Genomic DNA, 56,518 nt, shown 5'->3' with positions numbered 1-56,518 from the left:
CAAGGGACTCGACCAGATCGCCGGTCGGCAGTCGGACACGGCGAGCATCGCGCTCGAGCCCGGCCAGACGAAGAAGCTCCCGGACGGTGCCGGGTCGATCACCTTCGACGGCGTCAAGCGGTACGTCTCCCTCGACGTCCACCACGACCCGTCGCAGATCTGGGTGGCCGGGTTCGCCCTGCTCTCCACCCTCGGCCTGCTCACCTCGCTGTTCGTCCCGCGCCGCCGCGTCTGGGTGAAGGTCGTCCCGCACGAGGACACGCAGGGCGGCGAGTACGACCTCGAGTACGCCGGGCTCGCCCGTGGCGAGGACCCCAACCTCGAACGGGCCGTCGCGGACATCGCACAGCGCCACACGTCGGACCTCGGAGTTAGGATGCCCCAGTGAACGACTTGACCACGAACCTCGCGACCTACTCGGTCGTGCTCACGTACTCCGCGATGGCGGTGTACGTGGTCGCGTTCATCTCGTTCGCCCTCGACATGGCCAAACGCTCCGGCGACGTCACGGCCGCCGCGAAGAACGTGGGCGCCGACGACGGGTCGGCCGACGCGGCCGGCGCCGCGTCGGCACGCGGAGCGAAGACGGTCGCGACCGTCCGCGGCGGCACCGTCGTGCTCGAACAGGTCGCCGCACCGCCGTCGGGTGGCTCGACCGGGCGCGGCACGAAGTTCGAACGCGTCGGCATGGCGATGACGATCCTCGCGCTCGTCCTGCACGTCGCCTCGGTCGTCCTCCGGGGCATCGCGGCCGACCGTGTGCCGTGGGGCAACATGTTCGAGTTCTCGCTGACCGGCACGGCGCTGATCACCCTGATCTTCCTGCTCGTGCAGTTCTGGCAGAACCTGAAGTTCCTCGGCGTCTTCATCACCGGACTGACGATCATCCTGCTCGGCATCGCGACGGTGAACTACTGGGTCCCCGTCGTCCCGCTGCAGCCGGCCCTGCAGTCCTACTGGCTGGTCATCCACGTCTTCGTGGCGATCGCCGGCACCGGGTTCTTCGCGCTCGGGGCGGGGCTCGCGGTGGCGCAGCTGGTGCAGACGTACCGCCAGGGCCGCACGGCCTCCGGCAAGCTCCGCTTCATGGCGACGCTGCCCGACGCCGACCGGCTCGAGGTCCTGACCTACCGCGTGCTGCTCGTGGGCTTCGTCCTCTGGACCTTCACGCTCATCGCCGGTGCCGTCTGGGCCGAGCGGGCCTGGGGTCGCTACTGGGGCTGGGACACGAAAGAGGTCTGGACCTTCATCATCTGGGTCGTCTACGCGGGCTACATCCACGCCCGTGCGACCCGCGGCTGGCGCGGTGCGCGGTCGTCCTGGCTGGCCCTCATCGGCTTCGCCGCGGTGATGTTCAACTTCTCGGTCGTGAACGTCTTCTTCAAGGGCCTGCACAGCTACTCGGGTCTGTGACGCACGTAGGTCGCTGACGCGGCCCTGGTCGCGACGACGACCGGACGGGAGGCGCGGTGCCAGCTGGTACCGTGCCTCCCGTCCGTCGTTCGGTCGCGTGCACGGCCAGGAAGACGCCGTCGTGTCGGTGGGACACCGCGTCGTCGGCGAGACGCCGCTGATCTCGGCGGCGTCTCGACGACTCGGCGGCGTCGAAAGGCGACGCCGGCGTCCTGCGGAGACGCCGGCGTCTCGCGAGCACGCGGCGGGTGCGCTACCCGGCGGCGAGCCGGGCGTGCACACGTGCCAGGCGCTCGCGCCACCACGCCGTCCGCTCCGGCGACGCGGCGTACCGGTCCACCAGCTCCGTCGCGACGTCGACCCGGCGCACCGGCACCCGACCGCCGACCGGCAGCAGGGGATCCGCCGTGACGTCCCCGGCGAACATCGCCGCCGTCCCGAGCCCCGCGGCGTACCCCGGGGTCATCGCCGCAGCCGCCAGGAACGCCCCCATCCCCAGCCCCACCGAGGTGTCCAGCGCACTGGACACGACGCACGGCAAACCGGCATCGTCGATGACGGCGCGGGCCGCGGTGATCCCACCGAGCGGCTGAGCCTTCACGACCAGGACGTCGGCGGCACCGGCCCGGGCGACGGCGAGGGGATCGCTCGCCTTCCGGACGCTCTCGTCCGCCGCGACCCGGACGCCGAGGCCGGCGATCCGCGACCGGAGCTCGGCGAGTTCGGACACCGTGGCGCAGGGCTGTTCCGCGTACTGCAGGTCGAACGGTGCGAGCCGCCCCAGTGCCACGGCGGCCTGCTCGACGCTCCACAGCCCGTTCGCGTCGACCCGGACCGCAGCCTCGGCCCCCATCACCCGGCGGACTGCGGCGACACGGGCGACGTCGTCGTCGACGGACGTGCCGGGCTCCGCGACCTTGACCTTGGCGGTGGTGCAGCCGGGGTACCGGGCGAGCAGGTCGGCGACGTCGTCGGCGGCGATCGCCGGGACGGTGGCGTTGACCGGCACGGAGTCGGCCGCCGGTTCGTGGTCCGTCCACCCGAAGTCGACGGTGGCCCGCAGCCAGGCGGCGGCCTCGGCGTCGTCGTACTCGACGAACGGCGAGAACTCGGTCCAGCCGACGGGGCCGCGCAGCACGACCGCCTCGCGCGTGGTGATGCCGCGGAACCGTACCCGCATGGGCAGGGCCACCACGTGGGCGTCGGCGAGGAGTTCGGCGAGGTCGGGGAGCACGTCCGCCATCCTCCCACCGCACCCAGGGGGCCTGCCGGTTCCTCGGAGGGGACCGCCAGGGCTGGGCACTAGCATGCATCGGTCGGCCTCGGTCGGCGAGGGGAACGACCCGGAACGAGGGAGGCTCGGTGGCGGTGGATCCGCGGCAGCGCGCAGCACAGCAGCGCGCATCGCAGCGCCCGTCCGACCCGTCGAGCGCCGGACCTGCACGCCCGGCAGCGTCGGCTCGTCCGGCAGCTGCAGCCCGACCTTCGGCGGCGACCCGCCCGGCAGCGGCAGCTCGATCCGCGGCGGCTCCCGGGCGCGACTCCGACGACTTCGCCCGCCTCATGCAGCGCAACACCGTCGACGTGCGGCAGACGGGTACCACGAAGCGCCGCAACCCCGTCGTCGGCAAGATCGCCCTCGGCCTCGCCGTCGTCTCCGCCGCGGTCGACGCCAGTGCCTTCGCCGTGTTCATGGGCGGTGACACGAACTTCGCCTTCGGGATCTGCTTCGTCGTCGTGTTCCTGACACTCATCGCCGCCGTGCTCGGGTTCGTCGCCGCCGTCGGCGCGTTCGGACGCTGGTACGGCGCCGTCGGGGTCGTCCTGGCGTTCTTCGCGAACCCCGTGATCCTCATCGTGATCATGGTGTTCGTCGCGCCGGAGATCCTGACCGACATGGGCGCCTGACCCGCCAGACGCCCGGCGGTACGTTGGGAGCATGGCTGCTCCCGTTTCCGACCTGTTCGACCCCGACGTCTGGACCACCGCTCCGATCGCGGAGCAGTTCACCGACATCACGTACCACAAGCACGTCTCCAAGGGCATCGTCCGGGTCGCCTTCGACCGTCCCGAGGTCCGCAACGCCTTCCGCCCGCGCACGGTCGACGAGCTCTACCGCGCCCTCGACGACGCGCGGCAGGACCCCCGTGTCGGCGTCGTGCTGCTCACCGGCAACGGCCCGAGCCCGAAGGACGGCGGGTGGGCGTTCTGCTCCGGCGGCGACCAGCGCATCCGGGGGTGGAGCGGCTACCAGTACGTCGGCGACGAGGGTGCACCGCCGGAGGGCGTCGACCCCGCGGCCGCCCAGGCGTCGATGGGGCGGCTGCACATCCTCGAGGTCCAGCGCCTCATCCGGATGATGCCCAAGGTCGTCATCGCCGTCGTCCCCGGCTGGGCTGCGGGCGGCGGGCACTCCCTGCACGCCATCTGCGACCTCACCATCGCGAGCGCCGAGCACGGGAAGTTCAAGCAGACCGATGCCGACGTCGGCTCGTTCGACGGCGGCTACGGCAGCGCCTACTACGCCAAGCAGATCGGGCAGAAGTTCGCCCGCGAGGTCTTCTTCCTCGCCCAGGAGTACTCCGCCCAGCGCGCGTACGAGATGGGTGCGGTGAACGCCGTGGTCCCGCACGCAGACCTGGAGCGTGAAGCGATCCGCTGGGGCGAGATCGTGCTCGGCAAGTCCCCGACGGCGATCCGGATGCTCAAGTACGCGTTCAACGCCGTGGACGACGGCATGGTCGGACAGCAGGTGTTCGCGGGCGAGGCGACACGGCTGGCCTACGGCACCGACGAGGCGGTCGAGGGGCGTGACTCGTTCCTCGAGAAGCGCGCTCCCGAGTGGACCGCGTTCCCCTGGCACTACTGATGCCCCGTCCGCTGGTCGCGACCGGCACGTCGGACCCGACGGCCGTGCTGCGCGCCCTGGAGGCAGCGCTCGCCGGCGGCCCCGCACTGCTCCCCGTCGCCGAGGGGGCTCCGGCGCTGCCGACGCCGCCTCCGCGCGAGGTCCGTCAGGCGGTCGCCCTGGTGGTCGAGACGAGCGGGTCCACCGGCACCGGCAAGCGCGTGGCGCTCTCGTCCGAGGCGCTCCTCGCCGGTGCCGCCGCGGCGGACGCGGCGCTCGGTGGGCCCGGGCGCTGGGTGCTCGCGCTGCCGACGCACTACATCGCCGGCATCAACGTGCTGACCCGCTCGATCACCGCGGGCACCGAACCCGTCGTCGTGCCACCCGGGCACTTCGCGGCCGCCGCGTTCACCGAGGCGGCCGAACGGCTCGTCACCGGTCCGGCCGCGCCCCGTCGCTACACCTCGCTGGTGCCGGTGCAGGTCGCCCGTGTCCTCGACGACCCGGACGCCACCCGTGCGCTCGCCCGGTTCGACGCGGTCCTCGTCGGCGGGCAAGCCACCCCGGCGTCGCTCCGGCAGCGGGCGCTCGACGCCGGGGTCCGGGTCGTGACGACGTACGGTGCGAGCGAGACGAGCGGTGGATGCGTGTACGACGGCGTCCCCTTCGGCACGGTGCGCACCGCGCTGGTCGACGGCGAGCTGCACCTGGCCGGGCCGATGCTCGCCGAGGGGTACCTCGACGACGACGCCCGCACGGCGTCGGCCTTCGTCGAACGGGACGGGCTGCGCTGGTACCGGACCGGGGACACCGCGACCCTGTCCGACGGCGTGGTCCGTGTGCTCGGACGCCTCGACGACGTGGTGATCTCCGGCGGCGAGAAGGTCCAGCTCGGTGCGGTCGAACGGCTCGTCCGCGGACTCCCCGGACAGGAGAGCGCCGTCGTCGTGCGGCGCTCGGCGGGGGAGTGGGGCGAGGTCCCGGTCGTCGTCACCGAGCAGCCGCTCGACCTCGACACCGTGCGTACCCACGTCGGAGCCACCCTGGGGCGTGCCGCCCGGCCGGCGGACGTCGTCGTGCTGGACCGGATCCCGATGCTGTCGTCGGGCAAACCCGACCGCCGGGCCGTGCAGTCGCTCGTCGAAGCCGGCCGCTCGTCGGGACCGCGAGCCGCCCGGCGTCCGCATCGGCAATAAGATCGGTGCTCGTGGCACGAACGAAGAACTCGACGCAGAAGCAGGGCCGGTCCGGCAACCCGGCGAAGGCCGCTGCCCCCGCCCGCACCAAGCGGAAGGCGACCGCGCGCGACTGGATCGGCGGCGCACGCCTGCGCACCCTGACCCTCGGTGTCGTCCCGGTCGTGCTCGGCACCGCCGTCGCGTTCGTCGACAGCGGGGAGCCCGGCGACTTCGGCGACTACCTGGCGAAGGACGGCCACCTCGCGGTCGCGCTGCTCGCCCTGGCCGTGGCGCTGTTCCTGCAGATCGGTGTGAACTACAGCAACGACTACTCGGACGGGGTCCGAGGCACCGACGAGTACCGCGTCGGCCCGGCACGACTCACCGGAGCCGGCCTGGCCAAGCCCCGGACCGTGCTCACCGTCGCCCTGACGTTCTTCGGCCTTGCCGCGGTCGCCGGCCTGGTCATCGTGCTGCTCACGCAGCTGTGGTGGCTGCTGCTCGTGGGGGCCGCCGCCATCGTCGCCGCCTGGTTCTACACCGGTGGCAAGAAGCCGTACGGGTACAACGCCCTCGGCGAGGTCTTCGTCTTCGTGTTCTTCGGCCTGGTCGCCGTCCTCGGTACCCAGTTCGTGCAGATCCGCGAGGTCACGATCAGCGGCTGGGCAGCCGCGGTGGCCGCCGGGTTCTTCGCCTGCGCGGTCCTGATGGTGAACAACATCCGCGACATCGACGAGGACCAGCTGGCGGGCAAGCGCACGCTCGCCGTGGTCGTCGGCCGTCCGGTGGCCCGCGTCCTGTACGGCCTGTTCCTGATGCTGCCGTACGTCGTGCTGCTCTGGTTCGTGCTGCTGTACTTCCGCGCGGGCTTCACGTACTTCTCGCTGCTGCTGGCGCTGCCGGCACTGGCGATCGGGGTGTCGTCACGGAAGCCCCGCGAGCTCATCACGGCCCTGCAGCTGTCGTCGTTCGCCTCGCTCGCCTTCGGCGTGGTGCTCGGGATCACCCTGGCCGTCCAGCCGTAGCCGTTCCGGCTGCTCGACCGGACGGCCCCGCTCCCGGGGTCAGTCGGCGTCGGTGTCCCGGCGAGTTCCGTGCCGGTCGGCGTCGGACACCGGACGGACGACGGGAGCGGCTGCGGCGTCGGAGTCGGCGGCGTCCACGAAGTCGTCCTCGAAGTCCGAGTCGGCGTCGCGCTCCGGGGTGCCGCGGCGGTTCGCCAGGCTCAGGGCGACCTGCGTGCGCAGTCCGGACAGGGCGATGTACGAGATGAGCAGGCCCACCAGGGCGGCCACGATCGTCGCCCAGTACCACGGCATCGGCGTCAGGAGCAGGAGGAGCACGAGTGCCACCACGAAGATGCCGAGCCGAGCCAGGGTGTACAGGAGCCACGCTTTCACACGGTGAGTCTACGGACGGCCGACCGGCAGGGGCATCACAGGGTCGCGACCTAGACTTCACCACATGGTCCGCTTGTGGTTGATCGTCGCCGTGGCCGCCGTCGCCTTCACGGTGTACGCGGCCATCGACTGCGGCACGATGCCGCGTCAGCGTGTCCGTTCCCTGCGTCGCGGCGTGTGGCTCCTGCTCGTCATCATCCTGCCCGTCCTCGGTGGCGTGCTCTGGTTCCTGCTCGGTCGCACCCCGGCGGCCGACCCCGGTGCGTCGGCCCGCTACCGTGGACCGGAAGACGACCCGGACTTCCTCGGCACCACGCCGGAGCCGGGCACCACCCTCACGGACAAGGACCAGGACGACGCGACCCTCCGAGACCTCGAAGACCAGTTCCACGAGCGCGACGACGACGGCCGCACCGATCGCTGACGGCCCCGTCGGTTCGGGCAGCCCGGCGACGGACACCGCGCTCGGCCTCCTGCAGGAACTCGTGCGTGCCGGCGTCACCGACGTCGTGGTGAGCCCCGGGTCGCGTTCCCAGGCACTCGCCCTCGCGGCGGTCGCCCTGGAACGCGCCGGTGGGTTGACCGTGCACGTGCGGTTGGACGAACGGACCGCCGGGTTCTTCGCACTCGGGCTCGCGGTCGAGACGCACCGGCCCGCAGCGGTGGTGACGACGTCGGGCACCGCGGTGGCGAACCTGCACCCCGCCGTGCTCGAGGCGCACCACTCCGGCGTGCCGATGATCGTGCTGAGCGCCGACCGTCCCGACGAACTGCGCGGCATCGGCAGCAACCAGACCACCGTCCAGCCGGGGATCTTCGGCCAGGCCGTCGCCTTCGTCCGCGACGTCGAGGCCCCATCGGCGCACGGCGTCGACGCCTCGGTCCGCGACACCCTGCGCACCCTCGCCCGGCAGGCCGTCGCCGCCGCAGCCGGGCACACCGGACAGCCCGGTCCAGCGCAGCTCAACGTCGCGTTCCGCGAGCCGCTGTCCGCCGGACTCGCCCCGGAGCACGTCAGCCCCGTGCCCGAGGACGAGGTCGACCTGGCGTTCGCCACCCGCCGGGCGCACACCGGTCTGCCGGTCGCCGAACTCACCCCGGACGACGAACCGGGCACCGTCGTCATCGCCGGGCACGACGCCGGCGAGGACGCCGAGCGGATCGCCTGGGAGCTCGGGGCGCCGCTCCTCGCCGAGGTCTCGAGCGGCGCGCGCTTCGGCCGCAACCTCGTCGTGGCCTACCGCGAACTCCTGCGCGACGCGGACCACGGCGGCGCCGTCCGACGCGCCGTCGTGCTCGGCCACCCGACCCTCAGCAGGGAGATCCCCGCGCTCCTGCAGCGCGACGGGGTCCAGACGATCGTCGTCCGCGGACCGGCGGCCGACCCGTTCGACCCGGCCCGTGCCTCCCGACCGGACGCCGCGACCACGTTCGTGTCCGACGTCCGCGTGACGGGCCGCACGCGGCCGGAGCACCGTGCGTGGGTCGGCCGCTGGGTCGGCGCCAGCCGCCGGATCCTGGGGGACGGCGACGCCGGCCCGGACCTCGATGCCAAGCGCTCCGCCGACCGCGCCGAGCGGAACAAGTTCCTGCGTGACGAGGTCGCGCTCCGTCGCCGACCCGTCGACCGCGCCATGCTCGCCGAGGCCGTCTGGGGCGTGACCTGGCCGCACGACCGGCTCGTCCTCGGTGCGTCGCAGCTCATCCGTGAAGCCGACGCCCGGGTGCTCGGCAAGAAGATCCGGGTGCACGCGAACCGCGGGCTCGCCGGCATCGACGGCACCGTCTCGACCGCGCTCGGCATCGCCGCGGCGCTCGAGCAGGCCTCGGCCTCGGTGGGCACCACACGCGTGCTCCTCGGCGACCTGACGCTGCTGCACGACCTCGGAGCGTTCGTCACCGGCACCGAGGAACGCACCCACCGGGTGCAGGTCGTCGTCGGCAACGACCACGGCGGCGCGATCTTCCGCGGGCTCGAGGTGGCGAAGACCACACCCGAGGCCGACATGCGGCGGATGATGTCGACCCCGCAGCAGGTCGACGTCGAACGGGTCGTCACGGGCCTCGGGTGGGAGTACCGCCGGGCGGCGACGTGGGGCGACCTCGAGCGGGTGCTCACCGACCCCGCCGAACGGGTCGTGATCGAGGTCCCGCTGGCCGGCTGACCGGCGCGGGCCGCGCTGCCGCCTCAGGCGAGCGCGTCGGCGATCGGCCGGAACTTCAGGGCCGTCTCGGCGACCTCGCGTTCCGGCTCCGAACCGGCGACGATCCCGGCCCCCGCCCAGGCCCGGACGGTGCCGTCGTCGTCGATCCGGGCGCTGCGGAGCGCGAGCATCCACTCGCCGTCCCCGGTCGCGCTCATCCAGCCGACCGGCCCGGCGTAGCGGCCGCGGTCGACGCCCTCGAGCTCGGCGACGAGCCGCACGGCCACGTCCGTCGGGGTCCCGGCGACCGCGGCCGTCGGGTGCAGGGCGTCGGCGACGTCCAGCGACGTGGTGTCGGGCGGCAGCGTGGCCTGCACGTCGGTCGCCAGGTGCCACAGGTTCGGCAGCTGCAGCCGGAACGGTTCGGCGTCGGCGCGCAGGTCCGTCGCGAGCGGGGCGAGGGCCGCGAGCAGGCTGTCGATCGCGAAGGTGTGCTCCTCGACGTCCTTGGCGCTGCTGGCCAGGGCCTCGGCGGCGGCCCGGTCGGACACCTCGTCGGTGCCCCGGGCGGCGCTGCCGGCGAGCACCCGTGCGGTCAACCGGGTGCCGTCGGTGCGGGCGAGGGTCTCGGGGGTGGCGCCGATCAGCCCGTCCACCGCGAAGGTCACGCACTGCGGGTAGGCGGCCGCGAGGTCGAGCAGGACCGCCCGTCGATCGGCTCCCGGCGGCAGCGTGCCGACGAGGTCGCGGGCGAGCACGACCTTGCGGGCACTCCCGGCCACGATGCGACGGACGGCCTCGGACACGTTGGCGGCGTAGGTGTCCTCGTCGATGTGCCCGGGACGCAGCGCCACGGAGACGTGCGGCCCGACGTGGGGGACCGGGACCGAGGTCCGGGTGAAGGCCAGGGGCTGCGCGCCGAGCGTCGTGTCGATCGCGGTCAGCCAGGCCTTGCCGCGCCGCCGACCGAGGACCACCCGGGGCACGATGAGCACGCTCTCGTCGGCGGAGTCGTCGGCGAAGGCGAACGACCCGAACGCGACGAGCCCCGAACCGCGCAGCTGCACCGGGTCGTCGACGACGGCGGTCTCGACGACGCTGCGCCAGAGGGCCGCGGCGTCACGCATCCGGTCCGGGCCGGTGAACGTGAACCGGAGCGCCTCACCGATGCCGACGATGCCGTCGCCGTTCCGGACGAAGGCGAGGGGACGGTCGCGGAGCGTGTGGCGGAGGACGGCGCCCGGGTCGTCGAGGATCCGGGTCGAGACCGTCAGCGGGGGCGCCGCCGTGGTGGTTCGGGTCACGGCTCCGATGCTACGCGCGGTCGGTGAGCGGGCCACGCGCGGCGGGCGCCCGGGTCCCGCGACCGTCCGGTGCCCGTCCCGCACCGCCCGGGTGGCTGCGAGTCCGGTGAACCCTCGGTCGGGACCTCTAGGATTGACCGTGTGAGCAGAGCGGACCTGAACAAGCGCCCGGACGAGGTGGCGGCGATGTTCGACGACGTCGCGGCCAAGTACGACCTCACGAACGACATCCTGTCGGCGGGCAACGCCCCGCTGTGGCGTGTCGCCACGGTCCGCGCGGTCGACCCGCAGCCCGGCGAGAAGGTCCTCGACATCGCTGCGGGCACCGGGACCAGCGCAGCGGCCTTCGCCAAGAAGGGCGCCGAGGTCACCGCGCTCGACCTGTCCGCCGGCATGATCGCCGTCGGCCGGGAACGCCACCCCGAGATCACCTTCGTCCAGGGGGACGCCGAGCAGCTGCCCTTCGACGACGACACGTTCGACGCCGTCACGATCTCGTTCGGGCTGCGCAACGTGAACGACCCGAAGCAGGCGCTCACCGAGATGCTGCGCGTCCTGAAGCCCGGTGGCCGCGTCGTCATCTGTGAGTTCTCGACGCCGCCCCGCGCCCTGCTGCGCTTCGGCTACGGCACCTACCTGAAGCGCGTGCTCCCCGGCATCGCGCGGCTCTCGAGCAGCAACCCGGCCGCCTACCGCTACCTCGCCGAGTCCATCGACGCGTGGCCCGACCAGCAGGTGCTGACCCAGTGGCTCCGCGGTGTCGGCTTCTCGTTGGTCGCCTACCGCAACCTGACGGCCGGTATCGTCGCACTGCACCGTGGCCGCAAGCCCGTCGCCGACACGGTGCGCGAGTCCGCGGCCCGGCGTGCGAAGGCCCGCCGCGACCACCAGAACACCGGCGAGCAGCCGCGCGTCGACCCGGCCGCCGACTGACCGGTCACCACCCCGAAGACGGAGCAGCACTTGAATCCGAGCGTCCCGGTCGCACGTCGCGCGCCGAGCCTGCGCGCCTCGCTGGGCATCGGCGAGCGGTTGTTCGCCACGCCCGCCGACCGACGCTTCATCTCCGCGGTCGACGACGGGCTCGAGCTCGTCGAGCAGGGGCTCGAGGACGCCATGCGCTCCACCGACACCCTCGCCGACACCACCAGCCGGTACCTGCTGTCCGCCGGCGGCAAGCGCATCCGTCCGACCCTGACGCTCCTCATCGCCCAGCTCGGGGACGGCGTGACCGACGCCGTGGTCAAGGCCGCGGTGAGCATCGAGACCACGCACCTGGCGTCGCTGTACCACGACGACGTCATGGACGAGGCGCCCGTCCGCCGCGGGGTCCCCGCCGCACAGATCACCTACGGCAACAACGTGGCGATCCTGACCGGTGACCTGCTCTTCGCCCGCGCCAGCCTGATCACGGCCGACCTCGGCACCGAGGGCATCCGGATGCAGGCCGAGACCTTCCAGCGCCTCTGCATGGGGCAGCTGCACGAGACGACGGGGCCGCAGCCGGACGACGACCCGCTCGAGCACTACATCCAGGTGCTCAGCGACAAGACCGGTTCGCTCATCGCCACCGCCGCCCGTGCCGGCGTCATGTTCTCCGGTGCCGACCGCGCCTACCTCGACGCCGTCGGCACCTTCGGCGAGAAGGTCGGCGTGGCTTTCCAGCTCGTCGACGACGTCATCGACCTCGCGCCCGCGACGGACAAGACCGGCAAGATCGCCGGCAACGACCTGCGCGCCGGCGTGGACACCCTGCCGGTGCTGCAGCTCCGCCGGATGGCCGCGACCGATCCGTCGGCGCAGCACCTGGTCGAACGCATCGAGCGCGACGTCAACGGGGCGCCCGACGACGTGGTCGATTCCGCGCCGTACCAGTCGGCCGTCGCCGCACTCCGCGAGCACGAGGCCACCGCGGCCACCCGTGCCGTCGCCGTCGCCTGGGCCCGCGAAGCCGTCGACGCCCTCGCCCCGCTCCCCGACGGCACCGTGAAACGGGCGCTCACCCGCTTCGCGGACTCCGTCGTCGACCGAAGCCGCTGAACACCCCTCCCGATACGGTGCGCCCACGGCGGCCCGGTCGGGAGGCCCCGGGAACCCCCACCCGAACGAACTGGAGACGATCAGTGCCCACCCTCCGACTCGCCATCGTCGGCGCCGGCCCGGCCGGCATCTACGCCGCGGACATCCTGCTGCGCGAGGCCCACGGCTACGACGTGTCGATCGACCTGTTCGAGCAGCTCCCCGCGCCCTACGGTCTGGTCCGGTACGGCGTCGCCCCCGACCACCCGCGCATCAAGGGCATCATCAACGCTCTGCGGGACGTCCTCGACCGCGGTGTCGTCCGGCTGTTCGGCAACGTCCGTTACGGCGAGGACATCACCCTCGAGGACCTCAAGAAGCACTACAACGCGGTCGTGTTCTCGACCGGTGCGATCAAGGACGCCGACCTCGACATCCCCGGTGTCGACCTCGACGGCTCGTACGGCGCCGCCGAGTTCGTGAGCTGGTTCGACGGCCACCCCGACGTCCCGCGCACCTGGCCCCTGAACGCCCAGAGCGTCGCGGTGATCGGCGTCGGCAACGTCGCCCTCGACGTCTCGCGGATCCTGGCGAAGCACGCCGACGACCTGCTGCCGACCGAGATCCCCGCGAACGTGTACGAGGGCCTGAAGGCCTCGCCCGTGACGGACGTGCACGTCTTCGGTCGCCGCGGCCCGGCGCAGGTGAAGTTCACGCCGCTCGAGCTCCGCGAGCTCGGTGAGGTCCGTGACGTCGACATGGTGGTCTACGACGAGGACTTCGATCACGACGAGGCCTCGAAGACCGCGATCGCGACGAACAAGCAGGTCATGGTGATCAACCGTGTCCTCGAGCAGTGGCGCACGCGTGAGGTCGGCCAGGCCAGCCGCCGGCTCCACCTGCACTTCTACGCGAAGCCGATCGAGTTCGTCGGCGACGAGCAGGGCACGCTGACCGCCATCCGCTACGAGCGCACCCGTCCGAACGGCGAGGGCGGCGTGGAGGGCACCGGCGAGATCCGCGAGATCCCGATCCAGGCCGCCTACCGCGCGGTCGGGTACTTCGGTTCCCCGCTGCCCGGTGTGCCGTTCGACGAGCGGCACGGTGTCATCCCGAACCACGAGGGCCAGGTCCTCGACGACGACAACCAGCAGATCCCCGGGGTGTACGCCACCGGCTGGATCAAGCGTGGTCCGGTCGGGCTCATCGGGCACACGAAGTCGGACGCGATGGAGACCGTGCAGCACATCGTCAACGACCAGGCGAGCTGGTGGACCCCGGAGGACCCGTCCGACGAGGCGATCCCGGCGCTGCTCCGCGAGCGCGGTGTCGAGTACACCGACCTCGAGGGCTGGCACCACCTCGACACCCACGAGCAGGCGCTCGGGGCGGCCGACGGGCGCGAGCGCATCAAGGTGGTGCCGCGCGACGAGATGATCGACGTCTCGCTCGGACGCGTCGACACCCCGACGAGCTGACGACCATGAACGACACGCGCCCCGTCCCGCCCACAGCGGTGCGGGGCGCGTCCGCGTCGGGGACACGGCTGCAGGGCGTCGACGTGGCCCGTGCCCTCGCGCTGCTCGGCATGATGGCCGCCCACGTCGGCGGCATCGCGGAGCAGCTCGACTGGACCGACCCGGCGACGTGGTCCGCCGTCGCCCACGGCCGTCCGTCCACGCTCTTCGCGGTCCTCGCCGGTGTCTCGATCGGCCTGACGAGCGGCCGGGCGGACCCGCCCGGCCCGCCGACCATCGGGCGCATCCGCGCCCGGCTCGCCATCCGTGCCGTGGTGGTCGTCGTCACCGGGTTCGCCCTGATGGCGCTCGACACCCCTGTGTACGTGATCCTGCCGACGTACGGGGTGCTGTTCCTGCTGGTGGTCCCGGTGCTCCGGGTCCGACCGGCGGCGCTGCTCGGCATCGCCGCGCTCTGCGCGGTGCTGTCGCCGCTCGCCGCGCTGACGATCGCCCCGGCCTACGCGGACGCCGGCATGATCGGCGTCCAGCTCGGCCTGGTCTACCCCGTGGTCACCTTCCTGGCGTACGTCCTGGTGGGGCTCGCGGTCGCCCGGGCCGGCCTGGGCCCACACCGCCGGTTCCCGGACGACGCGCCAGCGGCGTACGGGCCGTGCCGGTGGGGAGAGGACCGTGGCGAGCAGGTCGTGCTCCTGGCGTCCGGCGCACTGGTCGCCGCCACCGCGTACGTCGCCGGGTCGGTCCTCGCCCCGCTGCCCGACGACGCGGCCCTGGCGTTCCCCGGGGTCCCGTACGCGGGCGAGGGTTCGACCCCTGGCCAGGCCCTCGCGCAGCTGTTCCTGTCCCCGCGTGACCACTCGTCGTCAGTCGTCGACGTGCTGGGGACGGCCGGGGTGGCGGTGGCGGTCATCGCGCTCTGCACGCTCGTGTTCGACGGTCGCGGCCGGACGGTCGAGCGGATCGCGTTCCCCCTGGCGGCCGTCGGATCGATGCCGCTGACGGTGTACTCGGGGCACCTCGTGGTCATCGCGATGCTGCCGACCTACCCCGAGTCGGCCGAGGCCTGGGGGTGGTTCGCCCTCGGCTCGGTGGTCTTCGCGATGCTGTGGCGGCGGTTCCTCGGCCGTGGCCCGCTCGAGCGGGTGGTCGGGGCCCTGGCGTCCCTCGTCCCGATGCGCTGAGCGCACCTGCCGGAGGCGAGTCGTGCCTCCTGATCGTCCGCTACTGCAGCGCCGCCGTCAGCCGCGCGACGTTGTCGAGCACCTGCGAACGCCGCGGCCGGTCCAGCCACGCGTCGAGCGTGAGCTCGAAGCTGTGCTCCTTGTAGGCGTCCTGCACCTCGCGCAGGGCGTCGACGAAGCGGTGACCGCGCACCATCACGGAGACCTCGAGGTTCAGACTGAACGAGCGCATGTCCATGTTGCTCGAGCCGATCACCGACACCTCGTCGTCGATCGTGAAGTGCTTGGCGTGCAGGATCGTCGGCGCGCGGTACAGCCAGATCTTCACGCCGGCCCGCAGCAGTTCCTCGTAGTACGAGCGCTGCGCGTGCCAGGTCATCGCGTGGTCGCCCATCTCACCGACGAACAGCTCCACGTCGACCCCGCGCTGCGCCGTCGTGGTGATGGCGTAGAGCATCGAGTCGTCCGGCACGAAGTACGGCGACGTGATCGAGACCTTCTGCTGCGCCGAGTAGAGCAGCGCGTTGAACAGGCGCAGGTTGTTCTCGCCGTCGAAGCCCGGGCCGGACGGCACCACCTGGCAGTCGAGCGCGTCGCCGCGGTCGGCCCGCTGGACGGGGTCGCTCTCGCGCAGCAGCAGCTCGTCGGTCTCGCTGTACCAGTCGGTGACGAACAGGGCGTTGAGCCCGGCGACGACCGGCCCCTCGAACCGGGCGAACAGGTCCTTGTAGACCATGCCCTTCTCGACGTGGGACTTGATGTCGTACGACGCGTCGATCAGGTTCTGCGAGCCGGTGAACGCGACCGAGCCGTCGATCACCATGATCTTCCGGTGGTTGCGGAGATCGGGGCGCTGGAACTTCCCCTGCAGCGGCAGGAGCGGCAGCATCAGGTGCCACTCGATGCCCGCCTGGTCCATGAACGCCAGGGTGTCCTTGTAGCCCGGGTAGCCGCGGCTCGCCCAGTGGTCGAGCAGGAACCGCACGGTGACACCACGGCCCTGCGCCCGCGCGAGCGCCTCGAAGAACGGGCGCGTGGTGTCGTCGAGCGTCGCGATGTAGAACTCGACGTGCACGAACCGTCGGGACTGGTCGATCGCGCGGGTCATCTCGGCGATGGACTCCTCGGAGTCGGGGTAGAGCTCCGCGGAGTTGCCGCCGACCAACGGCATCGCGCCGAGTTCGCGGTTCAGCCGCGTGACGCTCTCGAGCCACGCGGGCCACGGGTGGTCACGGCGGACCCGCTCGATGCCCTCGGTCTGCTCGAGGATGTACGCGTTGATCTCGGTCTGCTTCTCGCGACGGGCGCGCGGGAGCTTCGTCGACCCGATGAGCAGGAAGACGATGAAGCCGATGTAGGGGATGAGGAAGATCGCGAGCAGCCAGGCCGTCGCGGTCTGCGGCTTCCGGTTGATCGGGACGTAGATGATCGAGAAGACGCGGATCGCCAGGTCCAGCAGGACGAGCAGGACGGTGATGACGACGGTGAGCCAGTGCTCCACGGGGTGCCGGTGTCGGGTGTCGTTCGCAGGGGCCGCGGGTCAGCGGAAGTTGATGTACTGCAACGGGACGTCGAACTCTTCACCCTTGAGGAGCTGGATCGTGTTCTGCAGGTCGTCGCGGCTCTTCGACGAGACCCGGAGCTCGTCGCCCTGGATCTGGCTCTTGACCGACTTCGGGGCGTTGGCCCGCAGGAACGCGCCGATCTTCTTCGCCACGTCCTGCTCGATGCCGTTCTTGAACTTCACCTCGATGCGGTACTCCTTGCCCGAGGGGTACGGGTCGCCGGCGTCGAGGCTCTTCAGGCTGATGTTCCGCTTGATCGCCTTGCTCTGCAGCACGTCGAGGACCGCCTTGGCGCGCTCTTCCGAGTTCGCCTTGATGAGGACGTCCTCACCGCTGAACGCGACCGAGGCGTCGGCGCCCTTGAAGTCGTACCGCTGCTCGATCTCCTTGGCGGCCTGGTTGAGGGCGTTCTCCGCCTCCATCTTGTCGACCTTGCTGACCACGTCGAAGGAACTGTCTGCCATGCGGAACAGCCTAACGGCGGTGGGCCCCCGTCGCCGGTTCCCGGGCGACGCGCCAGCGGCGTCCGGGCCGTGCCGATGGGGAGGGAGGCCCGGTTCGGCTCCCGTGCGCGGGCCCTGGTGGGCGCGTGGTCGCGTCCAGGGCCGATGGTCACGACCACCGTCAGCCATCCGCTATGCTTTTGTGCGCGCCTTCGGTTGGTGATCACACCGGCTGGGTGCGCATGGCAAGTTACCCAAGCGGCCAAAGGGATCTGACTGTAAATCAGCCGGCGTAGCCTTCGGGGGTTCGAATCCCTCACTTGCCACACACCAGAACGGCCCCGTCCAGTGGACGGGGCCGTTGGTGCATCCGGGAGGATGGGCACATGCCTTCCGACCTCACCCCGTCCCAGTTCGCCGACCTCGCCGAGTCGATCGCCCGTGACGCAGCGGCGCTGGCCGCCCGCCGCCGCGCCGAGGGGGTCCAGGTCGCGGACCGGAAGTCGAGCATCGTCGACGTGGTCACGGCGGCCGACCGCGAGGTCGAGGCACTCATCCGCGCCCGCATCGCCGAGGCCCGCCCCGACGACGCCTTCCACGGCGAGGAGTCCGGATCCGCCTCCGGTGCCTCGGGCATCACCTGGGTGGTGGACCCGATCGACGGCACGGTCAACTACCTGTACGGCAGCGCCGAGTACGGCGTGAGCATCGGCGTCGTGCGCGGCGAACCCGACCCGATGACGTGGGAGCCGATCGCGGGCGTCGTCGTGGCGCCGGCGACGGGCACCGTCTTCCGAGCGGCGGTCGGACACGGTGCGACCCGCGACGGGGAGCCGTTGTCCGTCGCCGCGCCCGGTTCGCTCGCCGAGACGCTCATCGCGACCGGGTTCGGGTACACGGCCGACCGTCGCCGCGAGCAGGTCGCGGTGCTCGCCGGACTCATCGGCGAGGTGCGGGACATCCGCCGCGGGGGAGCGGCGTCGCTCGACTGCTGCGCCGTCGGGGCGGGAGTGGTCGACGCCTACTACGAGCGCGGGATCAACCCGTGGGACATGGCCGGCGGGGCCCTCGTCGCGCAGGAGGCCGGCGCGACGATCCGCATCTGGGAGGCCGGGGGGACCCGCTCCTTCCTGTTCGCGAGCCCGGCGGTCGTTGACGAGCTCGAGGCCCTGGTGCGCGGGCTCGAGACGGGTGCACTCGGAGCCGTGCAGGCCTGAGGACCCGCCCGGCCCCAGGTCTGGGGGTGCCGGGTGGGCGTGACCACGACTGGCGACGTGCGACGACGTTTGCTAGCGTGCTCAGGTCCCGTTATCTGCTCGTTACCATCGAGCGGGCCCCTTCCCCGATCAGGATCGCCACCGCACGCATGCCCCGTACTCCACTGTCGTCCGCTCCCACCGACGGTTCCGTCGACGCCGCCACCCCGGTCGTCCACCTGACCCGACGCGCTCGGATCGAGGCAGAACGAGCAGCGGCGAAGGGCGCGGTCGTGGTGCAGGAGCGACAGGGCTCGACGCGTCCGAGCTTCGACGACGTGATCGGCGCGGCCACCCCGGGAACCCCTGCGGCCCCCGTGTCGCCCGTCGACCTCGCACCGGCGTCGCCCGTGCGCCCGGCCTCCCGGGTCGTCACGCCGCCGGCCCCCACCTCGCCCGTCGTGCACGCCCAGCGGGTCGCTCCCGTTGCCTCCGCCGCCTCGGCGTCGCAGCCACGTCGCGTCGCGGGGCAGGTCCCCGCATCGCGCCGCCGCAGCAGCCGTCCGGCCACGAAGACCCCGGTCGACCGCGCGACCCGTCACATCCGGTCCACCGCCACCACGACCCCTGCATCGGCGCGGTCCCCGAAGCAGGGCGCGTCGTTCCGTCGTGCTGCATCCCGCGTGACCGCGGTCGGCGCACTGCTGTTCGCAGCAGGCCTCGTCGTCTCGACCTCACTGCCGGCCCAGGCGCTCTGGGTCCCGGCCTCCGGCTCGACGGCGGCCCGTGCCACCGTCGACGGTGCCACCCAGTCGATGCAGGTCGGCGCCTCGGCCGACGGGTCGACGGCCCGCGACCAGTACACGGTGTCCGATGCCACCCAGTACGCGAACGTCGACTCCTCGACCTTCACGAACGACCCGACCGGCACGATCCAGTGGCCGTTCCTGACCGGTGTCCCGATCACCTCGGGGTTCGGTGGACGCCAGGTCGCCGGGTGCTCGTTCTGCTCGACGAACCACATGGGCGTCGACTTCGCCCCGGGCGAGGGCACCCCGATCGGCGTCATCGCCGCAGGCACCGTCATCAAGGTGCAGGCGAACGACGGTGCCTTCGGCAACGACGTCTGGGTCGAGCACGACGTCGACGGCAAGCAGTTCGTCAGCGTCTACGGCCACATGCAGGACAACTCGTTCAAGGTCGTCACCGGCCAGCACGTCGAGGTCGGCGACGTCCTCGGTCTCGTCGGCAGCACGGGCAACTCCACGGGCCCGCACCTGCACCTCGAGGTGCACGTCGACGGGGTCCCGGTGGACCCGCTGGCGTGGCTCAAGGCCAACGCGAACTAGCGGGCCACGACGCGGCACGCCCGGGCGTCTCGTCCGGTTCCGGAGCAGCGTCAAGGGTCTGCTATCCTCGTGTGGTGCCGTTCGCGGCACATCGCCCCGATAGCTCAGTGGTAGAGCACCTCCATGGTAAGGAGGGGGTCGTCAGTTCAATCCTGACTCGGGGCTCCGACCCGGTGCGCGTGTCGCTCCGGATCTCTGGCGGGGTAGCTCAGTTGGTTAGAGCACACGACTCATAATCGTGGGGTCGCGGGTTCAAGTCCCGCCCTCGCTACACGCAAGGCCCTCTCGTCCAGGATCCCCTGGGTCAGGGGGCCTTCTCTGTTGCCGGCCCCGGTTCGATTGCTGGGGCCCACCCGCGGCGCGCTCACTCCGCCGACTGCACGTCGGCCGCGGCGTTCTCCTGCGCCGCGAACTGGGTCCGGTGCAGCTCCTCGTACCGGCCACCCGCGGCCAGCAGCTCGTCGTGCGTGCCCCGCTCCACGATCGCGCCGTCCTCCACCACGAGGATCAGGTCCGCGCTGCGGATGGTGGAGAGGCGGTGCGCGATCACCATCGCCGTCCGTCCCTCGAGTGCCTCGCCGAGCGCCGCCTGCACGGCGGCCTCGGACGTCGAGTCGAGCGCCGCCGTCGCCTCGTCGAGGATGACGACGCGCGGCTGGGCGAGCAGGAGCCGGGCGATGGTCATCCGCTGGCGCTCGCCGCCGGACAACCGGTACCCGCGCTCTCCCACCATGGTGTCCAGCTGGTCGGGGAGGGACCGGATGAGCGGCTCCAGACGCGCGCGGCGGACGGCGTCCCACACCTCGTCGTCGGACGCCTCAGGCCGGGCGAACCGCAGGTTGGAGCGGATGGTCTCGTGGAACAGGTGGCCGTCCTGCGTCACCATGCCGAGGGTGTGCCGCATCGAGGCGAAGGTGACGTCGCGGACGTCCGTCCCGGCCAGGCGAACCGAGCCGCCGTCGACGTCGTACAGGCGCGAGAGCAGCTGCGCGACCGTGGACTTGCCGGCACCGGACGAGCCGACGAGGGCGACGGTCTGCCCCGGCTCGATCCGGAAGGACAGACCGTGCAGCACCTCCTCGCCGCCGCGGGTGTCGAGCGTCGCGACCTCCTCGAGTGAGGCGAGGGACACCTTGTCGGCGGACGGGTAGGCGAACCGGACGTCGTCGAACTCGACGGAGACGGGGCCATCGGCGATGGTGACCGCGTCCGGCTGCTCCTGGATGAGCGGTTCGAGGTCCAGCACCTCGAAGACGCGCTCGAAGCTGACCACCGCGCTCATGATCTCCACCCGTGCGTTCGCGAGGCTGGTCAGCGGCGCGTACAGCCGGGTGAGCAGGAGCGCCAGGGTGACGACCTCGCCGGTGTCCAAACGGCCGGCGAGGGCGAGGAAGCCGCCGAGCCCGTACACCAGCGCGAGGGCGAGCGCGGAGACGAGCATGAGCGCGGTGAAGAAGACGAACTGCAGCATGGCGGTCCGGACCCCGATGTCGCGGACACGGGCAGCGCGGACGCGGAACTCCTCCGCTTCTTCGTCGGGCCGGCCGAACAGCTTGACGAGGGTGGCTCCGGGCGCCGAGAAACGCTCGGTCATCTGCGTGCTCATCGCGGAGTTGTGGTCGGCGGCCTCGCGGCGCAGCGCGGCGAGACGGCTGCCCATCCGGCGCGCGGGGACCAGGAAGAGCGGGAGCATCACCACGGCGAGGACCGTCACGAGCCACGAGGTGCTGAGCATGACGATCAGGGTGAGGACCAGTGCCACGAGGTTCGTGACCACGCCGGACAGCGTGCCGCTGAAGGCCTGCTGGGCACCGATCACGTCGTTGTTCAGGCGGCTCACGAGCGCGCCGGTCCGCGTGCGGGTGAAGAACGCGATGGGCATCTTCTGCACGTGGTCGAAGACGGCGGTGCGGAGATCCAGGATCACGCCCTCACCGATCCGTGCCGAGTACCAGCGCGTCGTCAGTGACACGGCGGCGTCGGCCACGGCCACGAGGGCGATGACCACGGCGAGCCGGACGATCGTGGCGACCTCGCCGCGGGCGACGATGACGTCGACCACCTGCCCGGCGAGGACCGGCGTCGCGACCGCGAGGAAGGCGCCGACGACGGAGAGGCCGATGAAGACCAGCAGCTTCGCCCGGTACGGCACCGCGAACGTCAGGATCCGCCGGACGGTCGCGCGGGAGAACCCGTGCTTGCCGCCCTGCGCGGACGAGATCTTGTACAGCGAGCTCCAGGCAGCGCTCTCCATGCTCATGGCGGTTCCTTTCCCGGGCCCCGCGCCCAACCTAGATGGCCGACCGGGTCCTCGGTGACCGATCGTGGCGCGGTCCGCCGCGCGGCGAACCGCCGGAGCGCGTCGGTCCGCGCTACCGGGTGCGGTGTGAGCCGGTGTCCGTCCGCGTCGCGAGGACCCCGGCCGCGCGGAACGCGTCCTCGACGGCGGCGGTGACCTGCTGCCAGGCGGCCCGACGCCGGTTCGCTCCGATGCTGCCGCCGGACACGGCCGTGCCGTGCCCCGCCTGACGGACCGTGATCGTGGTGGTGGCGCCGTCCACGATGGTCGACAGCTCGTACCGGCGGTACTCCCGGCCTGGCTGCACGAGCGCGCCGAGCAGGATGGTGAGCATCCGGTTGCCCGCCGTCGCGGTCATCGTGCCACCGGTCGACTCGACGTGGTGGCCGGTGCGACGCAGCGCGGCGGCGGCGACCTCCATGGCGGTGCACCGGTCGCCCGTGTGCACGGCGAACTCCGTCGTGGTGTCCATCGGCCCTCCCCGTCCCGAACGCGTGCCCTCGGCACGCACCGATTCCCCCAACCGGTCTCAGACAGTCTAACTGATGCGTTCTCATGGATGACGGTTCGGGCGGCCGGCCCGGGACCGGCCTCGGTAGACTGCCGTGGTGTCAGTGAACCCCGAGCTCGTCGGCAGGACGTTCCCGCCGGCCCAGCCCTACCTGGTCGGCCGCGAGAAGGTGCGCGAGTTCTCGCGTGCGGTGTTCGCGACCAACCCCGTCCACCACGATCCGGGTGCGGCGCGTGCCGCCGGGTACGCCGACGTGGTCGCACCCCCGACGTTCGCGGTCGTCGTGCAGGAAGCCACGCTCGCGCAGCTCCTGAACGAGCCCGACGCCGGCATCGACTTCTCCCGCGTCGTCCACGGCGAACAGTCCTTCACCTACGACCGGCCGATCGTCGCCGGTGACGAGCTCACCGCGACCCTGACGGTCACCAGCGTGAAGACCCTGGGCGGCAACGCCATGGTCACCGCCCAGAGCACCATGAACGACGCCGAGGGGGAGCACGTCGTCACGGCGACCTCCACTCTCGTGGTCCGAGGAGACGACGCATGACCGCCGCACCCGCCACCGTGCTCGAGGTCGGCACCGTCGTCGCCGAGCGTGCCGTGCACATCACGCGTGACTCGCTCGTCCGGTACGCCGGTGCCTCGGGCGACTTCAACCCGATCCACTACCGCGACGACGTCGCGGCCTCGGTCGGCCTGCCCGGTGTCCTCGCCCACGGCATGCTCACGATGGGCATCGCCGTGCAGCCGGTCGCCGAGTGGCTCGGCGACAGCGGCTGGGTCGCGGGGTACGGCGTCCGCTTCACGCGTCCCGTCGTCGTCGACCCGGAGCAGGGCGCCACGGTCGGCATCGTCGCGAAGGTCGGCACCGTCGACGAGGACGGCCGGCCGAAGCGCATCGACCTCACCGTGACCGCCGCCGGGCAGACCGTGCTCGGCAAGGCGCAGGTCACGGTGGTGTTCCGCTGACCGCGTCCGAGCCGGTGCTGGCCGACCTGACGACGCTCCGCGTCGGCGGACCCGCCACCCGGCTGCTCACGGCCACGACGACCGACGAGCTCGTCGCCCACGCGCTCGACGCCTTCGACGACCACGAGTGGCTCGTCCTCGGCGGCGGCAGCAACCTGCTGGTCGCCGACCAGGGCTTCGACGGCACCGTCGTGCTGGTCCGGACGACGGGTGTCGACGCCGACCGCGACGCCGACGGCGTCACCGTCCGCGTCGCCGCGGGGGAGCTGTGGGACCCGTTCGTCGCCACCACCGTCGCGAACGGCTGGACCGGCCTGGAGGCCCTCAGCGGCATCCCGGGCACGGTCGGTGCGTCCCCGGTGCAGAACATCGGCGCCTACGGGGTCGAACTCGCCGACGTGCTCACCCGCGTCGAGTTCCTCGATGCGGCCACGGGGGAGCGCGCGTGGGTCCCCGCAGCCGAGCTGGCGCTCGGCTACCGCACGTCGACCCTCAAGCACGGTCGGCGCGGTGTCGTCCTGACGGTCGAGTTCCGGCTCGGGCTCGCGGGGGAGCACGGCGTGCCGGTGCGGTACGCGCAGCTCGCCGGTTCGCTCGGGGTCGAGCTCGGAGCGCTCGTGCCGCCCGCGACCGTCCGCGACGAGGTCATGCGGCTGCGCGGCTCGAAGGGCATGGTGCTCGACGGGGACGACCACGACACCTGGAGCGCCGGGTCGTTCTTCACGAACCCGATCGTCTCGCCGGCGTTCGCCGAGACCCTGCCCGCCGATGCTCCTCGCTGGCCCGCGGGCGAGGACGTCAAGCTCAGCGCTGCGTGGCTCATCGAGCACGCCGGAGTCCACCGCCGCTACGCGGTGCCGGGCTCCCGCGCGGCGATCTCGTCGAAGCACACCCTCGCGCTGACGAACCGCGGCGGAGCCACTGCTGCGCAGGTGGCCGAGCTCGCACGGTTCGTGCAGGTGACCGTCCTGAACCGGTTCGGTGTCTCGCTCGTCCCGGAGCCCGTCGTGGTGGGGGACCTGCTCGGCTGATCGTCTGCGACGGGACGGGCGAGCACGACGCACCACGGGCCTCCCGGCACGCAGAACGGGCCACCTCGGCGAGGTGGCCCGTTCTGCGGATCTGAAGGGGCTACGCGAAGAACTTCGCCAGCCTGGCGACGCCCTCGGCGATGTCGTCGTCGCCCAGCGCGTACGACAGGCGCAGGTAGCCGGAGGGGCCGAAGGCCTCACCCGGCACGACCGCGACCTCGGCGTGCTCGAGGATCAGGTCGGCCAGCTCGAGCGTGGTCGTCGGGGTGGTGCCGGCCCACTCGCGACCGAGCAGTGCGGTGACGTCGGGGTAGACGTAGAAGGCACCCTGCGGGGTCGGCGTACGGAAGCCCGGGATCGCGTTGAGGCCGTCCACGATGGCCTTCCGTCGGCGGTCGAAGGCATCGCGCATGGCGGCGACGGGCTCCTGCGGACCGGTCAGGGCGGCGATCGCGGCGCGCTGCGACACGTTCGAGACGTTCGACGACAGGTGCGACTGCAGGTTCGACGCGGCCTTGACGGCGTCGGCCGGGCCGATGAACCACCCGACGCGCCAGCCGGTCATCGCGTAGGTCTTCGCGACGCCGTTCACCAGGATCGTGGTGTCGGCGAGGGCAGGGACCTCCGCCAGGATGCCGGCGAAGCGGACCCCGTCGTACACGAGGTCCTGGTAGATCTCGTCGCTGATCACCCAGATGCCGTGCTCGAGCGCCCACTCGCCGATGGCCCGGGTCTGCTCGGCGGAGTACACGGCGCCCGTGGGGTTCGACGGCGAGCAGAACAGCAGCGCCTTCGTCTTCGGGGTGCGGGCGGCCTCGAGCTGCTCGACCGTCACCAGGTAGTCCTGGTCGCTGCCGGCGAAGACCTCGATCGGCTCGCCGCCGGCCAGCCGGATGGCCTCGGGGTAGGTGGTCCAGTACGGCGCGGGCAGCAGGACCTCGTCACCGGCGTCGACGATGGTCTGGAACGCCTGGTAGACCGCCTGCTTGCCACCGTTCGTGACGATGACCTGCGACGGCTCGACGGTGACGCCGGACACCCGGGCGGTCTTGTCGGCGATGGCCTGCTTGAGTTCGGGCAGGCCGGTCGCGGGCGTGTAGCGGTGGTTCTTCGGGTCCTGCGCGGCAGCGACGGCCGCGTCGACCACGTGCTGCGGGGTCGCGAAGTCGGGCTCGCCGGCGGCGAACGAGATCACCGGACGCCCGGCGGCCTTGAGCGCCTTGGCCTTCGCGTCGACCTTGAGCGTCGCGGACTCGGCGATGGCCGCGATGCGGGACGCGATGCGCGGACGATCAGCCGGCGCGGTGGCGAGGGTGTCGACGGACACGTGGGCGGTGGACTCGGGGCCTGGGGCTGCGGTGCTCACGGGGCCCAGCCTACCGGCGCGGCACGCCGTGGAAGGGGCCAAGTGGACACCGTGTGACGGACTCCCGTAGACTCGTCCACCGGAACGCGGATCGGTGACGAACCGTGTTGCGAAGGGCGGTGGCTCAATTGGTAGAGCAGCGGTCTCCAAAACCGCAGGTTGCAGGTTCGAGTCCTGTCCGCCCTGCAACTCTGGAAGGGTAGAAGTTGGCGAGCAAAGACATGGAGACGACGGCGGACGACGTCGTCGCCAAGGCGAAGCAGGACCGGGCCGAGCGCCGAGGACCCATCGCTGCCATCGTGCTCTTCATCCGCCAGGTGATCGGCGAACTGCGCAAGGTCGTGACGCCGACCCGCAAGGAACTCTTCAGCTACACGGGCGTCGTGCTCGTGTTCGTCGTCGTCATGATGATCCTGGTGTCGATCCTCGACTTCGTGTTCGGTCTCGGCGTCGGGTACGTCTTCGGCAACGGGCCCACGGCCTGACCCCGACGTCGACTGCCGTGTGCGGTCGTTTTCGAGGAGTACGGTCGCCCGAGACGGCGTCGATCGTGACGGCGTCGCTCGTGACCATGAACGAACGCCACCCCGACCCGAACCACCGAACGGAAAGAATCGACTGTGTCTGACAACTCCCGCGATGACATCGACCTCGCGACGGCTGCCGAGCAGTCCTCCGAGGTCGAGGAGAACCAGGAAGGCGACGTCGAGACCGGCGAAGGACGCTCCGTCGAGTCCGCTGAAGAGCGTGCGATCTCGATCGAGGGCGACGACGACGAGTCCCTCGGCCTCAGCTCCGAGCCCGACGACGGCACCGTCGACGCCGGCCTCGACGAGGCACTGACGGCCCTGCAGGAAGCCCGCGACCCCGAGGCCGACGCCGTCGTCGACGACGCGCTCGAGATCGACTCCGCCGACGAAGCCGAGGCCGCTGTCGAGGCCGTCGAGGACGAGGAAGAAGTCGAGCTCGAGTCCGAGACCGCCGCCGAGGCGAACGAGACGCTCGCCGCCGACGAGGCACTCGACGCCGAGGACGAGGACGACGAGCCCGCCGAGGTCGACCCGTACGAGGCCTTCAAGGCCGAGCTGCGGATGAAGCCCGGCAAGTGGTACGTCATCCACTCCTACGCGGGCTTCGAGCGCCGCGTGAAGTCGAACATCGAGAACCGCATGGTCTCGATGTCGATGGAGGACTACATCTACCAGGTCGAGGTCCCGATGGAGGACGTCGTCGAGATCAAGAACGGGCAGCGCAAGCTGGTCACCCGCGTCCGGATCCCCTCGTACGTGCTCGTCCGCATGGACCTCAACGAGGACTCGTGGTCCGTCGTCCGGCACACCCCGGGTGTCACCGGCTTCGTCGGCAACGCGCACAACCCGACGCCGCTCCGTTTCGACGAGGCGTTCGGCATGCTCAAGTCCCTCGTGCAGGTCGCCGAGGCCGCCCCGACCAAGGGCGGCGCGAAGGGCAGCGGCCTGCAGGCACAGCCCGCAGCCGAGGTCGACTTCGAGATCGGCGAGACGATCACCATCAAGGAAGGCTCGTTCGCGGGCCTGCCGGGTTCGATCTCCGAGATCAAGCCGGAGAGCGGCAAGCTCACCGTCCTCGTCTCGCTGTTCGAGCGCGAGACCCCGGTCGAGCTCAGCTTCGACCAGGTCACCAAGCTCTAGCGACCACCCAGCTGTAGCGGTCACCGAGATCGACTACACTGAACGGGTTTGGGCCCGCGCGCCTCGTGCGAGCGGGCCTTCACCGCTGTCCGGAACGGCCGGACCAGCGGGAGAGTGCACGGATCCCCGTGTGTTCGATTCCAGGAGGAAGACAAGTCATGGCACCGAAGAAGAAGGTCACGGGCCTGATCAAGCTGCAGATCAACGCGGGAGCCGCCAACCCGGCCCCCCCGATCGGTCCGGCGCTCGGTCAGCACGGCGTGAACATCATGGAGTTCTGCAAGGCGTACAACGCGGCGACCGAGTCGCAGCGTGGCAACGTCGTGCCGGTCGAGATCACCGTCTACGAGGACCGTTCGTTCACGTTCGTCCTGAAGACCCCGCCGGCCGCCGAGCTCATCAAGAAGGCTGCTGGAGTGCAGAAGGGGTCCTCGACCCCGCACACGGTCAAGGTCGCGAAGATCTCGATGGACCAGGTCCGTCAGATCGCCGAGACCAAGCAGGCCGACCTGAACGCCAACGACATCGAGCAGGCCGCGAAGATCATCGCCGGCACCGCACGCTCGATGGGCATCACGGTCGAGGCCTAAGCACCGATCGGGCTCCGGCCCACCACCAGACACCTTTCCGTGGGAGAGCCTCGCCGGCTCGCCAACCACGTATCTCGCAAGGAGACCACCATGGCGAAGAAGTCCAAGGCCTACCAGGCCGCGGCCGCGAAGATCGAGGCCGACAAGTTCTACACCCCGACCGAGGCCGTCGCCCTGGCCAAGGAGACCGGTTCCTCGAAGACCGACTCCACGGTCGAGGTCGCGCTGAAGCTCGGCGTGGACCCCCGCAAGGCCGACCAGATGGTCCGCGGCACGGTCATCCTGCCGCACGGCACGGGCAAGACCGCCCGCGTCATCGTGTTCGCCACGGGCGCCGCTGCTGAGGCCGCGATCGCCGCCGGTGCCGACGAGGTCGGTGGCGACGAGCTCATCGCGAAGGTCGCCGAGGGCTACACCTCGTTCGACTCTGCTGTCTCGACCCCGGAGCTCATGGGCAAGGTCGGTCGTCTCGGCAAGGTGCTCGGCCCGCGTGGCCTCATGCCCAACCCGAAGACCGGCACCGTGACCCCGAACGTGGCGCAGGCCGTCAACGACATCAAGGGCGGCAAGATCGAGTTCCGCGTCGACAAGCACGCCAACGTGCACTTCGTCGTCGGCAAGGCCTCGTTCACGCCGGAGCAGCTCGACGAGAACATCTCGACCGCGCTCGAGGAGATCAACCGCCTCAAGCCGTCGTCCTCGAAGGGCCGTTACGTCATGAAGGGCGCCGTCTCGACGACCTTCGGCCCCGGCATCCCGCTGGACGTCAACAGCATCTGAGTCGACTGACTCGAGGAAGGGCCCGCACCGGCAACGGTGCGGGCCCTTCCTGCACGACGCCGCCGTGTCCCGATACCGTGGTGCCGTGCGCACCCTCGTGAACTCGCTCCGACTGATCGCCGTCATCGCCATCGTCGTCGCGGTCGTGGCGCAGTGGCTCGAGAGCGCGCAGACCCCGACCTACTCGTTCTGGAACTTCTTCGGCTACTTCACCATCCAGTCGAACCTGGTCATCGCCGTGGCCCTCGCGGTGACGCTCGTGGCCGCAGCCCGTCGCAAGCGGGCGGACCTCGCCGTCTCGGTGTTCCGTGGCGCCGCGACGGTGTACATCGCGACGACCGGCATCGTCTACAACACCCTGCTCACGGGGGCGAACGTGTCGGCCTCGGTGCCGTGGTCGAACGACATCGTGCACAAGATCATCCCGGTGTACGCGGTGCTCGACTGGTTGCTGTTCTCCGACCGGGCACGACTGCTGCTCCGGCACGTGTGGTGGTTCCTGCTCTACCCGGCCGTCTGGACCACCGTGGTGCTCGTCCGCGGCGCGACCGACGGATGGGTGCCGTACCCGTTCCTCGATCCGGCGCAGGGCTACGGCGTCGTCGCGATCTACGTGGTCGGGATCGCGGTCTCGATCACCCTGCTCGGCATCCTCGTCGTGGGGATGAGTCGGCTGCGTCTGGTGAAGGTCTAGCTGGTGGCGGTCCAACAGACGGTCTAGGAGCGGAAGCCACGCAGCTTGTCGAGCACCAGGTCGGCGAGCTGCACCAGCCCGCGGATCTGATCGTCGTCGCGGTCGACCCAGCGGCACTCGGGTTCGTCGGCGACCGGCACGAACCCGTCGTGCCGTTCCCAGACGAACAGGGTGCGGTCGGCGCCCAGCACGTACTGCTGCCACCAGATCTGCCGCAGGTAGTGCCGGGGGATGCTCCGCCAGGCCTTGCCGGTGGTCTTGATCTCGGCGAGCACCACGCGGGACGACTCGTCGACCCCGACGCCGTCCGGGGTGGCGAGGTGGGCGCGGTTCGCAGCGGCGTGGAACAGGTGCGCCGAGGGCTGGATGCCGTGGGTGGCGGCCACCCAGGCAGCGATGACCGGTTCGCGGTCCTTGCCGTGCTCGGTGAACGCGTTGCCGGAGAACCGGGAGCCGTAGCGCTTCTCGGTGACGACGGCCTCGACGGCGCGCAGCGAGGCGAGCCGGGCGACGTCGGTGGCGGTGATGCCCATTGCTCGGGCACGGAGCCAGGCGACGCGGTCCGAGGAGTGCGCGACGATGCGCTCGGTGTGGCCGCGCAGGGCGGTGAACGCATCACGCGCAGCCGGGACCGGCGTACCGGGGGCGGGATGCGCCTCCAGACCGGGGTCCAGGTCGCCCCACAGGGTGGGCTGCACGATCGTCACCCGACGATTGTCCCCCCGACCACCGGCAAGACCGAAACCGACGCGCTCACGCGATCGGTGGGTGTGCGTCAGGAGACGAGTTCGCGCCCCTCGGCGAAGGCGACCAGTTCGTCGACTCCGGCGGGTGAGAGGGCGTAGCCGATGGCGAGGGCCGCGGCGCCCTGCAGCGCGGCGAGGGACCCCGCGCGGGACTGCACGATGACGAGGTGCTCACTGGCCAGGGGCATCGAGCGGGAGTACACGACCTCGCGGACGCCGGCGAGCAGGTGCTCACCGGCCTGCGTGATCGATCCGCCGAGTGCGATGACGGACGGGTTGATGAGCGAGATGCAGGTCGCCAGGACCTCGCCGATGTCCCGACCGGCCTGTCGGACTGCGTAGATCGCGTCGAGGTCCGACCGGTTCACCAGGTCGATCACGTCCGCACCGGTGTGCACGTCGTGCCCCTTCGCGCGGAGTGCGCGGGCGATGGCCGGGCCGGAGGCCACGGCCTCCAGGCAACCGGTGTTGCCGCAGTGGCAGGGGACGTCGCCGGCGCGGGAGACCCGCACGTGGCCGATGTCACCGGCGGTGCCCTGGGCGCCGCGCTGGAGCCGTCCCTCGGAGACGATGCCGGACCCGATGCCGGTCGCGACCTTCACGAACAGCAGGTGGTCGACGTCCGGCCAGCCGTGCTCCCGCTCACCGAGGGCCGCGATGTTCACGTCGTTGTCGAGCAGCACGTGTGCGGCGATGTGCTGCCGGAGCCACGAGGGCACGTCGAAGCCGTCCCAGCCGGGCATGATCGGCGGGTTGGCCGGGCGGCCGGTGGAGAACTCGACGGGCCCGGGGACACCGATCCCGATCGCGATGACGTCCTGGCGGCTGCGCCCCACCTCGGCGAGCAGGTCGTCGATGGTCTCGACGAGCCAGGACAGCGTCGGCACGGGACCGGCCGCGATGTCGATCCGGGCGTCGCGGGTCGCGAGCGGTGCAGCGACCAGGTCGGTGACCGCGACGCGACCGTGCGAGGCGCCGAGGTCGGCGGCGATCACGAGCCGGGCGCGGGGCTTCAGCGCCACCTGGGCGGGCGGACGGCCGCCGGTGGAGACGGCGGTGTCCACGGCGCCGACCAGCCCGATGTCGATCAGGGAGTCGAGGCGCACGCCGATGGTGGAGCGTGCGAGTCCTGTCAGTGCGGCGAGCTCGGCCCTGGTGCGCGGCACGCCGTCGCGGAGGATCTGGAAGAGCTCGCTCGTCCCGACCGGAGGCGACGCTGCCGTCCGGTTCAAGTCGACCATGTGGGGAGTGAAGCACACATCGTTCGCGCCACGCAATGAAGTCCGTCGACATTCCTCGGACTTCTGCTTGACCGCCGACAAAAGTGCTCGTAGTGTGACGATCGGTCAGTGACGACCGCACCATCTCGACGAGGAGAACCCCTGGTGACCCAACCGCTCTCGGTCCAGCTCTACACGGTCCGCGATGCCCTCAGTGCTGATCTGCCCGGCACCCTGCAGCGCATCGCCGACATCGGCTACACGAACGTCGAGGCCTTCGGCTTCGTCGACGAGGCCGACGAACTCGCCGCCGCCCTCCGCGACGCCGGCCTCGCCGCCCCGAGCGGCCACGCCCGTCTGCTGGACGCCGGTGAGCAGGACCTCGAGCGCATCTTCCACGCCTCCACGACCCTCGGCTTCGGGACCCTCATCGACCCGCACATCGACGAGTCCCGCTGGACCACCCGCGAGGACGTCGAGGCGATCGCCCGCGAACTCAGCGCCCTCGCCCCCCGCGCCGCCGACCACGGCCTGGTGCTCGGTTACCACAACCACGCGTTCGAGTTCTCGAACCGCATCGACGGCGTCAGCGCGTACGAGGTCTTCGCCGACGCCCTGTCCGACGACGTCGTGCTCGAGCTCGACACCTACTGGGTGCAGGTCGGCGGGGACGACCCGGTCGCGGTCATCGGCAAGTACGGCGACAAGGTCCAGTTCCTGCACGTCAAGGACGGCGACGGCTCGCACGACGACAAGCAGCAGGTCGCCGTCGGCAACGGCGTCATGCCGATCCGCGACATCATCGCCGCCGCGCCCGACGCACTGCACGTCGTCGAGCTCGACGACCACGAGGGTGACGTCTTCCAGGCCGTCGCCGACTCCTACACGTTCCTCGAGGGGGCCCGCGCATGACCGACACCACGACCGCCGCTGCAACGGCAACCGACAGCACCACCCGCACCGGCCCCGTCGGCGTCGGCGTCATCGGCGCCGGGGTCATCTCGGACCAGTACCTGTCGAACCTCACCGTCTTCCCTGACGTGACGGTCCGCTTCATCGCCGACATCGACCTGCCGCGCGCCGCGGCCCAGGCCGAGAAGTGGGGCGTCCCCGGATCGGGCACCGTCGAGGAGCTCCTGGCCGACGACGACATCGAGATCGTCGTGAACCTGACGATCCCGGCCGCCCACGTCGAGGTCGCGCTGCAGGCCCTGGCCGCCGGCAAGCACGTCTGGGGCGAGAAGCCCTACGCCCTCGACCGTGCCAGCGCCGCGGAGCTCCGCGACGCCGCGGCCGCCGCGGGCAAGACCGTCAGCGTCGCCCCGGACACGTTCCTCGGCGCCGGCCTGCAGACCGCGCTCCGCACCATCCGCGAGGGCCGCATCGGCACGCCGCTCAACGGACTGACGCTCTTCCAGAGCCCCGGCCCCGAGTCGTGGCACCCGAGCCCGGAGTTCCTCTTCGCGTTCGGTGCCGGTCCGCTGTTCGACATCGGCCCGTACTACATCACCACCCTGGTGCAGACGTTCGGACCGGTGAAGAAGGTCACGGCGACCGCGTCGAAGTCCCGCGCGACCCGCACCATCGGTTCCGGCCCGAAGGCCGGAACCGAGTTCCCGGTCGACGTCCCGACGAACCACTCCGCGCTGATCGAGTTCGAGAACGGCGGGAGCGCGCAGAGCGTCTTCTCGTTCGAGTCCGACCGGGGCCGCACCGGCTTCGTCGAGATCGCGGGGGAGACCGGCACCGTCGTGTTCCCCGACCCGAACAACTTCGACGGCGACACCGAGCTGTACGCCCTCGGTTCCGATGAGCCCGAGACGATCCCCGCGGTCGGCTCCACCTACTCGCGCGGCACCGGCGTGGTCGACCTGGCCCGCTCGCTGCGGGCAGGCGACGAGAACCGCGTCCCCGGTGCGCTCGCCTTCCACGTCCTCGACGTGATGGTCTCCATCGCCGAGGCGGCAGAACGTGGCGAGGCGGTGCTCGTCGAGAGCACCGTGTCGCCCTCCCCGACCCTCCCCGAGGGCTGGGACCCCGCGGAACGCACCCTGGCCTGACCGCCAGGGCGCTGCCCGCAACCCACAGCAGCACCCGACCAGCACCATCCGCAGCACCAGCTCCATCCCTGCTCCATCCCTGCACCATCTCAACGACGAGAAAGTAGAGAGTCATGCGCACTGCCATCCGCGCACTGGCCATCACCGCGGCCGCCGCACTCACCGTGTCCGGCCTCGCAGCCTGCTCCTCCGGATCGTCCGGCGACTCCGGCGACTCCAAGACGCTCACGTACTGGGCGTCCAACCAGGGCACGTCCCTGCAGAACGACAAGGAGGTGCTGACCCCCGTCCTCAAGAAGTTCACCAAGGAGACCGGGATCAAGGTCGACCTCCAGGTCATCGGCTGGAACGACCTGCAGAACAAGATCCAGACCGCCGTCACCTCGGGCCAGGGCCCGGACGTCGTCAACATCGGCAACACCTGGGCGACCTCGCTCCAGGCCACCGGCGCCTTCCAGGAGTTCGGTGACGCCGAGATGAAGGCGATCGGCGGCGAGGACAAGTTCGGCAAGGTCGCACTGTCCACCGGTGGCGCGCCCGACAAGACGGTCACGAGCGTCCCGCTCTACGGGCTCGCCTACGGCCTGTACTACAACAAGAAGATGCTGTCGGACGCCGGCATCACCCCGCCCACCACGTGGGAGGAGATGGTCTCCGACGCCGAGAAGCTGACCAAGGGCGACACCTACGGCTTCAGCCTCGCGGGCGGTTCGTACACCGAGAACTCGCACTTCGCGTTCATCAACTCGGCGCAGAACGGTGGCGAGTGGTTCGACGCGGACGGCAAGCCGACCTTCACGTCGAAGGCCAACGTCGACGGCATCAAGCGCTACCTCGACCTGATGCAGGACTCGAAGGTCGCCAACCCGTCGAACGCGCAGTACGACAACGCGACGCAGTCCACCACGGACTTCGCGAAGAAGAAGGCCGCGTTCATCCTCAACCAGAACAACGCGAACGCGACCATCGAGTCCCTCGGCATGAAGTCGGACGAGTACGGCGTCGTGGCGCTGCCGGCTCCCGAGGGCGGCGAGCAGATCGCCAGCTTCCCGGCCGGCATCAACCTGTCGATCTTCAAGAACACGAAGAACAAGGACGGCGCGCTCAAGTTCGTCAAGTACATGACGAGCATGGACACGCAGACGACGCTGGACAAGCCGTACTCGGCCCTGCCGGTGCTCGCCGAGGCTGCTGACTCCGTCACGGACGAGCAGACGAAGACGTTCCTCGACATCTACAACAACAAGGCGAAGCCGCTCCCGCTGGTGCCCGCCGAGGACCAGTTCGAGTCCACGGTCGGCAAGGCGATGAACGACATGTTCGCCAAGATCGCGACCGGCTCCAAGGTCTCCGAGGCCGACATCAAGTCGGCACTGCAGACCGCCCAGGACCAGGTGTCCCAGGCCGCCGGTTGATCCACCCTGGAGGCCCGGGTCGCGTCCGCCGGACGCGCCCGGGCCTCCGCCCCTGACGCTCCAGAGCCGACCGATCGTCGGCCGTGAGGCTCACGCCCCACGCACCCCGCGCCTCCCGGCTGCCACCGCACGCGCGGACCGCACCTGCACGCCCCTCCTGCCGAAAGGCCCCACCAGATGTCCACGACGGTCCTGCCCGACTCGGAGCGCATCGACCTGACGCACACGAAGGCCCCGACGATGTCGGGCCGTCCGCCAGGTCGCAAGCGCAAGACCCACTGGCTGCCCTACGCGCTCGTCGCGCCGGCCATCCTGTTCGAGCTGCTCATCCACATCGTCCCGATGCTCACCGGCATCTGGATCTCGTTCATCCAGCTCACCAAGTACTTCATCGCGAACTGGGGTGCCGCGCCCTTTGCGGGGTTCCGGAACTACCAGGTCGTCGTCGACTTCGACCAGGCGATCGGTCGCGGGGTCCTCAACTCGTTCCTCATCACGTGTGCCTTCACGGTCCTCGTGGTCGGGCTCTCCTGGACCTTCGGCATGGCCGCAGCCGTCGCGCTGCAGAAGCCGTTCGCCGGACGCGGGCTCTTCCGCACCCTGTTCCTCGTGCCCTACGCGCTGCCGATGTACGCCGGCGTGATCACCTGGAAGTTCATGTTCCAGCGTGACTCCGGAGCCCTGAACCACCTGCTGGTCGACCAACTCGGTCTGTTCGGTGGGGACGCCCCGTTCTGGCTCATCGGGAACAACGCCTTCGTCGCCGTCGTCGTCGTGGCGATCTGGAAGACCTGGCCGTTCGCGTTCCTGATGCTCATGGCCGGTCTGCAGTCGGTGCCGAACGACGTGTACGAGGCCGCCTCGGTCGACGGAGCCAAGCCGTTCCGCCAATGGCGCTCGATCACGCTGCCGATGGTCCGCCCGGTCAACGTGACGCTCGTGCTCGTGATGTTCCTGTGGACGTTCAACGACTTCAACACGCCGTTCGTGCTGTTCGGCTCGACCGCCCAGCCGCCCGCCGCGGACCTGCTGAGCTTCCACATCTACAACGCGTCGTTCATCACCTGGAACTTCGGCTCCGGTGCCGCGATGAGCGTCCTGCTCCTGCTCTTCCTGCTCGTCGTCACCGGCATCTACCTCGCCGTGACCAACCGGAGGTCCGTCCGTGCGTGAGACAACTGGCGCCAAGTCCTTCAAGATCATCACCCTGGTCGTCCTGACGCTGTTCACGGTCGTGCCGCTCTACGTGATGATCACCACGGCCATCAAGCCCCTCGGCGACGTGCAGGACAACTTCACGTGGATCCCGTCGAGGATCACCTTCCAGCCGTTCATCGACATGTGGTCGACGGTGCCGCTCGGTCGGTACTTCATCAACTCGCTCGTGGTCTGCACGGTGGCGACGGTGTTCTCGCTGATCATCGCGACGTTCGCCGCCTACGGTGTCTCGCGCTGGAACTTCAAGGGCAAGAGCACCTTCACCACCGCGGTGCTCTCCACGCAGATGTTCCCCGGCGTGCTGTTCCTGCTGCCGCTGTTCCTGATCTTCACGAACCTCGGCAACACCCTGGGCATCCAGCTCGTCGGGTCGTGGCTCGGCCTGATCATCACGTACCTGACCTTCACGCTCCCGTTCTCGATCTGGATGCTGGCCGGGTACTTCGAGACCATCCCGCGCGAACTCGACGAGGCCGCGATGGTCGACGGCTCTGGCCCGATGGGTGCCCTGTTCCGGGTCATCCTGCCGTCGGCCCGTCCGGGGCTGGTGGCGGTCGGGATCTACTCGTTCATGACGGCCTGGGGTGAGGTCCTCTTCGCCTCGGTCATGACGAACGGCCTCGGTTCGACCCTGGCGGTCGGTCTGCAGCAGTACTCCACGCAGACCAACGTGTACTGGAACCAGGTCATGGCGGCGTCGCTCGTCGTGTCGATCCCGGTCGTGGCCGCGTTCCTCGTGGTCCAGCGCCAGTTCGTGGCCGGCCTGACCGCGGGTGCCGTGAAGTAGGCCCCCTCCGCAAGACACCGGTGTTCGCGCTCGACACCCCCGCATGACGCGGTGCGGAGCGCGAACACCGGTGTTTTGCCGTCTCTCACCCGACCGACCGACCGACCGCCCGACCGACAGGATGGAACCATGAGCGAGACCCGAGGGCGGCAGCTGCTGCCCGGACAGACCAGCCGCGTGCACGTGTTCGACGTCGAGGCCCGCACCTCGCGGCTCGTGTTCGAGTCGGCCACGGTGCTCGTCGAGGCGCCGAACGTCCTGGACGCCGAGACCCTGGTGCTCAACGGCGACGGCGACCTCTGGCTGCTGCGGCTGCCGTCGGCCGACAGCGGCACCGTCCTCGACGAGACCGCGCTCGTGCCGGTGCCGATGGACGGCGTCGACGAGATCAACAACGACCACGTGCTCGACCCGTCCGGCACCTCGATCGTGGTGAGCGCCCGCGACGGCGAGCTGTACCGGGTCCCGCTGCCCGAGGGCGGCCCCGCGACCCGGATCACCGACGTCACAGCGGCCCTGCCCACCAAGCGGAAGTTCTACCTGCACGGCATCGCCCCCGACGGCAGCGCCCTCGCCGCGATCGTGGGGGAGCTGTCCGAGGACGGCGTCTGGACCACCGACGTCGCGATGGTCGACCCGGAGACAGGCGAGCCGACGTTCGTCACGCGGGACGAGCACCCCGACGACGGCTGCACGATCAGTCCGGCCGGCGGGATCCTGCTCTGGAACACCGAGCGGTTCACCCCCGGCACCGCGCAGCTGGCCGTGCGCTGGCCCGGTCACGACAGCCCCGTCCGCCTGACGAACGACGACCGGGTGAACTGGTTCCCGCACCTGTCGCCGGACGGCTCCCATCTGCTGTACCTGTCGTACGAGCCCGGCGTGCAGGGCCACCCGGCGGACCACCGCGTCGAGCTCCGGCTGCTGCCCGGTTCACTCGTCCGAGGTGCCCGGATAGCGGTCCAGCCGGAGACCCTGGTGGCCCTCGACGGCGGGCAGGGGACGGTCAACGTGCCGCCGTGGGCTCCGGACTCGGCGTGGTTCGCGTACTGCGACTACCCGGTGGCGGGGTAGCGGGAGCGGCACCGGCGGCGGGATCGGTAGCGAGCTCACGCGTTGAGCGACAGTCCACGCGCCGCCGGACGCGTGGACTGTCGCTCAGCGCGAAACGCGGGCTGACGCCCCGCCCCGCGCCCCCACTAGACCTCGCGGACCTGCCCCTGCTTGATGTGCAGGCGCCGCTCGGCGCGCTTCGCGACCCACGAGTCGTGCGTGACGATGACGACGGTCAGCCCGCGCTCCCGCCACTGCTTCTCGATGAGCGCCATGATCTCGTCGCGGGTCGACTCGTCGAGCGCACCGGTCGGCTCGTCGGCGAGCAGCACGCTCGGGTTCTTCACCAGCGCCCGCGCGATCGCCACGCGCTGCTGCTGTCCGCCGGACAGCTCGGCCGGCAGGTGCTCCATCCGCTCGCCCAGTCCGACCTCGCGCAGCGCGGCGACCGCACGCTCGCGGACCTCATTCCGGGACCGGTTCGCGAGCGACCCCGCGAACGCCGTCTCGACGTTCTCGAGCGCGGTCAGCGTCGGGATCAGGTTGAAGCTCTGGAACACGAAGCCGATCTCGGTCGCCCGCAGGTCGGTCAGCGCGCGGTCGCCGAGCTTCGCCACGTCGCGGTCGCCACCGAGGTGGATCGAGCCCGCACTCGGCCGGTCGAGTGCTCCGAGCATCTGCAGCAGCGTCGACTTCCCGCCGCCGGTCGGCCCCTGGACGGCCACGAGTTGCCCCTGCGGAATCGTCAGGTGGACGTTCGTCAGGGCAGTGACGGTCCGGTTCTTCTGCTGGTAGGTCTTGCTGACGTTCGTCAGCCGGTACATCGGACTGGAGGCGCGGCTCGCCTCCGCCTCGCCGGTCACGGTGTCGGTGCTGGTCACGGTTGCTCCTGTCGTCGGTTCGGTCGTGTCGGTGCGGCCGGTCATCAGGCGACGCTCCGGAGCGCCTCGGCCGGACGGAGCCGACTCGCGCGCCAGCCGCCGAGCGCGCCGGCGATGAGGCCGCCGAGGATCGCCAGGCCGATCGCCAGCAGGATGATCTCGACGGTCACCGGGGCGTGCAGGACCACGTCGGTCGTCGACGCGGTGTTCGCGCCGCCGCCGAAACCACCGGCCGGCGCACCGCCTGTCGTGCCGCTGCCCGCGGCTGCGGTCGCCGCGCCGCCGGGCATGCCACCACCGCCACCGGCGCCCTCGCCGGTCGTGCTCGACGCGCTCGCCGAGATCGTCGGACTGATGACGTTCACGACGAGGATGCCGATCAGGCCGGCCGCGGCGCCGAGCACGCCGCCGATCAGGCCCTGCACCAGGGACTCACCGGCCACCTGTCGGGTGATGCGGCCGTTCGACCAGCCGATCGCCTTGAGGGTCCCGAACTCGCGGGTGCGGCGGGTCACGCCGGAGATCGTGAAGAGGATCGCGATGAGGAACGCCGCGGCGAGCACGACGATCGACAGCCACTTGCCGAGGTTCGAGACCAGGCTCGACGCGGTGCTGAGCGACCCGGACACGCTCGAGGCCAGGTCGGCCTCGGTGGAGACGGTGGCGCTCGTCAGCTTCGCCTGCAGTGCGGACTTGATCGTGCTGACGTCGGAGGAGGACTCCGCGGAGACGTAGATCGACGTGACCTTGCCATCGAGGTCGGCCAGCGCCTGCGCGGTGTCGAGCGGGATGTAGGTGTTCGAGCCCGTGGTCGAGGCCGAGCCGGTGGAGCTGACGATGCCGATGACGGTGAAGTCGGTGCCGCCGATGTCGACGGTGTCGCCGACCGCCTTCGACTCGCTCTTCGCGTACGACGCATCGAGCACGACGACGTCCTTGCCGGCGTCCTTCGCGGCGAAGGTGCGCCCCTTCGTGAGTTCGGTGCTCGTGAGCGGACCGACCGCCGCGCCGGACACCGGGATGCCGGTCACCGTGAACGAGTCGACGCTGAACGACCCACCGCCGAACCCGCCGCCACCGCCGGTGTCCCCGCTCGGTGGGCCCTGCTGGGTCGTGCTGTCGCTGCTGGAGTCACTGCTGCTGTCCGTGCTGCTGTCGTCCGTCGACTGCTGCTGCACCTGGCCGGAGAACGTGCTGTTCTCGAGGGTCAGCACACCCGTCGCGGCCTGCACACCGTCGGTGCTCGTGATCGTGGACAGGTTCGCGGCGTTCAGGGTGCTCGTGCCGCGCGCGACCGCGAGCCGCGACTGCGACAGGTCGGTCGAACCGCTGTCGTCGTCGCTGTCGCCCTGGCTGCCGAAGTCGAAGCTCGGACGCCCGCCGTTCGTCGACGCCGTCGCGGTCTTGGTGACGGTGATGTCGGTGCCGACGCCGTAGACGGACTGCAGGACGCTCGACTGCGCTGCCTGCACGCCACCCGAGATCGACGACACGATCACCACGAGGGCGATGGCCAGGGCCATCCCGATCGCGATGATGACCGTCTGCTTCTTGCGGTTCGTGAGTTCGCGCCTGAGGTAGGTCAGGAACATGGTTCTCCTCGGTGGTGGCCGGCTGGGGTCACCGGCCGCGCAGAGCACGCGGCGGGGCCGACGGAGGAGAACCTAGGCACGCTGTCGATGACCGGCCCATCGCTCACCTATGAGGCGGCTAAGGCCGCATCAGCCGACGTCGCCGTACCGCTGGCGCAGGTGCTCCGCGTACCCGCCGGGGGTCCGTCCGGCGAAACGCCCGCTCGTCACCACCGGCAGGTCGACGGTGGCGTCCACCCGGAAGCCGAGCGCCCGCGCCCGGGCCACCAGCCGCGTGTCCTCGTGCTCGGGCACCGGGTCGAACCCGCCGAGGCTGACGTACGCCGCGGCGAGCACGCCGAGGTTCGCGCCGTGCACGTGCCCGAGGGCAGCACCGGGCGGGTGCGCCCGCGTCCACCGGTCGAGCACCGCGGGCGCCAGGTCGTCCGGGTCGGGGACGACGGCGCCGACGAGCACCTGCGCGCCGGACGCCAGGGCGTCGGAGTGCTGGACGAGCCACCGTTCGTGCACCCGGGAATCGGCGTCGGTGTGGGCGAGCCACCGGGCCGCCGGGTCGCCGTCGTGCGCACGGAGCGCGTGCGTCGCCCCGATGGTCCGTGCCCGACCGACCCCGACACGGTCCGTGGTCAGGACGTCGACCGGGTACCGCTCGACCACCGAAGCGGTGTCGTCCGTGCAGCCGTCGAGCACCACCGTGACGGCAGCGTCGACTTCCGGTCGCTCCCTGCCGAGCCGGTCGACCGCCACCAGGAGCGCGTCGAGGCACGCGGCGATCCGGTCCGCCTCGTCGTGCGCGGGGACGACCACGTCGATGCGAGCACGCGGTTCCGGTCGGCTCACCGGATGATCCCCTCGGCCCGGGCCACCGAGGTGACCGCCGGGCCGGGCAGGACGCTCAGGACGAAGTCCTCCTCCACGTGTCGGAGCAGGGCAGGACGCGGCCACCGTTCGGTCAGCCGCGCGTCCACCGCGTCGCCGCTCGAGACCGCCTCGTCGTCGGGGTGCCGCCAGTGGCAGGCCACGAGCACGCCGTCGTCGTCGAGCGACCCGAGCACGCGGTCGATCGTCGCGTCGAGGTCGGCGGGCGACAGGTAGTACCCGACCTCGGACATCACCACCAGGTCCCAGCGCCCGTCCGGCCACTCCGCCGGCAGGGCCGCCTGCACGAACCGAACGGTCGGGGCGCGGCGGGCAGCACGCTCCAGCGGCGCCGCCGAGATGTCGGTGCCGAGGACGTCGTCCGCGCGTTCAGCGAGGGCAGCGGTCAGGACCCCGGTCGCGCAGCCGAGCTCGAGCGCCGACCGGTAGCGCGGTCGGGGGAGCGCCGCCAGCGTCACGGCACGCTTGCGCTGCTCGTACCAGGACCCGTCGAAGTCCCACCCCTCGGGCTTCCGGTCGTAGTGGGCGTCGAACGACTCGCGAGACCGCGACGGGGCCGACCCCGGCGCGAAGAACCACTCCGTCGCCTGGAGGTGGTGGGCGGCGTGCCGGTCGTCGACGATCGCCTCGTCCCCCGGCGCGGGCGACAGGGGCCGGGTCTGCGACGGGTAGGCGTCGAGGGCGGCACGCTTCCGGGCGACGAGGTCGTCGGGCAGCGACAGGGCCCGGACGTCGTCCCACGGGGCGACGGAGTGGTCCGGGTCGTCCCAGTGCCAGGCCCAGATCGGGTACGCGAGCAGGTCGACGTCGGGCGCGCTCGCCGCGGCGGCCTCGGCGACCTCACCGGCGACGCGGTGGTCGCGGTGCCCGTCCCCCCGCCACGGCGCGACGAGCAGCACCGGACGGGCGGCACCAGCGAGCACCGTGTCCAGGGTGTCGACGACTCGGTCACGGTGCTCCCGCGTCGTGCCGTCCGGGAGCCCCACCGAGGTCGACGTCACGTCGGGGTGCAGGGCGCCCAGAGCCGCCACGAACTCCGCGTCCCGGGCGGCGGCGAGCGCCTCCGGGTTCGTGGTGGGGGAGTCCGGGTGGGATCGCTCGCCGCGGGTGAGGAGCAGCACGTGCACGGGGATGCCGGCCTGCGCCGCGGCTGCGATCAGACCACCGGCGCCGAGCGTCTCGTCGTCGGGGTGCGGTGCGACGACCACCACCGAGCCGGTGCCGACCAGGTCGATCGCCGGGGCGTCCAGACCGTCGAGGAACCCCGTCCACGCCGCCGGGTCGGTCCCCGGTTCGCGGTGGTCGAAGCTCACCACGCGACACCGCCCCGCTCGAGCACCATCCGGCCGATGCGGGCGAGGTCCCTGGCGCCGTGGTCCTGCAGGACGTAGAGCTCGAGGTCGGCGACCCGTGCGGCGACGGCGGGGTCGGTGGTCAGCGGCGCCGGGCCGATCGTCGCGACCACCCGCTCGCGCACGGCGGCGACCGACCGCCGGACCCGTGACCGGACCGTCTGCGCCAGCAAGCGCCAGTCGGTGTCGTCGGAGGCCGGGTCCGAGCCGTCGATGCGGGCCGCGGCGTCGGCGAGGGCGTCCTCGGCGTCGGCGAGGTCGGCCACCGTGGCACCGAGTGCCGCCCGCAGCAGTTCGGACTCCGGGTGCGCGGCCGCGGTGTCCCGGAGCACCCGGGCCAGCCCCACCGCACCGCCCCACCAGCAGGCCGCGACGCCGATGCCGCCCCAGGCGAAGCCGGGACGCTCGAGGTACCAGCCGGGGGCGCCGACGGGGCGTGCCCGGACGCCGTCGAAGTCGACCGGGCCGCTCGGCACGTCCGGCATGCCGCGTGCGACCCACGCCTCGTCGTGCACGGTGATGCCGGACTGGCGCAGGTCCACGGCGAGGAGGACCCGCTCGTCACCGAGATGCGCGGTGACCAGTGCGTGCGAGAGCGTCGAGGCGAGCGAGCACCACGGCTTCGTGCCGTGCAGCAGGACCGTGCCGTCGTGCTGTGGTGCGGCGTCGAGCCGGAGGCCCCGCCCCTCGGCCGCGAAGACGCCCCACGTCGAGCCGTCCGGGGCATCGACCCCGGCCTGTGCCAGGATCCCGAGCGCGTCCAGGTGCGGCTCGACCGTGCGGGCGGTGGCGACGTCCGCCGCGGCGACCGCCGCGAGCGTGCCGAGGAACCCGCCGGCCGTGCCGGCGGACAGCAGCGGGGTGGTGGCGGCGACCGCCTGCGCGACCGCCAGACGGTCCTTGGGGGACGAGCCGGGCCTCCCGGTCGTCCGTTCGATCCGCGCGGTGTCCAGGTGCCGGGCCGACGGGGGCCAGGCTGCAGATCGCAACATGCTCCCCAACGTACGGAGGGGAAGACGTGGACGTGTCCTCGATCCACAGAACGCACTGGGCCGCGCCACAGACGACTCATAGGAACTTCTCGATACTCGAAGACGTGACCATCTCCCAGCCCGCAGCAGCCCCGCGCCTCACGCGTGCCGACGGAACCCCGTTGCGCATCCTGGTCGTCGACGACGAAGCCAGCCTCACCGACCTGTTGTCCATGGCGCTCCGGTACGAGGGCTGGGACGTCAAGAGCGCGAACGGCGGGCAGGACGCCCTGACGACCGCGCGGGAGTTCAAGCCCGACGCGATGGTGCTCGACGTGATGATGCCGGACCTCGACGGGTTGCAGGTGCTGAGCCGGCTGCGACAGAACAACGACGACACCCCGGTGCTGTTCCTCACCGCGAAGGACTCCGTCGAGGACCGCGTCACCGGGCTCACCGCGGGCGGCGACGACTACGTCACCAAGCCGTTCTCCCTCGAGGAGGTCGTGGCGCGCCTGCGCGGGCTCATCCGCCGCTCGCAGATCTCGATCTCCGAGGCCGGCGACTCCCGCATCGTCGTCGGCGACCTGGTGCTCGACGAGGAGTCGTACGAGGTCTCCCGCGCTGGCCGGCCGATCGAACTGACCGCCACCGAGTTCGAGCTGCTCCGGTTCCTGATGCGCAACCCCCGTCGGGTGCTCTCGAAGGCGCAGATCCTGGACCGCGTGTGGTCCTACGACTTCGGTGGCAAGTCGTCGGTCGTCGAGATCTACATCTCCTACCTGCGCAAGAAGATCGACGCCGGTGAGACCCCGATGATCCACACGGTGCGCGGCGTCGGGTACGTCATCAAGCCGACCTCGTGACCCTGCGGCGTCGGCTCGTCCTGAGCATCGTCGCCCTCGTCGTCGCCGTCAGCGCGGTGATCGGGGCGGCCAGCATCATCGCGCTCGCCTCGATCCAGACCAGCGCGATCGACAAGCAGATCACGAGCGCCACGCACCGGGCGCAGCGGTACCTGCAGCAGAACCAGTCGGGGCAGCCGAGCATCGACCTGTCACGGCCGTCCGGGCAGGCCGCTGGCACCCTGACGGCGTACTTCGTCGACGGGCAGGTCGTCATCGCGAACGTGCTCGACGACTACGGTCGCCCGAGCGGGATCCCGCAGACGAGCGCCGAGGCACTGGGGTCCGTCCGCGTGGACGCCGACCCGGAGACGATCGACCTCGGTTCGGACATCGGGCGCTACCGCCTCGCCGCCGTGAACGTCGGACCGGCCGTCCTGGTCGTCGGGCTCCCGATGGCGCCCGTCTACGACAGCGTGTGGAAGCTCTTCGCGGGGGTCCTCTCCGTCCTGGCGGCAGCACTGGTCGCCGGTTCGGTCGTCGCGGCCTTCGTCGTCAGGCAGTCGCTCCGGCCGCTCGAGCGCGTCGCCGAGACCGCCTCGACCGTCGCGCGCATGCCGCTCGACCGCAGCGACGCCCTCGACGGTGTCCGCGTGCCCGACACCGACCCCCGGACCGAGGTCGGCCGGGTCGGCAGCGCGTTCAACCGCATGCTGGGGCACATCGGCAGTGCGATGCAGGCCCGGGAACGCTCGGAGCAGAAGGTGCGGCAGTTCGTCGCCGATGCCTCGCACGAGCTCCGGACCCCGCTCGCCTCGGTTCGCGGGTACGCCGAGCTCACCCGGCGCATGGGCGGCGACCTGCCGAAGGACGTCGTCTACGCGATGAGCCGCATCGAGTCCGAGTCCATCCGGATGACCTCGATGGTGGAGGACCTGCTGCTCCTCGCCCGGCTCGACGAAGGCCGCGAGGTCCAGTTCGCCGAGGTCGACCTGACCGGCCTGGTGCTCGACGCCGTGAACGATGCCCACGCGGCGTCGCCCGAACACCCGATCGAGGTCGACGTCCCGCCGGAGCCGGTCACCATCACGGGCGACGCCGCACGCCTGCACCAGGTCATCGTGAACCTCGTCACGAACGCCCGGACCCACACGCCCGAGGGGACCCGCATCACCGTGGGCCTCGCCCCGGTCGACGGCGGCGTGGACCTCACCGTGCGCGACACCGGCCAGGGGATCGACCCGGAGTTCCTGCCGAAGCTGTTCGAGCGCTTCGCCCGGGCGGACAGTTCGCGGTCCCGCACGGTCGGGTCGACCGGCCTGGGGCTCGCCATCGTGGACGCGGTCGTGCAGGCGCACGGCGGGCGGGTCGAGGTGACGAGCGAGCCGGGGGACACCGTGTTCACGGTGCACCTGCCCCGCGACCCGGCCGCGGCTGCCGCGAACCAGTGACGGTCGGGAGGCGCGGGGCGGGCCCGCACCGCGCCTCCCGACCGCCGTTTGGTCACTCCCACGGCGTCTGCTACAGTTCTCGAAGCCAAAGACCGCCGGATGTCGTGCTGCTCGCAACGTGTTTGTGAACATCGTGACCGAAGGTCCTCACTCGTGAGGCATCCCGCGCAGGTGTTCCGAACCACTCCGCCCGTTCTCGGGGGAGCAGCTCCGAGCCTCTGCGCCGGAGCTTTTTTCGTTCGTGGACCTGGGGCTGCCGGCAAGACCCCCAAGGAGAACCATGGCGAACAAGGAAGCTGCGGTCGCCGAGCTCACGGAGTCCTTCCGTAGCTCGAACGCCGTTCTGCTCACCGAGTACCGCGGTCTCACGGTCGCGCAGCTCAAGGAGCTCCGCAACTCGATCCGTGAGCACGCCACGTACGCCGTGGTGAAGAACACGCTGACCAAGATCGCGGCGAACAACGCCGGTATCTCGTCGTTCGACGACGAGCTCGCCGGTCCGTCCGCTCTCGCCTTCGTCCACGGTGACACCGTCGCCGTCGCGAAGTCGCTGCGTGCATTCGCCAAGGCGAACCCCGAGCTCGTGGTGAAGGGTGGTTACTTCGACGGTAACCCGCTCACCGCGACCGAGGTGGACAAGCTCGCCGACCTCGAGTCCCGTGAAGTGCTGCTCGGCAAGCTCGCCGGCGCACTCAAGGCCTCGCTGTTCGGTGCTGCGTACCTGTTCCAGGCACCCCTCTCGCAGGCCGTCCGCACCGTGGACGCCCTTCGCGAGAAGCAGGAGTCCGCGGCCTGATCAGGCCCGCGTTCATCAACCACACGTACTAGCTAGTAGTAGGAGAAAATCATGGCGAAGCTTTCGCAGGACGAGCTCATCGAGGCCTTCAAGGAGCTCACGCTCATCGAGCTCTCGGACTTCGTGAAGAAGTTCGAAGAGGTCTTCGAGGTCACCGCGGCCGCCCCGGTCGCCGCTGCCGCCCCCGCCGGCGCAGCTGCTCCGGCCGAGGCCGCTGAGGAGAAGACCGAGTTCGACGTCATCCTCAAGTCCGCTGGTGACAAGAAGATCCAGGTCATCAAGGAGGTCCGTGGCCTGACGTCGCTCGGCCTCGGTGAGGCCAAGGCGCTCGTCGAGACCGCCGACGCCAAGATCCTCGAGGGTGCGAACAAGGAGACCGCCGACAAGGCGAAGGCGACCCTCGAGGCCGCTGGCGCCACGATCGAGCTCGCGTAGTCTCGACCGTTCCGGTCACGAAGGCCGCTGCCCCTCGGGGTGGCGGCCTTCGTCGTGTGCGGGGCGTGCGGGGATTTTGTCGCTTTCGCCAAAGCGACAGATGGGCCCGGAAAGATCTCGGCTTCTTGTCGCTTCAGTGCCTCTGACGGTACCCACTTCCCGAGAATCGTCGCTTTGGCATCGCCGCACGACCGCCCGGAGGCGCGCGGATTCTCCACAGATCGGCGAACGTTGCCGACATCGGTTGCGCTGGGCGACAGAGTGCCGCCATGCACCCCGCCAACGCCATCGCACTGTTCCGGACGAACAGACTCGACCGCGCGGACGCACGACAGCTGCAGCGCCGCAAGCTGGCCGGCGAACTCGTCCGCGTGCGCCATGGCGTCTACGTCGACCGCTCGGCGTGGGACGCGCTCGACGGCCGGAGCCGACACCTCGTCCGCATGCGAGCGGCTCTCCCGCTGCTCCGCGGAGGCGCTGTGTGGTCGCTCGACTCAGCGGCTGCGATCCTCGGGGCACCTCGTCTCGACCCGTGGCCGGAGCGCGTCCATGCGAACGTGCCCGCGCTGGAGCACGACCTCCGACGTACCGGGCTGACGATGCACGTCGGGTCCTCGCTGGTGTCGGGGCACCGTTTCCACGGTGTCGAGTACACCGCTCTCGCGCAGACGACGATCGAGCTCGCTCGTCGGGGACCCCTGGCTGCAGCGGTCGTCGGGTTGGACCACGCGCTCCGCAACGGAGTACGGCACGAAGATCTCGAGAACCTGGCGCTGACTGCCGGTCCGTGGGGAGCGGTCCGCCTTGAGCACGCGTTGGAGATCTGCGATGTTCGCCACGAGTCGGTGGGCGAGTCCTACTTCGCAGCGCGTGCGGCCGAGCTCGGGTGCCCCGACATGGAACCGCAGCACGAGTTCATCGGCGTGGACGGCGCCGTTGACCGGGTCGACTTCTGGTTGCCGAGGCAGGGGATCGTGATCGAGTTCGACGGGCGGCAGAAGTACGAAGACCGCGAGATGCTGCGGGGGAGGAGCGGCGCCGACGCCGTCTGGGGCGAGAAGCGGCGCGAGGACCGGGTCCGTGCTCGCGCCGAGGTCAACGGGTTCGTGCGTGTGTACTGGGAGCACCTCGTCGTGCCGGAGCGCCTCCGAACCCTGTTTCGTCAGCACGGTGTGCCGTGCCGATGACGTCCTGGCTTGGTGTTGCCAGAGCGACACTTCTCGCGGGAAGGGAGTCACGCCTCCCGGCAGAGCGACAGAATTACGCGAACGTTCCGCGGGCATCTGTCGCTTTGGCGGGAGTGAGCTCGTGAGGTCGTCGCGGGGTGGGCAGCCGCGGGCGGGCGGGGCGCGGGCGCGTCAGCGCAGCGTGCTGTGGCGGCGGCCGTAGGCCAGGTAGAGCAGGGCTCCGGCGAGCATCCAGATGCCGAAGGCGATCCAGGTGGTGGCGCCGAGGAACACCGCGAGCAGCACGCAGCTCAGGGTGCCGAGGATCGGCACGACGGGGAACAGCGGCACCCGGTACGAGCGCTCCAGGTCGGGCTGCGAGCGGCGGAGCACGATGACGGACACGTTCACCAGGGCGAAGGCGACGAGGGTGCCGATGCTCGTCGCGTCGGCGAGCTCACCGAGGGGCACGAGCGCGGCGACGATCGTCACGGCGATCCCGATGATGAGCGTGTTCGCGATCGGGGTGCCGGTGCGACGGGAGACCCGGCCGAACACCTTCGGCACCAGGCCGTCGCGGGACATCGTGAGCAGGATGCGGGTCTGACCGTAGAGGACGGTGAGCACGACACTGGCGATGGCGACGACGGCCCCGATCGAGAACACCAGCGCGACGAGCGGCTGCCCCGTGACGTCGACGACGATGCGGACGAGCGACGCCTCGGACGACGAGAAGTCGGTCCACGAGCGTGCGCCGACGGCGGCGATGGCGACCAGGATGTACAGCGCCGTGATGAGCGCGATGGAGCCGATGATCGCGCGGGGGAGGTCGCGGCGGGGGTTCTTCGCCTCTTCGCCGGCGGTCGAGGCGGCGTCGAAGCCGATGTAGGAGAAGAAGAGCCGTGACGCCGCTGCGGTGACCCCAGCGGCGCCCATCGGGGCGAGCGGCTCGAAGTTCTGCGCTCGGAACGCCGTGAACGCCACGACGACGAAGAAGACCAGCAGGGCGATCTTCACGAGCACCATGACCGTGTTCACCCAGGCGCTCTCGCGGGCACCGGGCAGCAGCACGACGGTGGCGAGCAGGACGAGGGCCGCCGCCGGCAGGTTGACCACGCCGCCGTCGACCGGGGGAGCGGAGAGTGCGGTGGGCAGGTGCAGGCCGAACACGCGGAGGGTCTCGTCGACGTACTCGCTGGCACCCACGGCGACCGCGGCCACCGAGACGGCGTACTCGAGAACGAGACACCAGCCGCAGATCCAGGCGATGCCCTCGCCCATCGTGGCGTACGTGTACGAGTAGCTGGACCCCGACGTCGGGACGGCGCCGGCCATCTCGGCGTACGACAGCGCGGACAGCAGCGCGGCGATCCCCGCCACGACGAACGAGATCCAGACGGCAGGGCCGGCGAGCGGGACCGCGGTGCCGAGGACGACCAGGATGCCGGTGCCGAGCGTGGCCCCGACGCTGATCATCGTCAGCTGCCAGACCCCGAGCGACCGACGGAGCGGTTCACCGTTCACACCACGGGAGGCCTCGGCCTGCAGCTGCTCGATCGGCTTGCGGCGGGCGAGCTGCGCCCCCAGGGACGTGGGACGGGACGGCGCGGACGACATGGGACCTCGGTGGTGCGGGGACGGGGACGGCACATGCTCGCACGCCCCCTGAACGGGGTCAAATACTGCGGTGCTGTGGAGGGGCGCTCGATGTCCGAGCGCGGGGCTACGGTGGCTCCATGAGCATGGGACACGGCGGGCGAGGCGGCGGTCCGCGCGGGGGCGGGCGCATCTCGAGCGGCGACTTCCGCGCGCAGAAGGCCGCCAACGCCGAGGCGCCGAAGATCCCGCACCTGGTCCGGCGCATTGCCGCGCTGTTCGAGCCGCACCGTCGGGCGATCATGCTCACGGTCGTCCTCGTGCTGGTCGGTGCAGCCATCTCGGTCGTGCCGCCGCTGCTCACCCAGCAGGCGTTCGACCGGGGGCTGTTTCCGTCGTCGGGTCGCCCCGACGTCCCGGTGCTGATCGAGCTCGTGTCCGCGATGGTCCTGCTCTGGATCGCGAGCGCCGGGGTCGGCGTCTGGCAGACGTACCTGACCGCGACGGTCGGCAACAAGGTCATGGGTGCGATGCGGATGCGCCTGTTCGCGCACCTGCAGCGGATGGAGCTCGCGTTCTTCACCCGCACCAAGACCGGCGTCATCCAGTCGCGCCTGCAGAACGACGTCGGCGGCGTCGCGAGTGTGCTGAACAACACGATCTCCTCGGTGCTCGGCAACACCGTGACCGTGATCGCCGCCGTGGTCGCGATGCTCCTGCTGAGCTGGCAGATGACGCTGGTCGCCGTGGTCCTGCTGCCGCTCCTCGTGATCGCGCAGCGCCGCGTCGGCCAGGTCCGGGCCCGCATCGCCGCGCAGACGCAGGAGTCGCTGTCCGACATGACGGCCATCACGCAGGAGGCCCTGAGCGTCTCGGGCATCCTGCTGGCGAAGAGCTTCAACCAGCAGGCCAGCGAGACCCGCCGCTACGGGGACGAGAACCGCAACCAGATCACCCTGCAGGTGCGCCAGCAGATGTCCGGGCAGTGGTTCTTCGCGATCGTGCAGATCTTCCTGTCGATCATCCCGGCGATCATCTACGTCGTCGCCGCGTACCTGATCATCGGCGACGTCCCGATCACGGCCGGCACGATCGTCGCCTTCACGACGGTGCAGTCCCGGCTGCTGTTCCCGACGGTCGGGCTGTTGCGCGTGGTCCTCGACCTGCAGACCTCCGGTGCGCTCTTCGCCCGCATCTTCGAGTACTTCGACCTCAAGCCGGCCATCACCGACTCGCCGACCGCCCGGCCCGTGGACGAGTCGAAGGTCGGCCACGTCGCCTTCGAGGACGTCGTCTTCACCTACCCCGACGGCGAAGCCGACAAGCCCACCCTGCGCGGGGTGTCGTTCGAGCTCCCCCCCGGGCAGTTCGCGGCCTTCGTCGGCCCCTCCGGCGCGGGTAAGACGACGGTCTCCTACCTGGTGCCCCGGCTGTACGAGGCGACCGAGGGATCGGTGCGGTTCGCCGGGCAGGACGTCCGCGACCTGGTGCACGAGGACCTGATGCGGCACGTCGGCATCGTCAGCCAGGAGACGTACCTGTTCCACGCCACGATCGGCGAGAACCTGCGGTACGCCAAGCCCGACGCCACCGACGACGAGCTCGAGCGTGCGGCCCGTGCGGCGAACATCCACGACACGATCGCGTCGTTCCCGGACGGCTACGACACCGTCGTGGGGGAGCGCGGTTACCGCCTGTCCGGTGGCGAGAAGCAGCGCATCGCCATCGCCCGGGTCATGCTGAAGGACCCGCCGGTGCTCGTCCTCGACGAGGCCACCAGCGCACTCGACTCGATCTCGGAACACGTCGTGCAGACGGCGCTCGACACGGCGGCGGCGGGCCGGACCACCATCTCGATCGCGCACCGGCTGTCGACGATCCGCGACGCCGACGTCATCTTCGTCCTCGACCACGGCCGGATCGTCGAGCAGGGCACGCACGACGAACTCCTCGCCCTCGACGGCACGTACGCGCAGCTGCACCGGCAGCAGAACACGTCGGCGGACGTCGTCCGCCCCTGACGGTCGTGGTCGTGGTCGCGACCGGGCACCGGACAGGAGGCCCGTGGCGGCGTCCGCACGGGCCTCCTGTCCGGCGCGCAGCGCGACCAGGGCGCGCCGTCCGCCGCGGGATCACGGTGCGTTGTCCGCGCACGACACATCCCAGCGGGACGCGGGGACCGCGTCCTAGACTCGATGCCGTGCGTTACGCGAACTCCGTCGTCGACCTCGTCGGCGACACCCCGCTCGTCAAGCTCAACCGGGTGACCGAGGGGGTGCGGGCGACCATCCTGGTGAAGGTCGAGTACCTGAACCCCGGTGGGTCGTCCAAGGACCGCATCGCCACCCGGATCATCGACGCGGCCGAGGCCTCCGGTGACCTGCGCCCCGGCGGCACCATCGTCGAACCGACCTCCGGCAACACCGGCGTCGGCCTCGCCCTGGTCGCACAGCAGCGCGGCTACCGGTGCGTCTTCGTGCTGCCCGACAAGGTCGGCGAGGACAAGCGCAACGTGCTGACCGCCTACGGTGCCGAGATCGTCGTCACCCCGACCGCGGTCGCGCCGGAGCACCCCGAGTCGTACTACTCGGTCTCGGACCGGCTCGTGCAGGAGATCCCGGGCGCCTACAAGCCGAACCAGTACGCCAACCCGAACGGCCCCCGCAGCCACTACGAGACCACCGGTCCGGAGATCTGGCGCGACACCGACGGGCAGATCACCCACTTCGTCGCGGGCGTCGGCACCGGCGGCACGATCTCGGGCACCGGACGGTACCTGAAGGAGGCGTCCGACGGCGGCGTCCGCATCGTCGGGGCCGACCCCGAGGGGTCCGTGTACTCCGGCGGCACCGGGCGCCCGTACCTCGTCGAGGGTGTCGGCGAGGACTTCTGGCCGAGCGCGTACGACGCCGGCGTGCCGGACGAGATCATCGCCGTGTCGGACGCCGACTCGTTCGCGATGACCCGGCGCCTGGCGCGCGAAGAGGGACTGCTCGTCGGTGGTTCCAGCGGCATGGCCGTCGTCGCGGCGCTCCGCGCTGCCCGCGACCTGACCGAGGACGACGTCGTCGTGGTGCTGCTGCCGGACGGGGGCCGCGGCTACCTCGGCAAGATCTTCAACGACCGGTGGATGCGCTCCTACGGCTTCGCCGAGACCGACGACGAGCGCACCGTCGGCTCGCTCATCGCCGGCAAGGACGGCCGCCTGCCCGACCTGGTGCACGCGCACCCGGCGGACACCGTGCGCGACGTCGTCGACATCATGACCAAGTACGGCGTCTCGCAGATGCCCGTGCTCAGCGCGGAGCCGCCCGTCGTCATCGGCGAGGTCGTCGGCGCCGTCGAGGAGAAGGCGCTGCTCGAGCAGGTCTTCACCGGCACCGCGAAGATGTCGGACGCGCTCACCGGCTTCGTCGGCGACCCGCTGCCCCTCATCGGCGTCGGCGAGTCGGTGTCGGCGGCGCGTCGTGCGCTCGAGTCGGCCGACGCGCTCCTCGTCGTCGAGGACGGCAAGCCCGTCACCGTCCTGACCCGGCACGACCTCCTCACCTACCTCTCCGAGTAAGGAACCACCGAGCATGACCGAGTTCAGCACCCGGGCCGTCCACGCCGGCCAGGAACCCGACGAGACCACCGGCGCCGTCATCCCGCCGATCCACCTGACGTCGACGTACGTGCAGGACGGCGTCGGCGGCATGCGCAACGGCTACGAGTACTCCCGTGCCGGCAACCCGACGCGTGACTCGCTGCAGGTGCTCCTCGCCGACCTCGACGGTGGCGTCGCCGCGTCGTCGTTCGCGTCCGGGCTCGCCGCCGAGGACGCCCTGCTCCGCGCCACGCTCGTCCCCGGCGGCCGCGTCGTGATGGGCAACGACGTGTACGGCGGCACCCACCGCCTGGTGAGCCGGCTGCACGTGCCGTGGGGCGTCGAGCTCGTCGTCGTCGACATGAGCGACCTCGACCAGGTCCGCGCAGCACTGCAGGGCGCACCGGCCACCACCGTCCTGTGGGTCGAGACCCCGACCAACCCGCTCATGAAGATCGCCGACATCGCCGCGCTCGCGACCCTCGGGCACGAGTCGGGCGCTCTGGTGGTCGTCGACAACACGTTCGCGTCGCCGTACCTGCAGCAGCCGCTGTCGCTCGGTGCCGACGTCGTCGTGTACTCGACCACGAAGTACCTCGGCGGACACTCCGACGTCGTCGGCGGAGCCGTCGTGCTGGCGGACGAGAAGCTCGCGGCGAAGGTGCAGTTCCTGCAGTTCGGCGCCGGTGCGATCTCGTCACCGTTCGACGCCTACCTGACCACCCGCGGCATCAAGACGCTCGCAGTGCGGATGGATCGGCACTCGCGGAACGCGCAGGCCGTCGCCGAGGCGCTCGTCGTCGCGCCGGGTGTCGAGCGCGTGTACTACCCGGGCCTGCCCGACCACCCGGGACACGACGTCGCCGCGCGGCAGATGCGCGGGTTCGGCGGGATGCTCTCGGTCGCACTGTCCGGTGGCCCCGAGGCCGCGAAGCGGTTCGCGGAGTCCACGGAGCTGTTCGCCCTGGCCGAGTCGCTCGGTGGTGTGGAGTCGCTCATCGGGTACCCGAGCGAGATGACCCACGCGTCGGTGAAGGGCACCGAGCTGGCCGTGCCGGAGAACGTCGTGCGGCTGTCGGTGGGCATCGAGGACGTCGGCGACCTGGTGGCGGACCTGGAGCAGGCGCTGGCGCGCTGACGCGGGACCCGGTGCCGGGGGACCGCTGCCGCGGGACCCGCTGCCGCGTCGTCGGCGCCCGCCCCTACGATGATCCGGTGAGCACAACGGCGTCGCGGACCAGCCTGCTGAGTGGGCCGTACGCCCTCGCGACGATCGGCATGGTCGCGATCGTCGGCGTCGCGGCGTTCCAGAACCTTGCGATGACGACGATCATGCCGGTGATCAGCCGTGACCTCGACGGCGAGACCCTGTACGCGCTCGCCTTCGCCGCCCCACTCGCCGCCGGGGTGCCCGGCATGGTGCTCGCCGGCAACTGGGCCGACCGGGCCGGTGGACGGATCGTGGCCTGGGTGTCGGCGGTGTTCTTCGCCGTGGGGACCGCCGTGGTGATGCTCGCGCCGACCATGGAGGTGTTCCTGGCCGGGCGGCTCATCGAGGGGTTCGGCGCCGGGGCCATCGACGTGGTGCTGTACGTTCTGGTCGCCCGGATCTTCCCCGCCGAGCTGCACGGACCGGTGTTCGCCGGGTTCGCCGCGGCGTGGGTCGTCCCGGCGCTGATCGGTCCCGCACTGGCCGGCATCGTCACCGACACCTGGAACTGGCACTGGGTCTTCGCCGGGGCCCTGGTGATCGCGCTGGCCGCGTTCGTCCTGCTCGTGCCGACCCTCGGCCGGTTGCACGCCCCGGCCGCATCGCTCCGCCCGCCGTGGCAGCGGGTCCGGATCGGGTGGTCGGTGGCGGCAGCCGTGTCGATCCTGCTGCTCAACGTGGCACCCGACCTGCCTCCGTGGGGCATGGTCGCGGCGGTCGTCGTCGGGCTGGTGGGCACCTGGTTCGCCCTGCGGCCGCTGCTGCCGACCGGGACGTTCCGGGCCGCGGCCGGGCTGCCGTCGGTCGTGCTGCTGCGCGGGCTCGTCGCCGCGTCGTTCTTCGGGAGCGAGGCGTACGTGCCGTTCCTGCTGCAGGCGGAACACGGGTTGTCGCCGTCGGCCGCCGGGCTCGCCCTGACGGTGGCGGCAATCAGCTGGGCCGCGTCGAGTTGGGCGCACGGCCGTCTGAGGGAGCAGCGGCTCACCGCCCGTCGCACCTTCGGGGTCGGGCTCGCACTGGTGCTCGTCAGCTTGGTGACCGCGCTCACGGTGGCGACGTTCGACCTGTCGTGGTGGGTACTGGTCGCCGGCTGGTTCGTCGGCGGTGCGGGCATGGGGGCGATCTACCCGCGTGCCTCGATGCTGACCCTGCGGTTCTCCGGAGAGGGCGACGACGGGTTCGCGAGTTCGGCCCTGACGATCGCCGACGCCGCGGGCAGCGTGATCGGTCTCGCGGTGACCGGCCTGCTCTTCACCGCGACCGGCGGAGCCGACGGCACGGTGTCGTTCCCCCTGGTGTTCACGGCGATGATCGGTTTCGCTGCGCTGGCGATCGCGGCCGTGCGGCGGCTCGGCCCGGTGCCGGCACCCGCGACGACGGGCCCGACGGGCCCGACGGGCAGCACCGGACCGGTACCGTCCTCGACTCCGTCGTCGCGCGGCTCGGCCGCCGGGTAGCGTGGCAGACCGGACCGAAGAGGAGACCACCGTGCTGCGCATCGTCGCCGTGACCGTCGCCCTGGCGGCGGCCCTGACCCTGGCCGGGTGCCAGGGCACGACGTCGGCTGCCCCGACCCCCGTGCAGAGCACCGACCTGACGAGCTCCGACGGGGGCTTCGACCAGCAGGCCGTGATCGGTGTCGTCCTGGTCCACGACGATGCGGCCCTCGCCGCCGGGCTGCGCGCCGGCCTGACCGACGCGGGGTTCCGACCCGACGTCCGGGTCGCTCCCGCGTCGGGCGCGGCGGCGTCCCAGCGGAGCGCGGTCGCCCAGCTCGTGCGGAAGGGTGCCAAGGCCCTGCTCGTGCACGCCGCTCGACCCGCCGCGCTGA

The 56,518-nt window shown here is 71.0% G+C and carries 54 protein-coding genes and 4 tRNA genes (2 of these 58 only partly in view); 42 read left to right on the top strand and 16 right to left on the bottom strand.

What is annotated here, in order from left to right:
- A protein-coding gene (locus DEJ17_RS08850; RefSeq protein WP_220033625.1) for a cytochrome c biogenesis protein ResB crosses the window boundary here: on the top strand, positions 1–388 show its 3' portion. It extends 1,337 nt beyond the left edge of the window; the window shows 388 of its 1,725 coding nt (coding positions 1,338–1,725); its start codon lies beyond the left edge, outside the window; its stop codon occupies positions 386–388.
- On the top strand, positions 385–1,413 hold the full coding sequence (gene ccsB / locus DEJ17_RS08845; RefSeq protein WP_258366733.1) for a c-type cytochrome biogenesis protein CcsB: 1,029 nt from the start codon (positions 385–387) through the stop codon (positions 1,411–1,413). The genes DEJ17_RS08850 and ccsB overlap by 4 nt, the downstream gene beginning before the upstream one ends.
- A gap of 253 nt (positions 1,414–1,666) precedes the next feature.
- Here ccsB and DEJ17_RS08840 read toward each other — a convergent pair whose 3' ends face one another.
- Entirely contained in the window at positions 1,667–2,656 is a 990-nt protein-coding gene (locus DEJ17_RS08840) for an o-succinylbenzoate synthase (RefSeq protein WP_110893092.1), read from the bottom strand.
- A 320-nt stretch (positions 2,657–2,976) separates the two neighbouring features.
- Between DEJ17_RS08840 and DEJ17_RS17760 the strand changes: the two genes are divergently transcribed.
- The 4 genes from DEJ17_RS17760 to DEJ17_RS08820 are packed head-to-tail and all read left to right on the top strand — an operon-like array spanning position 2,977 to position 6,464.
- A complete protein-coding gene (locus tag DEJ17_RS17760) occupies positions 2,977–3,321 on the top strand; it encodes a hypothetical protein (protein ID WP_181421113.1) in 345 nt (114 codons plus the stop codon).
- 31 nt (positions 3,322–3,352) lie between these two features.
- Positions 3,353–4,282, top strand: a complete 930-nt coding sequence (locus tag DEJ17_RS08830; RefSeq protein ID WP_110893090.1) for a 1,4-dihydroxy-2-naphthoyl-CoA synthase — start codon at positions 3,353–3,355, stop codon at positions 4,280–4,282.
- On the top strand, positions 4,282–5,457 hold the full coding sequence (locus tag DEJ17_RS08825) for an AMP-binding protein (RefSeq protein ID WP_110893087.1): 1,176 nt from the start codon (positions 4,282–4,284) through the stop codon (positions 5,455–5,457). Before DEJ17_RS08830 ends, DEJ17_RS08825 begins: the two co-directional genes overlap by 1 nt.
- Before the next feature lie 5 nt (positions 5,458–5,462).
- A complete protein-coding gene (locus DEJ17_RS08820; RefSeq protein WP_110893085.1) occupies positions 5,463–6,464 on the top strand; it encodes a 1,4-dihydroxy-2-naphthoate polyprenyltransferase in 1,002 nt (333 codons plus the stop codon).
- Positions 6,465–6,503: 39 nt separating this feature from the next.
- Here the strand turns inward: DEJ17_RS08820 and DEJ17_RS08815 are convergent, their stop codons facing one another.
- Positions 6,504–6,839 (bottom strand): DUF4229 domain-containing protein, encoded by a 336-nt coding sequence (locus DEJ17_RS08815; RefSeq protein ID WP_110893084.1) that lies wholly within the window; start codon positions 6,837–6,839, stop codon positions 6,504–6,506.
- A 64-nt stretch (positions 6,840–6,903) separates the two neighbouring features.
- Between DEJ17_RS08815 and DEJ17_RS08810 the strand changes: the two genes are divergently transcribed.
- Both DEJ17_RS08810 and menD read left to right on the top strand, forming a co-directional pair.
- The gene (locus tag DEJ17_RS08810; RefSeq protein ID WP_071406307.1) at positions 6,904–7,263 is read left to right on the top strand and encodes a PLDc N-terminal domain-containing protein; all 360 of its coding nucleotides are present in this window, start codon (positions 6,904–6,906) and stop codon (positions 7,261–7,263) included.
- Complete coding sequence (gene menD, locus DEJ17_RS08805; RefSeq protein WP_110893115.1) at positions 7,256–9,004, top strand: 2-succinyl-5-enolpyruvyl-6-hydroxy-3-cyclohexene-1-carboxylic-acid synthase; 1,749 nt, start codon at positions 7,256–7,258, stop codon at positions 9,002–9,004. The genes DEJ17_RS08810 and menD overlap by 8 nt, the downstream gene beginning before the upstream one ends.
- Positions 9,005–9,027: 23 nt before the next feature.
- On the opposite strand, the gene DEJ17_RS08800 is transcribed toward menD, so the two are convergent.
- Positions 9,028–10,287: an isochorismate synthase MenF gene (locus tag DEJ17_RS08800; RefSeq protein WP_110893082.1), complete on the bottom strand. Its 1,260-nt coding sequence runs from the start codon at positions 10,285–10,287 to the stop codon at positions 9,028–9,030.
- A 141-nt stretch (positions 10,288–10,428) separates the two neighbouring features.
- Between DEJ17_RS08800 and DEJ17_RS08795 the strand changes: the two genes are divergently transcribed.
- The 4 genes from DEJ17_RS08795 (at position 10,429) to DEJ17_RS08780 (ending at position 14,965) form a co-directional block, all read left to right on the top strand.
- Positions 10,429–11,220, top strand: a complete 792-nt coding sequence (locus DEJ17_RS08795; protein WP_110893080.1) for a demethylmenaquinone methyltransferase — start codon at positions 10,429–10,431, stop codon at positions 11,218–11,220.
- A gap of 30 nt (positions 11,221–11,250) precedes the next feature.
- Complete coding sequence (locus DEJ17_RS08790; RefSeq protein ID WP_110893078.1) at positions 11,251–12,327, top strand: polyprenyl synthetase family protein; 1,077 nt, start codon at positions 11,251–11,253, stop codon at positions 12,325–12,327.
- Between the two features lie 83 nt (positions 12,328–12,410).
- A complete protein-coding gene (locus DEJ17_RS08785) occupies positions 12,411–13,784 on the top strand; it encodes an FAD-dependent oxidoreductase (protein WP_110893076.1) in 1,374 nt (457 codons plus the stop codon).
- A gap of 5 nt (positions 13,785–13,789) precedes the next feature.
- Entirely contained in the window at positions 13,790–14,965 is a 1,176-nt protein-coding gene (locus DEJ17_RS08780) for a heparan-alpha-glucosaminide N-acetyltransferase domain-containing protein (protein ID WP_110893074.1), read from the top strand.
- 40 nt (positions 14,966–15,005) lie between these two features.
- Here the strand turns inward: DEJ17_RS08780 and cls are convergent, their stop codons facing one another.
- Together cls and DEJ17_RS08770 are read right to left on the bottom strand one after the other, a co-directional pair.
- Positions 15,006–16,466: a cardiolipin synthase gene (gene cls, locus DEJ17_RS08775; protein ID WP_110893072.1), complete on the bottom strand. Its 1,461-nt coding sequence runs from the start codon at positions 16,464–16,466 to the stop codon at positions 15,006–15,008.
- A gap of 39 nt (positions 16,467–16,505) precedes the next feature.
- A complete protein-coding gene (locus DEJ17_RS08770; RefSeq protein ID WP_110893071.1) occupies positions 16,506–16,994 on the bottom strand; it encodes a YajQ family cyclic di-GMP-binding protein in 489 nt (162 codons plus the stop codon).
- 223 nt (positions 16,995–17,217) lie between these two features.
- Between DEJ17_RS08770 and DEJ17_RS08765 the strand changes: the two genes are divergently transcribed.
- The 5 genes from DEJ17_RS08765 to DEJ17_RS08745 all read left to right on the top strand — a co-directional run bounded on the left by DEJ17_RS08765 (position 17,218) and on the right by DEJ17_RS08745 (position 19,789).
- Positions 17,218–17,299 (top strand) — tRNA-Tyr (locus tag DEJ17_RS08765).
- A gap of 60 nt (positions 17,300–17,359) precedes the next feature.
- Positions 17,360–18,190 carry an inositol monophosphatase family protein gene (locus tag DEJ17_RS08760; RefSeq protein WP_110893069.1) on the top strand — a complete coding sequence of 277 codons (831 nt, stop codon included), beginning with the start codon at positions 17,360–17,362 and terminating at the stop codon, positions 18,188–18,190.
- Between the two features lie 149 nt (positions 18,191–18,339).
- The gene (locus tag DEJ17_RS08755; RefSeq protein ID WP_110893067.1) at positions 18,340–19,518 is read left to right on the top strand and encodes a M23 family metallopeptidase; all 1,179 of its coding nucleotides are present in this window, start codon (positions 18,340–18,342) and stop codon (positions 19,516–19,518) included.
- Between the two features lie 93 nt (positions 19,519–19,611).
- Positions 19,612–19,683 (top strand) — tRNA-Thr (locus tag DEJ17_RS08750).
- A 32-nt stretch (positions 19,684–19,715) separates the two neighbouring features.
- Positions 19,716–19,789, top strand: a tRNA-Met gene (locus DEJ17_RS08745).
- A 93-nt stretch (positions 19,790–19,882) separates the two neighbouring features.
- Here the strand turns inward: DEJ17_RS08745 and DEJ17_RS08740 are convergent.
- Positions 19,883–21,778 carry an ABC transporter ATP-binding protein gene (locus DEJ17_RS08740; RefSeq protein ID WP_110893065.1) on the bottom strand — a complete coding sequence of 632 codons (1,896 nt, stop codon included), beginning with the start codon at positions 21,776–21,778 and terminating at the stop codon, positions 19,883–19,885.
- 112 nt (positions 21,779–21,890) lie between these two features.
- Positions 21,891–22,289 carry a hypothetical protein gene (locus DEJ17_RS08735; RefSeq protein WP_110893063.1) on the bottom strand — a complete coding sequence of 133 codons (399 nt, stop codon included), beginning with the start codon at positions 22,287–22,289 and terminating at the stop codon, positions 21,891–21,893.
- Between the two features lie 136 nt (positions 22,290–22,425).
- Here DEJ17_RS08735 and DEJ17_RS08730 point away from each other — a divergent pair, with 136 nt between their 5' ends.
- From DEJ17_RS08730 to DEJ17_RS08720, 3 genes are read left to right on the top strand one after another with little or no spacing between them, the layout of a single operon-like run.
- The gene (locus DEJ17_RS08730; protein ID WP_083404408.1) at positions 22,426–22,875 is read left to right on the top strand and encodes a MaoC family dehydratase N-terminal domain-containing protein; all 450 of its coding nucleotides are present in this window, start codon (positions 22,426–22,428) and stop codon (positions 22,873–22,875) included.
- Positions 22,872–23,297 carry a MaoC/PaaZ C-terminal domain-containing protein gene (locus DEJ17_RS08725; RefSeq protein WP_110893061.1) on the top strand — a complete coding sequence of 142 codons (426 nt, stop codon included), beginning with the start codon at positions 22,872–22,874 and terminating at the stop codon, positions 23,295–23,297. The genes DEJ17_RS08730 and DEJ17_RS08725 overlap by 4 nt, the downstream gene beginning before the upstream one ends.
- A gap of 14 nt (positions 23,298–23,311) precedes the next feature.
- Positions 23,312–24,328, top strand: a complete 1,017-nt coding sequence (locus DEJ17_RS08720; protein WP_258366730.1) for a UDP-N-acetylmuramate dehydrogenase — start codon at positions 23,312–23,314, stop codon at positions 24,326–24,328.
- Between the two features lie 100 nt (positions 24,329–24,428).
- Here DEJ17_RS08720 and DEJ17_RS08715 read toward each other — a convergent pair whose 3' ends face one another.
- Positions 24,429–25,655 carry a pyridoxal phosphate-dependent aminotransferase gene (locus DEJ17_RS08715; protein WP_110893059.1) on the bottom strand — a complete coding sequence of 409 codons (1,227 nt, stop codon included), beginning with the start codon at positions 25,653–25,655 and terminating at the stop codon, positions 24,429–24,431.
- A gap of 152 nt (positions 25,656–25,807) precedes the next feature.
- Here DEJ17_RS08715 and DEJ17_RS08710 point away from each other — a divergent pair.
- From DEJ17_RS08710 to DEJ17_RS08685, 6 genes are all read left to right on the top strand, one after another.
- A tRNA-Trp gene (locus DEJ17_RS08710) sits at positions 25,808–25,880 on the top strand.
- Positions 25,881–25,915: 35 nt separating this feature from the next.
- Positions 25,916–26,179 carry a preprotein translocase subunit SecE gene (gene secE / locus DEJ17_RS08705; protein WP_371830607.1) on the top strand — a complete coding sequence of 88 codons (264 nt, stop codon included), beginning with the start codon at positions 25,916–25,918 and terminating at the stop codon, positions 26,177–26,179.
- Positions 26,180–26,314: 135 nt separating this feature from the next.
- Positions 26,315–27,364 (top strand): transcription termination/antitermination protein NusG, encoded by a 1,050-nt coding sequence (gene nusG, locus DEJ17_RS08700; RefSeq protein WP_110861538.1) that lies wholly within the window; start codon positions 26,315–26,317, stop codon positions 27,362–27,364.
- Between the two features lie 158 nt (positions 27,365–27,522).
- Entirely contained in the window at positions 27,523–27,954 is a 432-nt protein-coding gene (gene rplK / locus DEJ17_RS08695) for a 50S ribosomal protein L11 (protein ID WP_017888638.1), read from the top strand.
- 90 nt (positions 27,955–28,044) lie between these two features.
- The gene (rplA, locus tag DEJ17_RS08690) at positions 28,045–28,734 is read left to right on the top strand and encodes a 50S ribosomal protein L1 (protein ID WP_017888639.1); all 690 of its coding nucleotides are present in this window, start codon (positions 28,045–28,047) and stop codon (positions 28,732–28,734) included.
- A gap of 85 nt (positions 28,735–28,819) precedes the next feature.
- Entirely contained in the window at positions 28,820–29,428 is a 609-nt protein-coding gene (locus tag DEJ17_RS08685; protein WP_110893057.1) for a Pr6Pr family membrane protein, read from the top strand.
- Between the two features lie 23 nt (positions 29,429–29,451).
- Here DEJ17_RS08685 and DEJ17_RS08680 read toward each other — a convergent pair whose 3' ends face one another.
- Positions 29,452–30,135 carry a YqaJ viral recombinase family protein gene (locus DEJ17_RS08680; RefSeq protein WP_071406321.1) on the bottom strand — a complete coding sequence of 228 codons (684 nt, stop codon included), beginning with the start codon at positions 30,133–30,135 and terminating at the stop codon, positions 29,452–29,454.
- A 68-nt stretch (positions 30,136–30,203) separates the two neighbouring features.
- Entirely contained in the window at positions 30,204–31,415 is a 1,212-nt protein-coding gene (locus DEJ17_RS08675) for an ROK family protein (RefSeq protein WP_110893055.1), read from the bottom strand.
- A 144-nt stretch (positions 31,416–31,559) separates the two neighbouring features.
- On the opposite strand from DEJ17_RS08675, the gene DEJ17_RS08670 reads away from it, so the two are divergent.
- From DEJ17_RS08670 to DEJ17_RS08645, 6 genes are all read left to right on the top strand, one after another.
- Positions 31,560–32,306 (top strand): sugar phosphate isomerase/epimerase, encoded by a 747-nt coding sequence (locus DEJ17_RS08670; RefSeq protein WP_110893053.1) that lies wholly within the window; start codon positions 31,560–31,562, stop codon positions 32,304–32,306.
- A complete protein-coding gene (locus DEJ17_RS08665; RefSeq protein ID WP_110893051.1) occupies positions 32,303–33,454 on the top strand; it encodes a Gfo/Idh/MocA family protein in 1,152 nt (383 codons plus the stop codon). The genes DEJ17_RS08670 and DEJ17_RS08665 overlap by 4 nt, the downstream gene beginning before the upstream one ends.
- A gap of 113 nt (positions 33,455–33,567) precedes the next feature.
- Complete coding sequence (locus tag DEJ17_RS08660) at positions 33,568–34,869, top strand: sugar ABC transporter substrate-binding protein (protein WP_110893049.1); 1,302 nt, start codon at positions 33,568–33,570, stop codon at positions 34,867–34,869.
- A gap of 177 nt (positions 34,870–35,046) precedes the next feature.
- Positions 35,047–36,042, top strand: coding sequence for a carbohydrate ABC transporter permease (locus DEJ17_RS08655; RefSeq protein WP_110893048.1), 996 nt, complete (start codon positions 35,047–35,049; stop codon positions 36,040–36,042).
- Positions 36,035–36,874 (top strand): carbohydrate ABC transporter permease, encoded by an 840-nt coding sequence (locus DEJ17_RS08650; protein ID WP_017888647.1) that lies wholly within the window; start codon positions 36,035–36,037, stop codon positions 36,872–36,874. Before DEJ17_RS08655 ends, DEJ17_RS08650 begins: the two co-directional genes overlap by 8 nt.
- A 129-nt stretch (positions 36,875–37,003) precedes the next feature.
- Positions 37,004–37,948, top strand: a complete 945-nt coding sequence (locus DEJ17_RS08645; RefSeq protein WP_110893046.1) for a biopolymer transporter Tol — start codon at positions 37,004–37,006, stop codon at positions 37,946–37,948.
- Between the two features lie 125 nt (positions 37,949–38,073).
- Here the strand turns inward: DEJ17_RS08645 and DEJ17_RS08640 are convergent, their stop codons facing one another.
- The 5 genes from DEJ17_RS08640 to DEJ17_RS08620 all read right to left on the bottom strand — a co-directional run bounded on the left by DEJ17_RS08640 (position 38,074) and on the right by DEJ17_RS08620 (position 43,623).
- The gene (locus tag DEJ17_RS08640) at positions 38,074–38,751 is read right to left on the bottom strand and encodes an ABC transporter ATP-binding protein (RefSeq protein ID WP_110893111.1); all 678 of its coding nucleotides are present in this window, start codon (positions 38,749–38,751) and stop codon (positions 38,074–38,076) included.
- 101 nt (positions 38,752–38,852) lie between these two features.
- Complete coding sequence (locus tag DEJ17_RS08635) at positions 38,853–40,400, bottom strand: ABC transporter permease (protein ID WP_110893044.1); 1,548 nt, start codon at positions 40,398–40,400, stop codon at positions 38,853–38,855.
- Positions 40,401–40,529: 129 nt separating this feature from the next.
- Positions 40,530–41,240: a glycosyltransferase family 2 protein gene (locus DEJ17_RS08630; protein WP_181421112.1), complete on the bottom strand. Its 711-nt coding sequence runs from the start codon at positions 41,238–41,240 to the stop codon at positions 40,530–40,532.
- Positions 41,237–42,592, bottom strand: a complete 1,356-nt coding sequence (locus tag DEJ17_RS08625) for a bifunctional PIG-L family deacetylase/class I SAM-dependent methyltransferase (RefSeq protein ID WP_258366729.1) — start codon at positions 42,590–42,592, stop codon at positions 41,237–41,239. The genes DEJ17_RS08630 and DEJ17_RS08625 overlap by 4 nt, the downstream gene beginning before the upstream one ends.
- Positions 42,589–43,623 (bottom strand): acyl-CoA/acyl-ACP dehydrogenase, encoded by a 1,035-nt coding sequence (locus tag DEJ17_RS08620; protein ID WP_110893038.1) that lies wholly within the window; start codon positions 43,621–43,623, stop codon positions 42,589–42,591. The genes DEJ17_RS08625 and DEJ17_RS08620 overlap by 4 nt, the downstream gene beginning before the upstream one ends.
- A gap of 104 nt (positions 43,624–43,727) precedes the next feature.
- On the opposite strand from DEJ17_RS08620, the gene DEJ17_RS08615 reads away from it, so the two are divergent.
- The 5 genes from DEJ17_RS08615 (at position 43,728) to DEJ17_RS08595 (ending at position 48,316) form a co-directional block, all read left to right on the top strand.
- Positions 43,728–44,468 carry a response regulator transcription factor gene (locus DEJ17_RS08615; protein ID WP_110861513.1) on the top strand — a complete coding sequence of 247 codons (741 nt, stop codon included), beginning with the start codon at positions 43,728–43,730 and terminating at the stop codon, positions 44,466–44,468.
- Positions 44,465–45,898: a cell wall metabolism sensor histidine kinase WalK gene (locus tag DEJ17_RS08610; RefSeq protein WP_110893036.1), complete on the top strand. Its 1,434-nt coding sequence runs from the start codon at positions 44,465–44,467 to the stop codon at positions 45,896–45,898. The genes DEJ17_RS08615 and DEJ17_RS08610 overlap by 4 nt, the downstream gene beginning before the upstream one ends.
- A gap of 280 nt (positions 45,899–46,178) precedes the next feature.
- Complete coding sequence (rplJ, locus tag DEJ17_RS08605; RefSeq protein WP_017888663.1) at positions 46,179–46,694, top strand: 50S ribosomal protein L10; 516 nt, start codon at positions 46,179–46,181, stop codon at positions 46,692–46,694.
- Positions 46,695–46,745: 51 nt separating this feature from the next.
- Positions 46,746–47,129 (top strand): 50S ribosomal protein L7/L12, encoded by a 384-nt coding sequence (gene rplL, locus DEJ17_RS08600; RefSeq protein WP_027466380.1) that lies wholly within the window; start codon positions 46,746–46,748, stop codon positions 47,127–47,129.
- Between the two features lie 269 nt (positions 47,130–47,398).
- Positions 47,399–48,316 (top strand): hypothetical protein, encoded by a 918-nt coding sequence (locus DEJ17_RS08595; RefSeq protein WP_110893034.1) that lies wholly within the window; start codon positions 47,399–47,401, stop codon positions 48,314–48,316.
- Between the two features lie 171 nt (positions 48,317–48,487).
- Here DEJ17_RS08595 and DEJ17_RS08590 read toward each other — a convergent pair whose 3' ends face one another.
- On the bottom strand, positions 48,488–49,912 hold the full coding sequence (locus DEJ17_RS08590; RefSeq protein ID WP_110893032.1) for an amino acid permease: 1,425 nt from the start codon (positions 49,910–49,912) through the stop codon (positions 48,488–48,490).
- A 125-nt stretch (positions 49,913–50,037) separates the two neighbouring features.
- On the opposite strand from DEJ17_RS08590, the gene DEJ17_RS08585 reads away from it, so the two are divergent.
- From DEJ17_RS08585 to DEJ17_RS08565, 5 genes are all read left to right on the top strand, one after another.
- Positions 50,038–51,912: an ABC transporter ATP-binding protein gene (locus DEJ17_RS08585; protein WP_110893029.1), complete on the top strand. Its 1,875-nt coding sequence runs from the start codon at positions 50,038–50,040 to the stop codon at positions 51,910–51,912.
- A 179-nt stretch (positions 51,913–52,091) separates the two neighbouring features.
- Positions 52,092–53,456 carry a cystathionine beta-synthase gene (locus tag DEJ17_RS08580; protein ID WP_110893027.1) on the top strand — a complete coding sequence of 455 codons (1,365 nt, stop codon included), beginning with the start codon at positions 52,092–52,094 and terminating at the stop codon, positions 53,454–53,456.
- 13 nt (positions 53,457–53,469) lie between these two features.
- Entirely contained in the window at positions 53,470–54,615 is a 1,146-nt protein-coding gene (locus tag DEJ17_RS08575; protein WP_110893025.1) for a cystathionine gamma-synthase, read from the top strand.
- Positions 54,616–54,692: 77 nt separating this feature from the next.
- Positions 54,693–56,144: an MFS transporter gene (locus DEJ17_RS08570; RefSeq protein ID WP_110893023.1), complete on the top strand. Its 1,452-nt coding sequence runs from the start codon at positions 54,693–54,695 to the stop codon at positions 56,142–56,144.
- Position 56,145: 1 nt separating this feature from the next.
- Positions 56,146–56,518 carry the 5' portion of a substrate-binding domain-containing protein gene (locus tag DEJ17_RS08565; protein ID WP_181421111.1) on the top strand. 230 nt of this gene lie beyond the right edge of the window, so 373 of the gene's 603 nt are visible here — the first part of the coding sequence; the start codon lies at positions 56,146–56,148; its stop codon lies beyond the right edge, outside the window.

The sequence above is a fragment of the Curtobacterium sp. MCSS17_011 genome, from assembly GCF_003224275.1.
Classification (GTDB): Bacteria; Actinomycetota; Actinomycetes; order Actinomycetales; family Microbacteriaceae; genus Curtobacterium.
Note: the sequence above shows the minus strand (reverse complement) of the source record. Positions and strands in the feature narration are given on the sequence as shown.

Excerpts from the sequence above, each read along its gene's own strand:
- DEJ17_RS08635 (WP_110893044.1), bottom strand. The coding sequence starts at position 40,400 with ATGTTCCTGACCTACCTCAGGCGCGAACTCACGAACCGCAAGAAGCAG.
- DEJ17_RS08675 (WP_110893055.1), bottom strand. The coding sequence starts at position 31,415 with ATGGTCGACTTGAACCGGACGGCAGCGTCGCCTCCGGTCGGGACGAGC.
- DEJ17_RS08640 (WP_110893111.1), bottom strand. The coding sequence starts at position 38,751 with ATGTACCGGCTGACGAACGTCAGCAAGACCTACCAGCAGAAGAACCGG.
- DEJ17_RS08620 (WP_110893038.1), bottom strand. The coding sequence starts at position 43,623 with ATGTTGCGATCTGCAGCCTGGCCCCCGTCGGCCCGGCACCTGGACACC.
- DEJ17_RS08755 (WP_110893067.1), top strand. The coding sequence starts at position 18,340 with ATGCCCCGTACTCCACTGTCGTCCGCTCCCACCGACGGTTCCGTCGAC.
- DEJ17_RS08575 (WP_110893025.1), top strand. The coding sequence starts at position 53,470 with ATGACCGAGTTCAGCACCCGGGCCGTCCACGCCGGCCAGGAACCCGAC.
- DEJ17_RS08645 (WP_110893046.1), top strand. The coding sequence starts at position 37,004 with ATGAGCGAGACCCGAGGGCGGCAGCTGCTGCCCGGACAGACCAGCCGC.
- DEJ17_RS17760 (WP_181421113.1), top strand. The coding sequence starts at position 2,977 with ATGCAGCGCAACACCGTCGACGTGCGGCAGACGGGTACCACGAAGCGC.
- DEJ17_RS08770 (WP_110893071.1), bottom strand. The coding sequence starts at position 16,994 with ATGGCAGACAGTTCCTTCGACGTGGTCAGCAAGGTCGACAAGATGGAG.
- DEJ17_RS08735 (WP_110893063.1), bottom strand. The coding sequence starts at position 22,289 with ATGGACACCACGACGGAGTTCGCCGTGCACACGGGCGACCGGTGCACC.
- DEJ17_RS08760 (WP_110893069.1), top strand. The coding sequence starts at position 17,360 with ATGCCTTCCGACCTCACCCCGTCCCAGTTCGCCGACCTCGCCGAGTCG.
- DEJ17_RS08825 (WP_110893087.1), top strand. The coding sequence starts at position 4,282 with ATGCCCCGTCCGCTGGTCGCGACCGGCACGTCGGACCCGACGGCCGTG.
- DEJ17_RS08725 (WP_110893061.1), top strand. The coding sequence starts at position 22,872 with ATGACCGCCGCACCCGCCACCGTGCTCGAGGTCGGCACCGTCGTCGCC.
- DEJ17_RS08595 (WP_110893034.1), top strand. The coding sequence starts at position 47,399 with ATGCACCCCGCCAACGCCATCGCACTGTTCCGGACGAACAGACTCGAC.
- DEJ17_RS08660 (WP_110893049.1), top strand. The coding sequence starts at position 33,568 with ATGCGCACTGCCATCCGCGCACTGGCCATCACCGCGGCCGCCGCACTC.
- secE (WP_371830607.1), top strand. The coding sequence starts at position 25,916 with ATGGAGACGACGGCGGACGACGTCGTCGCCAAGGCGAAGCAGGACCGG.
- rplJ (WP_017888663.1), top strand. The coding sequence starts at position 46,179 with ATGGCGAACAAGGAAGCTGCGGTCGCCGAGCTCACGGAGTCCTTCCGT.
- rplL (WP_027466380.1), top strand. The coding sequence starts at position 46,746 with ATGGCGAAGCTTTCGCAGGACGAGCTCATCGAGGCCTTCAAGGAGCTC.
- DEJ17_RS08840 (WP_110893092.1), bottom strand. The coding sequence starts at position 2,656 with ATGGCGGACGTGCTCCCCGACCTCGCCGAACTCCTCGCCGACGCCCAC.
- rplA (WP_017888639.1), top strand. The coding sequence starts at position 28,045 with ATGGCGAAGAAGTCCAAGGCCTACCAGGCCGCGGCCGCGAAGATCGAG.
- DEJ17_RS08780 (WP_110893074.1), top strand. The coding sequence starts at position 13,790 with ATGAACGACACGCGCCCCGTCCCGCCCACAGCGGTGCGGGGCGCGTCC.
- DEJ17_RS08665 (WP_110893051.1), top strand. The coding sequence starts at position 32,303 with ATGACCGACACCACGACCGCCGCTGCAACGGCAACCGACAGCACCACC.
- DEJ17_RS08590 (WP_110893032.1), bottom strand. The coding sequence starts at position 49,912 with ATGTCGTCCGCGCCGTCCCGTCCCACGTCCCTGGGGGCGCAGCTCGCC.
- DEJ17_RS08655 (WP_110893048.1), top strand. The coding sequence starts at position 35,047 with ATGTCCACGACGGTCCTGCCCGACTCGGAGCGCATCGACCTGACGCAC.
- DEJ17_RS08830 (WP_110893090.1), top strand. The coding sequence starts at position 3,353 with ATGGCTGCTCCCGTTTCCGACCTGTTCGACCCCGACGTCTGGACCACC.
- DEJ17_RS08810 (WP_071406307.1), top strand. The coding sequence starts at position 6,904 with ATGGTCCGCTTGTGGTTGATCGTCGCCGTGGCCGCCGTCGCCTTCACG.
- DEJ17_RS08740 (WP_110893065.1), bottom strand. The coding sequence starts at position 21,778 with ATGAGCATGGAGAGCGCTGCCTGGAGCTCGCTGTACAAGATCTCGTCC.
- DEJ17_RS08585 (WP_110893029.1), top strand. The coding sequence starts at position 50,038 with ATGGGACACGGCGGGCGAGGCGGCGGTCCGCGCGGGGGCGGGCGCATC.
- rplK (WP_017888638.1), top strand. The coding sequence starts at position 27,523 with ATGGCACCGAAGAAGAAGGTCACGGGCCTGATCAAGCTGCAGATCAAC.